The sequence below is a fragment of the Janthinobacterium sp. GL_088 genome (assembly GCF_057837845.1).
This window is the reverse complement of record NZ_CM174453.1, coordinates 5366700-5423664: the sequence shown is the minus strand read 5'-3', so window position 1 is coordinate 5423664 and position 56965 is coordinate 5366700. Positions and strand designations below refer to the sequence as shown.

Genomic DNA, 56965 nt, shown 5'->3' with positions numbered 1-56965 from the left:
TTGATGCCGGCGGCACCCGTCAGCATCGATACATCAGGCTGTACGGCGCCCAGGCTGTCGATGATGCTGCCGGCCGTGCCTGCCGTACGTTGGCTGCGCGCGTGGTCGAGGATGTTGTGCGCCATTTCGCGGGCGATCACGAAGGCGATGCCTTCGTCGTTTTGCGCCGCATTCACCATGCCGCGCGTGAGCATGATGCGCGCGCCGTCCGAGTAGGCGTTGATATTGTCCGCATTGCCCAGGGCGACGCGGAAGGCGCAGGCGCGCGTGACGGGAATTTTCAGGTCCTGCTGCTGGCCGTCGCGGGCGATGGTCATGTTCAGGCTCGCGCTTTTCGAGGCCAGCGGGCCGACGATGGCGCCGAACGGGCCTTCCGCTTTCGGGCCGGCCGGCAGCGGCTTGCCTTCGGCGGCCAGCAAGCCGTCGCCCTTGCGCAAGCCGGCGCGCGCGGCGCCGCTGCCCGGCAAGACGCCGGAAACCTGCATCTGTTCGCCGTAGCCGAGGGCCGCCTGCGCCGCGTCGGCATAGATGCCAGGGTAGGAATACTTGTTCTGCGCCGTGAAGCCCAGCAGGTTGCGCGCATACGTCTTGCACAGGTCCGCATTGTTGATCAGCAGGGGCGCCGAGACTTTCGACAGGCGGTCCTGCAGCGCCACCATCTTCACCAGTTCGTCCTGCGCCGCCTTTTGCTGCGCCGTCGGGGCGGGCGCATCGGGCGCCGGCACCACGTTGAACGGGCCGCTGACATTCGTCGTTGGCGTGGTGCAGGCAGAGAGAAGGGCAACGCAAGCCACCAGCAGTGGCGAGGCCAGATGGCGCAGCGAAGTCGGGGCTGGGATCAGATGGCGGAAACCTGGCATAAGAAAATCCTTAATGTTTGCCGGTGCTGCCGAAACCGCCAACACCGCGTTCGCTGTCGCCGAATTCCTCGACGACGTTAAAGCCCACTTGCAGTACCGGCACGATAATCAGTTGCGCCAGGCGTTCCATGGGATTGAGCGTGAAAGCGCTCTGGCCCCGGTTCCAGGTCGATACCATCAGCTGGCCCTGGTAGTCGGAGTCGATCAAGCCTACCAGATTCCCCAATACGATGCCGTTTTTGTGGCCCATGCCGCTGCGCGGCAGGATCATGGCCGCATACGACGGGTCGCCGATGTGGATGGCCAGGCCGGTGGGAATGAGCACGGTCTGGCCGGCTTCGATGGTGATCGCTTCATCGATGCAGGCGCGCAGGTCCAGGCCGGCGCTGCCCGGTGTGGCGTAGGCTGGCAGCAGTTCTTTCATGCGGGCGTCGAGGATCTTGATGTCGATATTTTTCATTGAAGCTAAGTCGTCTAAAAATGGATTATTTGAGCAGTGAATTTTTTGCCAGCCGCTTCGAGATTTCCGAAATCAGCTGGCGCGCCAGGTTCAGTTTCGAGGCGCGCGGCAGCACGGTATGGCCTTCTTCGTCGAACAGGATGATGGTGTTGTCGTCCTGGCCAAAGGTGTTCTGGCCGATATTGCCGACCAGGAGGGGGATGCCCTTTTTCTCGCGCTTGGTCGAGCCGAATTCCACGAGGTTTTCCGATTCGGCGGCAAAGCCCACGCAGTATGGATAGCCGGCCAGGTTGGTGCGTGCCGCCACGGTGGCCAGGATGTCGGGGTTTTGCGCGAACTGCAGTTCTGGCACGGAGCCGTCGGCCTGCTTTTTCATCTTTTGTTCGCTGGCGTTGGCCACGCGCCAGTCGGCCACGGCGGCCACGGCGACGAAGACATGCTGGCCGTCGACGTGGGCCAGCACGGCATCGTGCATCTGCTGCGCGCTTTGCACGTCGATGCGGCGCACGCCGAAGGGCGCATCCAGGGCCGTGGGGCCGGAAATGAGCAGCACCTCGGCGCCCGCTTCGCGCGCCGCGCGCGCCACCGCATAGCCCATCTTGCCCGAGGACAGATTGGTGATGCCGCGCACGGGGTCAATGGCCTCGAAGGTGGGGCCGGCCGTGACCAGCACGCGCTTGCCCGCCAATACCTTCGGCTGGAAGGCGGCGATCAGCTCCGTCAGCAATTGCTCCGGTTCCAGCATACGGCCCAGGCCCGTTTCGCCGCACGCCTGTTCGCCGGCGGCCGGGCCAAACAGCTTGATGCCGTCGTCGCGCAGCTGCTGCACATTGCGCTGTGTGGCGGGGTTCTGCCACATTTCCACATTCATGGCCGGCGCCACCAGCAGGGGCAGGTGGGAGGGACGGGCAAGGCACAGGGTCGACAGCAGGTCGTCGCACACGCCATGCGCCAGCTTGCGCAGAAAATCGGCCGAACACGGCGCGATCAGAATGGCGTCCGCATGGCGCGTCAAATCGATATGCGCCATGTTGTTGGCTATGCGCGCATCCCACTGGCTCGTGTGCACGGGGTGGCCGGACAGGGCCTGCATCGTGACGGCCGTGATGAAGTGGCTGGCCGCATCCGTCATCACCACTTGCACCGAGGCGCCGGCCTTTGTCAGCGCGCGGCACAGTTCCGCCGCCTTGTAGCAGGCGACGCCGCCCGAAAGTCCCAGGACGATTTTTTTGCCGGACAATTCCATGCCGTTCTCCTGCGTGTTTATTTGTTTACCCGGCGCAGTTCATCGATGATGAACAGGGCCGCGCCGATGCAGATGGCGCTGTCGGCGATATTGAAAGCGGGGAAATGGCCCCAGCTTTTCCAGTGGAAGTCGAGGAAGTCGACCACGTGGCCGTACACCAGACGGTCGATGGCGTTGCCCAGCGCGCCACCCAGGATCAGCGCCAGAGCCCAGCAGAACATGCGCTGGCCGGCGTGCTTTTTCAGCAGGTAGATGATGTAGACGGCGGCCGCCAGGGCGATACCGGTGAAGAAATAGCGCTGCCAGCCGCCCTGGTCCGACAGGAAGCTGAACGCGGCGCCCTTGTTATACGCGAGCACCAGGTTGAAATACGAGGTGATGACCATCTCTTGCGCATAGCGGAAGGTCTTCAGGATCGTGATCTTGGTGATCTGGTCGAACAGGATGACGATGGCGGCAATGCCCAGCCAGGGCACGAGCGATGCCGAGGACGACGATTTCGATGAAAAACGGTTTTTAGTGGCCATATTTTTCCAGGGAAGATAATGCCGCCGCTGCCCTTGCGGGCAGCGGCGGTGGGAAGCGGCGCAGGAACATGTCCCGCGCCGTTTTATGCGAAGCGGCGTTTCTCGCCCGCGCCAAACAGATTGCTGACGCAGCGGCCGCACAGGGTAGCATGCGCGGCGTCTGTGCCCACGTCCGCACGGTAGTGCCAGCAGCGCTCGCACTTCGGCGCCGTCGACGCGGCCACGACCACTTCCTCGGCCGCTTCGTCGGCTACTTCAGCCACGGTTGCCTGCGAGGTGATGAAGACGAACTTCAAGTCGTCGCCCAGGGTCGTCAACAGCTTGTACTTCATCGGTGCGGCCTTGATCGTCAGTTCCGCCTGCAGCGACGAACCGATGGCGCCCGAGGTGCGCAAGTCTTCCAGCTGTTTTGTCACGTCCGTGCGCACGGCGCGCAGGGCTGTGTATTTCTCCAGCAGGTCGGCCGCATCCGAAACTTCCGGCAGTTGCCACCAGGTTTGCGTGAAGATGGTTTCATCGCTGGCGGCATAGGCATCCGCTCCGGCGAAGACGGCCCACGCTTCTTCGGCCGTGAACGACAGGGCCGGGGCCATCAGGCGCAGCAGGCTTTGCGTGATGTGCCACAGGGCCGTCTGCGCCGAACGGCGCGCGTGCGACGTCAGGCCGGAGGTGTACAAACGGTCCTTCAGGATGTCCAGATAGAAGCCGCCCAGGTCTTCCGAGCAGTACGTCTGCAGCTTCGAGACCACCGGGTGGAATTCGTAGCGCGCGTAGTTGTTCTCGATCTGCGTTTGCAGCGAGGCCATGTTGGCCAGCGCATAGCGGTCGATTTCGAACATTTCCGCGACCGGCACGGCGTCCGTGGCCGGATTGAAGTCCGACGTATTGGCCAGCAGGAAGCGCAGCGTGTTGCGGATGCGGCGATACGATTCCGTCACGCGTTTCAGGATTTCGTCGGAGATCGACAGCTCGCCCGTGTAGTCGGTCGAGGCGATCCACAGGCGCAGGATGTCCGCGCCCAGGGTGTCCGAGATCTTTTGCGGCGCCAGGGTATTACCCAGCGACTTCGACATCTTCTTGCCTTCGCCATCGACCGTGAAGCCGTGCGTCAGCAGGGCTTTATACGGCGGACGGCCATTCAGCATCGACGACACGAGCAGCGACGAGTGGAACCAGCCGCGATGCTGGTCCGAGCCTTCCAGGTACAGGTCGGCCGGGAATTGCAGCTGCGTCGAGTGTGAACCGTGCGCTTGCGGGCCGCCCAGCACCGTCTGGTGCGTGGCGCCGGAATCGAACCATACGTCCAGCGTGTCCTTGTTCTTCGCGTAGATGGTCGCTTCGTCGCCGATCAGGTCCTGCAAGTCCAGCGCCTGCCATGCCTCGATGCCGTCTTTTTCGATCAGCTTGGCCACTTGCTCCAGCAGTTCCGGCGTGCGCGGATGCAGGTCGCCCGTTTCCTTGTGCACGATGAAGGCCATCGGCACGCCCCACTGGCGCTGGCGCGACAGGGTCCAGTCGGGACGGTTGGCGATCATGCCGTGCAGGCGCGCCTGGCCCCAGTCCGGGAAGAACTCGGTATCGGCGATGCCTTTCAATGCCGTCTCGCGCAGGGTCGCGCCGCCGTCCTTTGGCGTCACGTCCATGCCGGCGAACCACTGCGAGGTGGCGCGGTAGATGATCGGGGTCTTATGGCGCCAGCAATGCATGTAGCTGTGGTCGAACATCTTGACTTCGAACAGGGCACCCGCTTCGCGCAGGGCGTTGCAGATCGGCTTAGAGGCTTCCCAGATGGTCATGCCGCCGAACAGGGGTAGGGTCGAGGCGAACTTGCCGTCGCCCATGACGGGCTTGATGATGTCGTCATCCTTCATGCCGTGCGCCTTGCACGAGATGAAGTCGTCCAGGCCGTAGGCTGGCGCCGAGTGCACCACGCCCGTGCCGCTTTCCGTGGTCACGTATTCGGCCAGGTACAAAGGCGACAGACGGTCGTAGAAAGGGTCGGCCGCATGCAGCGGGTGGCGGAAGCTGATGCCGGCCAGGGCCGCGCCGTCGCAGGTGGCGATGGTCGTGCCATCGAGCTTGAAGCGCGCCAGGCTGGACACGACCAGGTCTTGCGCCAGGATCAGCAGCAATGGCTGGCCATCGCGCTCGGTCTTCACCAGCGAATATTTCACTTCCGGGTGCACGTTCAGCGCCTGGTTCGACGGGATGGTCCACGGCGTGGTGGTCCAGATGACGATGAAACCGTTATCGGTCGGCAGCGATGGCAAGCCGAAGGCGGCCGCCAGTTTTTCCGGCTCGGCGAACTTGAACCCGACGTCGATGGCGGGATCGCGTTTTTCCGCGTATTCCACTTCCGCCTCGGCCAGCGCCGACTGGCAGTCGAAACACCAGTTGACGGGTTTCAGGCCGCGGTAGACATAGCCTTTTTCCAGCAGCTTGCCCAGCGCGCGCAATTCGTCCGCTTCATTGCCATGCGCCATGGTCAGGTATGGGTTGTCCCACTCGCCCAGCACGCCCAGGCGGATAAAGTCCTTTTGCTGGCGCTCGACCTGCACGTTGGCGTAGGCGCGCGCCTTTTCCAGCACTTCGGCCGTCGGCAGGTTCTTGCCGTGCAGTTTTTCGATCTGGATCTCGATCGGCATGCCGTGGCAATCCCAGCCCGGCACATACGGCGCGTCGAAGCCGGCCAGCGAGCGCGACTTGACGACCATGTCTTTCAGGATCTTGTTGACGGCGTGGCCCAGGTGGATATCGCCATTCGCGTACGGCGGGCCGTCATGCAGGATGAATTTTGGACGGCCGGCGGCAGCCTTGCGCACGCGCTCATAAATTTTCTTGTCTTGCCATTGCTGTACCCATTGCGGCTCGCGCTTGGCCATGTCGCCGCGCATCGGGAACGGGGTTTCCGTCATGTTGACCGGGTATTTGCTTTCAGGCTTCTTGTTCTGTTTGGGCGTGGCTGGCTTGTTTTGATCGGACATAATCTTCTTTAATGATATTGAATGGTTTGCGGCGGCGGGAGCCGCCAGGCGGCGGAGTTGGCCGGCGTCAAATTCGGTCGGTGGCGGTAATGGCGCCGCTGCGCTGCTCAAAATAGGCGCGCGCCTGGTTCGAGTCGCGCTCGATGGCGGCCGTCAGGGTGGGCAAATCGTCGTACTTTTCTTCGTCGCGCAGTTTTTCCAGGAATTCCACGCGCACCAGATTGCCGTAGCAGGATTGATTAAAATCAAACAGATGCACTTCCAGCAAGACGCGGCCGCTGTCGTCGACGGTAGGGCGCACGCCGAGGCTGGCCACGGCTGGCAGCGGTTGCGGTGCCAGGCCGTGCACTTGCACGATGAAGACGCCGGACAGGGCGGGGCGGTGCGCCACGCGCAGGTTCAGGGTGGGGAAGCCGAGCGTGCGGCCCAGTTTCTGGCCGTGGATCACGTGGCCGGAAATGGCGTACGGATGGCCGAGCAGCTGCGTGGCCAGCGGGAAATCGCCGGCAGCCAATGCCAGGCGCACGGCCGACGACGAGATACGCGTGCTGCCGTTCATCACGGTAGGCAATGTTTCTACGTGGAAACCATATTGGCGGCCCGCTTCCTGCAGCATGGCCACGTCGCCGGCGCGCCGGGCGCCATAGCAGAAGTCGTCGCCGACCATCAGCCATTTCACGTGCAAGCCGTCGACGAGGACTTTTTCCGTGAATTCCTGCGGCGTCAAGGCGGCGAACTGGGCGCTGAAGTGCTCGACGACGACACGGTCGATGCCGGCGTCGTCCAGCGACTGCAGCTTGTCGCGCAAGTTGGCGATGCGCTGCGGGGCTTTGGACAGGTCGCCCGCGCGCTGCGCGAAGAATTCGCGCGGGTGCGGTTCGAACGTCATCACGGCCGCTTCAATGCCGAGTTCGGTCGCGGCGCCGCGCACGCGCGCCAGCAAGGCCTGATGGCCGATGTGGACACCGTCAAAATTGCCGATGGTCAGAGCGCAAGGCGCTCGTGCCTGGGCATTGGGAAGTCCGCGGAATACCTTCATAGGAATCTGATGAAAAACTGTGCCAAAAGGGGGATTATACGGACTGTTTCAGGGATGCACACCCGGCAGGGCGGGCGCAGGGTGAATTTCACTGCTGAAATAACAAAAAGCGTTGCCGGCGGGTGTGCTGGCAACGCTTTTGGTGGCACTCGACTAGCTGCCTGCAACTCCCCGGGAGGCGTTGTCTTATTTATTCATTAAGGTCCAGTAACGGGCCAGGTCAGCCGCGCCATCCGTGCCCTTGACGGCTTTGAGTGCCGTCGTGGCGTTGGACTTCTTGCCGGCGTGGATGTAGGCGATGCCCAGGTGCAGCTTGGCTTCTTCCGCATACTTGGCGGTGCCCAATTTCACGGCGTCGTTCATCAAGCCCAGACCTTTCTCCGCCTGGCCGTCGTAGACGAGGGCGAAGCCCAGCTTGCTCAAGCTGTCGGCGTCCTTGTTCTTGGTGTATTCCGCTTCCGACTTGGCTGCGTTGGCCTTCAGGTCAGCCTGGGTTTTCAGGGCCAGGTCTTTCAGACGCTGGTGACGTGGTGCATCGGCGCCGGTACCCAGCACGCCTTTTTTGTAGCCTTGCTCGATGATGCTCAGCGCTTCGCCAGGATTGCCTGCTTGCAGGGCCAGCTGGCTGATTTCCATGTATTCGGAAGGCTTGCTGAACAGGCCGTTGGCCAGGCGCAGGCGCTGGACGTCCAGGCCCAGGCGTTGCGAGAAGCCAGGTTTGCCCGAAACGCGGTTCAGCAGGTCGGCCCAGTAGCTGGTTTTCGGATAGCTCGATGCCAGTTTTTCCAGGGTGGCGACATAGCCGCCCTTGTCGTTTTGCTTCATCTGGATGTTGGCCAGCATTTGCAGGCTTGCTTCCGAGTTGCCGCCGCGCGCTTGCAGCTCTTTTGCCGCTTCGGCGTAGTTGCCGCTGACGTAGTAGGTCTGGATCAGCAGTTCGCGCATCTGTGGATCTTCGCGGTCTTTCAGCGAGCGTTTGATCCAGGTGATGGTGTTTGGCCAATCCTTGGCGCGGTAGTACATGCCTGCCAGCGCTTGCGTGAATTTGGGGGCTTCGGCGGCGCTCAGGCGGCCGGAATTGATGACGGCTTCAAAAGCCTTGATGGCCGTGCCGTTGTCGCCAGCGGCGGCGGCGGCCGAAGCGCGTACGCGTTCGATCTGGTAGCTTTCAAAGGCGGTTTTGCCGCCGACGCTGTCTGCTTCACGCAGTTTGGCCAGCGCTTCCTTGTTTTTGCCGCTGCTAGCGAGTTTTTGTGCTTCTTGCAGTGGCTTGCCGACTTCGGCGCGCACGGTGTCCGCGGCATATGCCAGCGAGCCCAGGCCGATTACAGGAGTTGCTGCGGTAAAACCGATAGCGGCCATGACGAGGCCGAGATGAGCGAGACGAAACTTGGACATGAGAAAGTCTTTCAGTAAAAAGCGAATAGGCAGGAAGTCCTGCCTATTCGGATGTAAAGATAACCTGATTGCTACAGCTTACTGGAATTGCTCGTTGCCGACCAGACCGATTTTGGTCACGCCCAGACGCTGCGCCGACGCCATCACACCGGCGACGACTTTGTATTCCACCAGCTTGTTAGGACGCAGATGCACTTCTGGCTGATCTGCTTGCGCAGCAACGTTGCTCAGCTTGGCTTCCAGCGTATTACGATCAGGTACGACCTGATTGTCCCACAAGATAGTGCCATCAAAATCGACATCGATCGTGACGACCACTGGTTCGGTTGTCGGTGGCGGCGGGGTGCCGACCGGCATGTTCAGGTTCACCGAGTGGTTTTGCTTAGGAATCGTGATGATCAACATGATAATCAGCACCAGCATCACGTCGATGAGGGGCGTCATGTTCAGTTCCATCATTGGTTCCGGATCCGCGCCTGCTGCGCTTCCCGAACCGACATTCATACTCATAGTGTTTCCTTTAAGAAGTCCAACGAAGCACCGGGCGAAACTGCCGCCCGGCAAGCTTCCTTCAGTGGCGCCCCCGTGTTGCCGGGGCGCCGCTGTCAGTCGCTATCAGCTCTTGTCAGGTGGTTCGGTGATGAAGCCGACCTTCTGGATCCCGGCACGTTGGGTCGTGTAAATAACCCGGCCGATCGATTCGTAGCGTGTTTCTTGGTCGCCACGAACGTGTACTTCCGGCTGCGGTACTTTCACTGCTTCAACTTTAAGATAATCGAACAGCTCGTTCGTGTCTTTCAGTCTGGTCTGGCCCAGGTAAATCTCGCCATCCTTGTTAACAACGATGTTAACGTTTTGCGGCTTGGTTTGCAGGGCTTGGTTCGTCTCAATCGGCAGATCGATTTTCTGCAGCTTGAGGACAACCGGACTCGTAATCAAGAAAATGATCAGCAAAACCAACATGATGTCGACAAGCGGCGTCGTGTTGATTTCTGACATTACCTGATCTTGTTCTCCGCTGTCGGAGCCGACGGACATCGACATGACTTATCCGATCTTTTTAGCGCCGGCAGCACGGCCAGCTTCGCTGGTGGACATTACGCCGGAAACCAGAACCGAGTGAACGTCGGCGCTGAACGAGCGGATGTCTTCCATTGCGGTTTTGTTACGACGAACCAACCAGTTGTAACCCAGAACGGCAGGAACAGCGACCAGCAGACCGAAAGCGGTCATGATCAGTGCTTCACCAACTGGACCTGCAACTTTGTCGATCGATGCGTTACCGGTCATGCCGATAGCGGTCAGTGCGTTGTAGATACCCCAAACGGTACCGAACAGACCGATAAACGGTGCGGTCGAACCAACGGTTGCCAGGAACGACAGGCCATCTTGCAGACGCGATTGGACTTTGTCCGAAGCGCGCTGGATCGACATCGTCACCCAGGTCGACAGATCGATTTGTTCCAGCAGGGCGCCGTCATGGTGAGCCGTTGCCTTGGTGCCCGATTCAGCGATGAAGCGGAATGGCGAGCCTTCTTCCAGGGTTGCCGAACCAGCAGCGATCGAAGGAGCTTTCCAGAATTTGGCAGCGGCTTCTTTAGCTTGCTTGAAGATCTTCATTTGATCGATCAGCTTGGTGATGATGATGTACCAGGTACCGATCGACATGATGACCATGATGATCAGGGTGGCGCGTGGCACGAAGCCGCCGTCCCACACTGCTTGCAGGCCGAATGGGTTGTGCACTTCTTCGGTTTTGGCTGGAGCGGCTGCATCAGCGGCTGGAGCTGCTGCTGCGTCTGCTGCTGGAGCGGCGGCATCTGCAGCAACTGGTGCTGGTGCAGCGTCTGCCGCAGGAGCCGAAGCGGCAGCCGATGCTGGCGCGTCAGCGAATGCCGGAGCTGCTACCAGAGCGGTAGTAGCGGTAACGGACAACAGAACCGCGGCAAAAAATGCGGACAAACGGGTATTCTTAAACATGCTTCCTCCAAAATTAAAAATAACAGATCGCTGAACGTAATGACAACGAAATCATAGTGTGAGACAGGGGATAACTGTCTCGGGTTTTAATCCAGCGACCAAACGTATTGCATTTGCTGCCAGCCTTGTTCCGGCTTGCCGTCAACTGTTGCCGGCTTAAATGTACAGCGGCTGATACCTTGCACCGCGGCTTTGTCCAGGTCTCTGAAGCCGCTGGACTTCACGATCTTCGAATCAGCGACCTTGCCGTCTACACCGATCAGGAACGACAGTGTCACCACACCGGTTTCCTCGTTGCGCTGCGACGACTTTGGATAAGCCGGTTTTTCGCAGACACTGAAGTCAACCACGGCCGGTGTACGCACCGATTTGGCTGGTCCAGGAGTTGGCGCAGGCTGTGCAGGCGGCGATGGCGGTGCCAATACATTCGTGGCTGGCTTCACGGCAGTCGCATTTGCAATCACGTTCTGCTGTGGTGGCGGCTGCTGCACGTTCACCTCGACTGGCGGAATGAATGGCGGCGGTGGCGCCTTCATTTCTGGCGGCGGTGGTGGCGGTGGAAGATCCTTCGGTGGAGGCGGTTTGACTTCCTCGATAATCTTGGTTTCAACCGGTTCCATCATTTTGGTGACCAACCGCTTGCCCAAGCCCGTCACGATCCCGTAAGCCGCGAGAACGTGCAGCAGGACAACGATAGTGATGCCTGTGTAGTTCTTGGGACTTTTCTCGTTCGAAAAATTCATGCCTGCTTTCTCCAAATACCATCTCTTGTCTTGCAACTGAACCCCAAAATGACGACACAAAGCTCCAGCCGTATCCGGGACGTCGCCGAATTATACATACGAATTCTTTATTTTACACAGATTTTTAACGCCTAAAACCGGTTAAATTTTTGGCGCTTTTGCGCCCTGAAAACGTACTTGCTTATGTCATCTTTGCACGCTTTCGGACAGAAAAAAAGGCGGTCTTATCGGTTTTTTACAGCCGTTTTGGGCGACCGCTGCTAAGTTCTCCGATGTGCCTATATGGCGGAATTATATTTCGTGATATTCAATATGGAAACTGCTAAATTTGGAGAAAAATCTTTCTTTTTGGAAATGTTTTGACTCGGAACCAGACCACTTAGCCCGCCGCGCGCACCAAACGGGTGCGGAACGCACTTCACCCAGGTCAAAAAAGACGCTCCTGACAGCCGTTTCGACGCCGCCAGGCCATACGGAATTCCTATATAGGCATAGGAAGCGCTTATATTCTTGCTATTGATTATTATCAACAAATCATTTCATGGCCGGACAACCGGGTCATCGCGCCGGTTGCGCTTCTCGCGCCGGCAATTCAAGGTGCCCAGCACCACCCCCTGCGGATCGACCGTATCGAGGTGCACATCGAAGCCCCACAGCCGTGCCACATGCTTGAGCACCTCGACGGCCTGCTGGTTCAGCGGGCGGCGCTGGAACTGCGTGTGACGCAGGGTCAGGGCGCGGTCGTCGCGCGTATTCACGGACCAGACCTGGATGTTCGGCTCGCGGTTGCCCAGGTTGTACTGTTCCGCCAGTTGCTGGCGCACGTAGCGGTAGCCGGCATCGTCGTGGATGGCGGAAATGGCCAGCTTTTCATTCTTGTCGTCGTCGAGCACGGCAAAGAAGTGGAATTCGCGGATCAGCCGCGGCGACAAATACTGGGCGATGAAGCTTTCATCCTTGAAATTGCGCATGGCAAAGTCCAGGCTCTTGCGCCAGTCCGTGCCGGCCATGTCGGGGAACCAGGCGCGATCCTCGTCCGTCGGGTGCTCGCAGATGCGGCGGATGTCGCTCATCATGGCAAAACCCAGCGCATACGGGTTGATGCCGCTGTAATACGGGCTGTCGATGGGCGGCTGGTAGACGACGTTGGTATGGCTTTTCAGAAATTCCATCATGAAGCCGTCGCCCACCACGCCTTCGTCATACAGCTGATTCAATATCGTGTAATGCCAGAAGGTGGCCCAGCCCTCGTTCATGACCTGGGTTTGCCGCTGCGGGTAGAAGTACTGGGAAATCTTGCGCACGATGCGCACCATCTCGCGTTGCCAAGGTTCCAGCAGCGGTGCGTACTTTTCGATGAAGTACAGCAGGTTTTCCTCGGGTTCGGGCGGAAAGCGGGGAGCGGCCTTGCGCTGGTCGTCCTCTTCCTCGTCGTCTTCACGGCGGGGCAGGGTACGCCACAGCTGGTTGATCTGCGACTGCACATAGGCTTCGCGCTCTTTCTGGCGCGCATATTCCTTCGCCATCGACAGTTTCGCCGGGCGCTTGTAGCGGTCCACGCCATAGTTCTGGATGGCGTGGCACGAGTCGAGCAGCAATTCCACGGCATCGACGCCATGGCGCTGCTCGCATTCGGCGATGTAATTCTTGGCAAACACCATATAGTCGATGATGGCGTCCGCATCCGTCCAGGCGCGGAACAGGTAATTGCCCTTGAAGAAGGAATTGTGACCGTAGGCCGCATGCGCGATCACCAGCGATTGCATGGTCAGGCTGTTTTCCTCCATTAGATAGGCGATGCACGGGTTCGAGTTGATGACGATCTCGTAGGCCAGGCCCATCTGGCCCCGCTTGTAGCTTTTCTCGGTAGACAGAAAGTGCTTGCCGAACGACCAGTGGTTGTATGACACGGGCATGCCTACCGAGGTGTAGGCATCCATCATCTGCTCGGCCGTGATGATTTCCAGCTGGTTCGGATAGGTGTCGAGGCCAAACTGTTTCGCCACGCGGCGGATTTCCTCGTGGATTTGCTCGATCAGCTCGAACGTCCATTCCGACTGCTCGGGCAGGGCGTTCGGGTGGCGCAGGCGCACGAACGGTTCGCCCGGGGTGTTGCTGGCGCGGTCAAAGGCTGCACTCATCATTTCACCTGTTTCTTGAACAGTTCGCGGAAGACCGGGTAGATATCGGCCGGCGTGACGATCTTTTGCATGGCGAAATGGGCGTGATGGTCGAGCACGCCCGCATATTGCTCCCACAGGTTTTGCTGCGGGCCGTCGGTGATCTCGACATAGGTGTAGTACTGCACCTTGGGCATGATGGTGTTGATCAGCAATTGGCGGCACAGCATGGAATCGTTGTCCCAGTTGTCGCCGTCGGATGCCTGCGCCACATAGCTGTTCCATTGCCCGGCGCCATAGCGTTCGTCGATGATGGTGTTGAGCAAGTGCAGGGCCGAGGACACGACGGTGCCGCCCGACTCGCGCGAATTGAAGAATTCATGCTCGTCCACTTCGGCCGCCGCCGTATGGTGGCGGATGAAGACCACCTCGATCTTGTCGTAGGCGCGCTTGAGGAACAGATATAGCAGGATGAAGAAGCGCTTGGCCGTGTCCTTGCGCGATTCGTCCATGGAGCCGGAGACGTCCATGATGCAGAACATGACGGCCTGCGTCATCGGCTTGGGCACCTTGATGCGGTTGCTGTAGCGCAAGTCGAACGGGTCGATGAAGGGAATGGCCAGCAGGCGCGTGTGCAGGTGGTGGATCAGGCGGCGCAGCTCCGTGACGAGCGGGTCGCTGTCGGGCGCGCCTTCGTGCAATAGTGTCGCCAGGTCTTCCTCGGCCTGCGCCAGCTGCTTGCGGGCGCCGCCGCCGACGGCGATGCGCCGCCCCAGCGCGCCGCGCAGGGAGCGCAGCACATGGATGTTCGATGGCGTGCCCGACATATTGTAGCCGGCGCGCTGGTTCTTGAATTCCGTGGTGGCCGTCAGCTGGGTTTTCACCATGTGCGGCAATTCCAGGTCTTCGAAGAAATAATTCATGAATTCTTCGCGCGACAATTCAAAGATGAAATCGTCTTCCGTCGTCTCGTCGCTATTGCCCGCCTTGCCCCGCCCGGCGCCACCGCCGCCTTTCGGCCGGGCGATCTGGTCGCCTTTCAGGTATTCCTTGTTGCCGGGATTGACCACTTCCCACACGCCGCCATGCGCGTGGCCAAACGACGGTTCGCCCACGTCCTTGACGGGGATGCTGACCTTCTCGCCATTCTCGACGTCCGTGATCGAGCGCCCCTTGATGGCGCGCCCCACGGCATCCTTGATCTGGCCCTTGTAACGCCGCAAGAAACGCTCGCGGTTGACGGCGGATTTATTCTTGCTTTGCAAGCGCCTGTCGATGAGGTATGTCAAAGGGTGCCTCCTTGCCTCTCGTCTTGCGCGCTCCGCCAGTCACCGGGCGGGAGCGCGCCTCCGCTGTCCGCGCTATGACGACTTGCGCACGCGCAAGTACCATTCGCATAACAGGCGTACCTGCTTGGCCGTATAGCCTTTTTCCACCATGCGGGCCACGAAGTCGGCGTGCTTGTTGGCATCGTCGGCGCTGGCCTTGGCATTGAAGGATATCACCGGCAGCAATTCCTCCGTATTCGAAAACATTTTCTTTTCAATCACGGTACGGAACTTTTCATAACTGGTCCAGGCGGGATTCTTGCCGCCGTTCGAGGCCCGCGCGCGCAGCCCGAAGTTGACAATTTCGTTGCGGAAATCCTTCGGATTGGAAATGCCCGCCGGTTTCTCGATCTTTTCCAGTTCATTGTTCAGCGATTCGCGGTCAAAACTTTCGCCCGTGTCCGGATCGCGGTATTCCTGGTCCTGTATCCAGAAATCGGCAAACGTCACGTAGCGGTCGAAAATGTTCTGTCCGTATTCCGAATAGCTTTCCAGGTACGCCGTCTGGATCTCCTTGCCGATGAATTCCACGTAGCGCTGCGCCAGGTGCTCTTTAATATAGGAGAAGTAGCGCTGCTCGAGTTCCGGCGCGAACTGCTCGCGCTCGACCTGCTGTTCCAGTACATATAATAGATGCACGGGATTGGCAGCCACTTCGGAATTGTCAAAGTTGAACACTTTCGACAGGATTTTGAAGGCAAAGCGCGTCGACAGGCCGTTCATGCCTTCGTCCACGCCCGCGTAATCGACGTATTCGTGCATGGACTTGGCTTTCGGGTCCGTATCCTTGAGATTTTCGCCATCGTAGACGAGCATCTTCGAGAAGATGCTGGAATTTTCCGGGTCTTTCAGGCGCGACAGGATGGCGAACTGCGCCATCATGCGCAGGGTGCCGGGCGCGCACGGGGCCTTGACCAGCGAGGAATTGGCCACCAGCTTGTCGTAGATCTTGATTTCGTCGGACACGCGCAGGCAGTACGGCACCTTGACTATATAGATACGGTCTAGAAACGCCTCGTTGTTGCGGTTGTTCTTGAAGGTTTTCCATTCCGACTCGTTCGAGTGGGCCAGGATGATGCCGTCGAAAGGAATCGCGCCGAAACCTTCCGTGCCCTTGTAATTGCCTTCCTGCGTGGCCGTCAGCAGCGGATGCAAGACCTTGATGGGCGCCTTGAACATTTCCACGAATTCCATCAGGCCCTGGTTGGCCAGGCACAGGCCGCCCGAATAGCTGTAGGCGTCCGGGTCGTCCTGCGCATAATCTTCCAGCTTGCGGATGTCGACCTTGCCCACCAGCGAAGAAATATCCTGGTTGTTCTCGTCGCCCGGCTCCGTTTTCGAGATGGCGATCTGTTTCAGCACGGACGGGTAGCGCTTGACGACGCGGAACTGGTTGATATCGCCATTGTATTCATGCAGGCGTTTCACAGCCCACGGGCTGGGAATGTTGCGCAGGTAGCGGCGCGGGATGCCGTAATCCTCTTCCAGGATGGTGCCGTCCTCTTCCTCGTTGAACAGGCCCAGCGGCGATTCGTTGACGGGCGAGCCTTTCAGGCAATAGAAGGGTACGTGCTCCATCAGCGACTTGAGCTTTTCCGCAATCGACGACTTGCCGCCGCCGACAGGCCCCAGCAGATACAGGATCTGCTTGCGTTCTTCCAGGCCTTGCGCCGCGTGGCGGAAATACGAGACGACCTGCTCGATGACTTCCTCGGTGCCGTAGAACTCGCGGAAGGCGGGATAGATCTTGATGATCTTGTTGGCGAAGATGCGCGACAGGCGCGTGTCGTTGCGCGTGTCGACCAGCTGCGGCTCGCCGATGGCGGCCAGCATGCGTTCGGGCGCGCTGGCGTACGTCAGCTTGTCCTTCTTGCACAGGGCCAGGTACTCGGTGAGCGACATTTCCTCTTCGCGGGTGCGCTCGTAGCGTGCTGCATAGTTATCAAAAATGGTCATGTCAATGTCCTTTAATGTAAACCTGTACTGCCAGTCACCATGGCCGCCCGCCTGGCACTCGCCTGGGCTTGCCGCTTGAATTTTTCCTGTACCCCGTATCGATTTTTATTGTTGTTTCAAGCCCGGCTGTCTTTGCGAGTCCGGATTGCCCGGACCAAAAAACTGGCGCTTGATGCCGTGTGCTGACGTGGCCAGCCGGCTTTTTTTCACTGTTGATAGCGCTTGTTGCACCTACCATTACCCCATGAAATTTATTATTGCTCTAAAGGATCAGGAAGTCAAAAGATATGTCAGCATATCCTTAATACTTGTTTGTAAATTGTTGATTTAATTGGATAAATCATCAAATTTTTCATCGATTCCAATGAACTATTTTGTACCTTTTAAATCATCATACGACAATTCGCCAGCGCGTGCCGGAGCCGGCCGTGGCGCCGCCGCAGCGGGCGTCATGGCGGCCGGGCGCCGGTGAGCCTGGCCATCTTGCGCTAAGATGCCTGCATGTCTGATGGCCCCGCGCGCCGTGCGTGCGCGGGCCAGCATTGTTATCGTCACCCTATAAGGAACACCCATGATGAACTCCCAATTGCGCGCGATCGTCCGCGGCATGCCGAAGGCCGAACTGCATATCCATATCGAAGGCTCGCTGGAGCCAGAACTGATTTTCGCACTGGCAGAGCGCAATGGCGTGCCGCTGGGCTATGAATCGGTGGAACACTTGCGCAGCGCCTATGCTTTTACGGATTTACAGTCTTTTCTCGACATTTATTACGCTGGCGCAAGCGTGCTCTTGAAAGAGCAGGATTTCTATGACATGACGCAAGCCTACCTGCGCCGTGCCGAAGCGGACAACGTCTTGCACACGGAAATCTTCTTCGACCCGCAAACCCACACGGCGCGCGGCGTGGCCATCGCCGACGTGATCAGCGGCATTCACCGCGCCTGCCAGGACAGCCCCGTCAGCGCGGCCCTGATCCTGTGCTTCCTGCGCCACCTGAGCGAGAAAGAAGCGTTCGAGACCCTGGAAGACGCCTTGCCGCACCGCGACAAATTCATCGGCATCGGCCTCGACTCGTCGGAAGTGTGCAACCCGCCCGAGAAATTCTCGCGCGTGTTTGCCCGTTGCCGCGAACTGGGCCTGCATCTGGTGGCCCACGCGGGCGAGGAAGGCCCGCCAGCCTACATCCGCACGGCGCTCGACGACTTGCAAGTCGAGCGCATCGACCATGGCGTGCGCTGCCTGGAAGACGCGGACCTGACGGCCCGCCTGGCGCGCGAACAGATCGCGCTCACCGTCTGCCCGCTGTCGAACACCAAGCTGCGCGTGTTCGACCAGATGCACGACCATAACCTGGTGCAACTGCTCGACGCCGGCCTGCTGGTGACGGTGAACTCGGACGATCCCGCGTATTTCGGCGGCTACATGAACGACAACTTCGACGCCATCTTCGACGCGCTGCCGCTGGGCCTGTCCCACGCGCAACGCCTGGCGCGCAACGGTTTCATTGCCGCCTTCCTGCCGCAGGCGCAGAAAGACGCCTTCCTCGCCACCGTCGATGCGTATTTCGCGCAGCACGCCGCCGCCCACGGCGCAACGCAATAACTCTACCTGAAGACCCGCCGCCCATGTTCCGCCTCTCCCTGAAAATGACCGGCCGCGACTGGCGCGCCGGGCAACTGCGTTTCCTGCTCGTCGCGCTGATCGTCGCCGTGGCGGCCCTGTCGGCCGTCGGCTTCTTCGTCGACCGCCTGCGCGCGGGCCTGAACCGCGACGCGCACCAGCTGCTGGGGGCCGACCTGGTCATCAGCGCCGACCAGCCCGTCAATGCGGCCTGGCGCGCCGAAGCGCTCAAGCGCGGTTTTATCTTGGCCGACACGGTGACGTTTCCCAGCATGGCGCAGGCGGGCGAGGGCGAGCAATCGCTGTCGCAACTGGCGTCCATCAAGGCCGTCTCGCCCGGCTACCCGCAGCGGGGCAAGCTGAAAATCACGACCAGCACCAGCGAGGCGCAGGATGCCGTGGGACGGCCGACGGACCAGGTGCCGGCGCCCGGCACCCTGTGGGTCGATGCGGCCATCCTGTCCAGCCTGAACGCGAAACTGGGCGACACCCTGACCCTGGGCGACAAGGCATTTACGGTCACGCAACTGATCGCCAGTGAACCGGACCGCGGCGCTTCCTTTTTGAATTTCGCGCCGCGCGTGATGTTGCCCTTGGGCGACCTGGCCGCCACGACGCTGGTGCAGAACGGCTCGCGCGTGTCGTACCGCTTGCTGCTGTCGGCGCCGCCCGCCAAGGCGGCCGAGCTTGCGCAATATCAAGCCTGGCTGGAAAGCCAGATCAAGACGCAGGCCATCAAGGGCGTGCGCATCGAATCGCTGGAATCGGGCAGCCCGCAGATGCAATCGACGCTGGACCGTGCCGACCGTTTCCTGTCGCTCGTCGGCTTGCTGTCGGCCATGCTGGCGGCCGTCGCCGTGGCCATGGCGGCGCGCCGTTTCATGCTGCGCCACCTCGATGCGTGCGCCATGCTGCGCTGCCTGGGCTTGACGCAAAACCAGGTTACGGCCATGTACGTGATCGAATTTTTATTGGTCGGCCTGGCCGGCAGCGTGGTCGGCGTGATGGTGGGCTTCGGCGGCCACCTGGTGCTGCTGGAGCTGTTGGGGAAACTGGTGCAGAGCGACTTGCCGCCCGTCTCCATGCTGCCCGCGCTGCAAGGCGTGGCCACCGGCATGCTGCTCTTGCTGGGCTTTGCTCTGCCGCCGATTTTGCAGTTGCGCAATGTGCCGCACAACCGCGTGATCCGCCGCGAGCAGGAGCCGCCGCAGGCGCTGGCCCTGGCCACGTATGGCCTGGGCATTGCCGCCTTCGTCGTGCTGCTGTTGTGGCAGGCGGGGGACGTGAAACTGGCGCTGCTGACGGCGGCCGGGTTCCTCGGCGGCTTTGCCCTGTTCGGCCTGGCGGGCTGGCTGGGCATCAAATCGCTGAAAACCCTGCGCGGCGCTTTCAATCACCAAGGCTGGCGCTTTGCCGTCACGTCCTTGCAGCGCCGGCCGGGCGCCACCGTCATCCAGGTGGTGTCCCTGGCCCTGGGCCTGATGGCCTTGCTGCTGCTGACGGTGGTGCGCGGCGACTTGATGGTGGCCTGGCGCAACGCCACGCCGCCCGACGCGCCGAACCGCTTCATGATCAATATCCTGCCGGAACAGAAAGACCCGATCGCCGCGCGCCTGGCCCAGGCCGGCGTGGCCAACGCGCCCCTGTATCCGATGATACGCGGGCGCCTGGTGGCCGTGAATGGCAATGCCATCACGGAAACCACCTACGAGGATGACCGCGCCAAGGGCCTGGCCGACCGCGAATTCAACCTGTCGACGATGGCCACGATGCAGGAAGAAAACAAGCTGGTGGCCGGCAAGTGGTTCGGCAATGCGCCCGGTGCGCCAGCCGAGGCGTCGGTGGAGGAGGGCATCGCCAAGACCTTGAAATTGAAATTGGGCGACAAGCTGCGCTTCGACATCGCCGGCCAGCCCGTCGAAGCGGCGATCACGAGTTTGCGCAAGCTGGAATGGGGCTCGATGCGCGTCAATTTCTTCGTCATCATCAATCCGGCCGCCATGGCGGACACGCCGCAGACGTGGATCACGGCGTTTCACCTGCCGCCCGCGCAGGCGGACCTGGGCAATGCCTTGCTGCGCGACTATCCGAACCTGACGGTGGTCGACGTGGGCGGCGTGCTGAAACAGATACAGGGCGTGCTGGACCAGGTCGTGACGGCCGTCGAATTCCTCTTCGCCTTCACTTTGGCCTCGGGCTTGCTGGTGCTGTATGCGGCCCTGATGGGCTCGCAGGACGAGCGCACGCGCGAAGCGGGCCTGCTGCGCGCGCTGGGCGCCACGCGGCGCCAGCTGGCGCAGGCACAGCTGATCGAGTTTTCGCTCGTCGGCGCGCTGGCCGGCTTGCTGGCGGCAACGGGCGCGGCGGCCATGGGCTGGGCGCTGGCCACCTACCAGTTCAAGTTCGCCTGGAGCTTCGCGCCCGGCGTGTGGGCGTTCGGCCTGCTGGCCGGCGCCCTGTGCGCGATCGCCGGCGGCTGGCTGGGCTTGCGCAATGTCTTGAAGCATCCGCCGCTGCAAACGCTAAGGGAAGGCTAAGCGCCCACGCTGTCGTCCGCCTGCGCGCGTAAAAATTGCGCGTAGGACATGACCGGCTGCCCCAGCTTGTGCGGCGGCACGTCGAACAGGGCCCAGAAGTAGGTTTCGCGCCCCAGGCAGATGGTTGGCGCGGCGCAGTAGCGGAACCAGTTTTCGCCGATATGCGCCGCATACATGCCGTCGCTGTCGGCATCGGAAAAATACGGGATCACGCGCATTTCCAGCAGGGCCAGCAGCAGGGACTCGGGCGCGTCGCTGTCGCGTGCCATTTCATACTGCGTGTGCAGGCTGCGTTCCGTCTCGATGATCATCAGGCGGGCCTGGCCGTCGCGCGTGAAAAACAGGATGCCGCAGGGATTCGGAAAAATATAGAACTCGACAAAGCCATGGCGCCGGCACAGCTCGTGCACGACGTCGGCCATGGCTTCGTCTTGCAGGAAACTATAGTCGTGCAGCAATAGCAAGTCGCGCACCGTGTCCGACTGCTGCAGGAAGAATTCGCGCTGCAGGGCAACGATTTCCTGTTCCAGGATATCGAGCGCGTCGTCGTCGCTCTTCTTGATGTAACGGTCGATCAAGCCCCGGTTGAAGGCCGTCACGGCCACTTTTTCATCGGCCGCGCCCGTGAATAAAATCTTCTTGCACGGCAAGTCACGCACGGCCTGGCAGAATTCCAGGCCATTCATCTGCGGCATCGAATAATCGACCACCAGCACGGAGGGCACGGCAAAGCGCTGCGCCTGGCCGCTGATGCGCCAGATGCGTTCGAGGTCGAGCGCCACGTTGCGCTGGTCGGGCGGCAGGTTTTGCGTGTCGAAATTGACGTGCAGCGGCGTCTCGCCCAGCTGCGTGCTGTGGCGCAGCCAGTGCAGCGCGCTGCTGGTGTCGTGGAAGGTCTGGTGCGCCAGTGCGGGATCGAGCTGGAAGGCCAGGCTTTTCAGGAAGGAATCGCTGTCATCGATCAAGACGGTCAGGGTCGGATGGGAATAGACGGGCAGTTGCATGCATCACCTTGCGGGGGAAGAGGGTTGGAAGCGGGCCGGCACGGGCTGGGGAAATTCCAGGATGAAAATCGCATACGCATGCTCGCGCGACACGCAGCGGATGCGCGCCTGCCAGGCCGTGACGATCTGCCGGCACAGGGCCAGGCCGATGCCGCTGCCGTTGTGCACGGGATACGAATAAAAACGCTCGAAGATCAGCGGCAGGCGGTTCTTCGCGATGCCGCAGCCCGTGTCGATGAACAGCAGCCTGGGCACGGGGCGGGCGCCGTCGATGATGATGCGCACGCGGCCCTTGCCGGCCCGCTGGATGGCTTTCAGCGCGTTTCTCAGCAGGTTCAGCAGGATCACCACGCACAGCTCGTCCTGGCCCGCGAACTGGAAGTCGGCGCGCACGTCCACCTTGACGCAGCCGCGCTGGCTGTTGCCGGTAAACGGGTAGCGCTTGAGCACGGAATTCACCATCGCCAGCATCGATAGCGCCTGGCTGGGCTGGAGGTTGCGGTTGACGGCACTGGCGCTCATCAGGAACAAATCGATCATGTGCTGCATGTGGCGCACTTCGAACTGGATGCGCGACAGGGCTTCCTGCAACGGGGGCAAGTCGTCCGCCTGGCTCGCCAGCTGCGGCAGCAGCCGGCGCATGCCCCGCACATTCGCTTCCACGCTGGTCAGCGGCGTGCGCAGCTCGTGCGCCACGGAACCGAGCCCGGCCGCCAGGCCAGCCAGCCGTTCCAGCTCCAGCACCTTGCTGCCCACTTTCACCACGGACAGCGAGGCAATGGTGAACCAGTGCACGGGCAGTTGCTGCAGCACTTCACGCTGCAGCAGGAAGCTGCCCTCTCCCTGCAGGATGACGGCCAGGCAGGCGCTGCTGGTGCCGATCAGGTAGGCGCGGCAAGCCAGTTTCGTTTCGAAATGAAACAGTATGACCAGGCCGATCAGCAGCGATTCGCTCCAGATGGACGACGCGTGGTTCATCAAAAACATGAAGGTAAAGAAGAAGGGCAGGATGTAGCTGAGCGCGAACAGCAGGTAGCGCGACAGCCAGCGGGCCGAGAAGTGGCGCGCAAACAGGCCGGCCGCGCAGATGCCCACGCCCGTCAGGCGCAAGGTCAGGTTTTCATAGGCTTGCGGAAAAAAGTAATGCCACAGCAGGTAGTACAGCGGCATCGCCACCGTGCCCACGGCGGCCAGCATGGCAACCCTGCCGGCCAGGTTTTCATGGGGCATGCGCTCATGCAGCAGCGAATGGAGCAGGCGCCTGCGCCAGTGTGTCCATCGTCCTTGCAATTGCTGCGTCATGACTCTGCCTTGATTCTCTTCAGAACATTATCATCGCGTAAATTTTCCTGGTTGAACGGTTATCTGATTGGACATTGATATACGTCAATGGATGAGTTGGCGAGACGGTCAAGGCTTTAATCCGCAGCAAACCTTTCCCCAGGAGAAAACTCATGACCATCGCTACCAGCTTGCCCATTCCATCGTTCGCCCGTGCCGAACACTGCCTGCCAGACTACATCGTGCGGCGCATGGATGCGCATCACATCACGCGCATCGAAAAATTGCTGGGCGGCCAGCATCCCCATGCCTGGCAACCGATACCGGCCCATGCCATTTTCCTGGCCGGTAATGACTATCTGTCCATCGCCGCCGAGCCGGCGCTGGTGGCAGCCCAGGTGGCGTCGCTGCAGGCAAATGCGGGCGGCATGCTGATGTCGGCCGTGTACTTGCAGGAAGGCAGCGAACAGCACCGGCTGGAAAGCCGGCTGGCCCGGTACATGGGCTGCGAGGACGGCATCCTGGCGCAGTCCGGCATGGCGGCCAACGTGGGGTTGATCCAGTGTATCGCCAGCCCCGGCATTCCTGTTTACCTCGACATGCAGGCCCACGCCTCGCTGTGGGAAGGCGTGCTGTCGGCGCAGGCCCAGGCCGTGCCCTTCCTGCACAACGACATGACGCACTTGCGGCGGCAAGTGGAAAAACATGGCCGCGGCGTGATCGTCGTCGACGCCCTGTACAGCACCAACGGCAGCCTGGCGCCGCTGCTGGAACTGCTCGAAATCGCCGAGCGCAGCGACTGCGTGGTGGTGGTCGACGAGTCGCACTCGCTGGGCACGCATGGCCCGCAGGGCGCGGGCCTGGTGGAAGCGTGGGGCCTGGGTCATCGCGTGCATTTCCGCACGGCGTCGCTGGCCAAGGCCTTCGCGGGGCGGGCCGGTTTCATCAGCTGTTCCAGCCGCTTCAAGGGCTATTTTTTGTCCGAATCGCGGCCCGCCATCTTCAGCTCCTGCCTGTTGGCGCATGAGCTGGCGTGGCTGGGCGCGGCGCTCGATTTCATCATGGCCGCCGATGGGCGGCGCGCCACCTTGCGGCGCCATACGCTGCAGGTGCGCGAAGGCTTGCGCGAACTGGGCTACAACGTCAGCGATGGCACGGAGCAGATCGTGGCGCTGGAGGCGGGCGGCGAACCGGCCACCCTGGCACTGCGCCAGGCGCTGGAACGGCAAGGTATTTTCGGCGCCATGTTTTGCGCCCCGGCAACGGCGAAGAACCGCGCCCTCGTGCGCCTGACCCTGAATGCGGGACTCGACGAGGCGGCCATCGACCGGGTGCTGGCGGGCTGCGCCGCCATCCGCGCCGAAGCGGGCGTGGAACACTGGCAGTCGACGCGGCGACTGCGCAAGCTGGCGCTCGTGTAAGCGGCTGGCTGGCAGCGTCAGCCGGCCAGCTTGCCCAGGATGGCCGACAGCGCTCCCAGCTGTTCTGGCGGCGCGTCCTGCAGCAATTCGCGTCCCACCGCCTGCGCCGTGGCGCTGGCATGTCCCAGCAATTCCTGGCCGGCGGCGGTCAGCACGGCATAGCCGACGCGTGCGTCGCGCACATCGGCCTGGCGCGTCACCAGGCCGATCTTTTCCAGCGGCATCAGGGAGCGCGTGATGCCAGAGGCCGTCAACGCCAGGCGCTCGGCCAGGTCGATGCGGCGCAGGCGCGCACCGGGGGCGCGTTGCAACTGGTACAGCAATTGATAGTCGCTGAAGCTCAGGCCATGCAAATTGCCCAGGGTGCTGTCGAAGCGGCGCACGATGAGCGCCTGGGCGCGCGCCAGGCGCAGGCAAAAGTCCAGCGCGCCATCGCCGTCCTGCGAGAGGGGAGTGTGATCGTTCATGCCATCCTTTATATTTACTGCGAAGTGCTTGAGTACGCAAGTGTAATGCACCGCAGCTCAATACAGTGGCTGACCCTGTTCCAGCCAGTGCGCGCGGTGCAGGGCCAGCAGGGCGCCCAGTTCGGCGTCCGCATCGAAGGCGGGATCGTCGGGGAGCTTGAGCGTATCGATGACCGCGCAGGAAAAGGCCGCCGCGCCGTCGCGCCGCCAGTCCGCCTGCAGCGCCGCATTGCGGTGCTTGCCCAGGTTCAGTTCGAAGCGGTGCCGGTTCAGCATGCCGGGTGCGTTGCGGCTGCTTTCAAGCAAGGCGCGCCCGCTGGGCAAGTGCCGCAGGGCGATGATGCCCAGCGGCGGCGGCTGTTGCCTGTAAGCAGCTTTCAGGGCCGCTTGCTGTATTTTATCCATGGTGAAACTTTCTCAAGGTTGAATGACGCAATCGGCTTCCCCGATGCGGGGAATGCCGGTCAGCAGGGCGGCGGCCACGGCGGCCGCCAGCAGCAGGGCGCCGCCGCCGCAGAACAGCTCGCCCACGGTGACGTGGCGCAGCAGCGCGCCCGTGGCGGCCGCCGACAGCGGCGCCAGGCCCAGGAAGATGCCCATGAACAGCGCCATCGCCCGGCCCAGCATGGCGGGCGCCACGCGCCGCTGTATCCACGTAAAGATGGCCACATGCAAGTAGCCGCCCAGCAGCCCCGTCACGGCCAGCAGGGCCGCGCCTTGCCAGGCCGTGCTGATTTGTCCCAGCCCCATCAGCAGCAGGCCGACGACTGCATCGACCAGCAGCAGGGTGGCGCCGAAGCGGCGCCGCAGCCAGGCGCCGCCCAGGCTGGATGCCAGCATGCCGGCCAGGGTGCCGGCGCCATGCGCGCCCATCAGCAAACCCAGCGCTGCGGCGCCGTGCAGGCGCTCGCTGGCCAGCACGGGCAAGGCCACTTGCAGCGGTCCCATGACGAAGAACGCCACCACGGCCCAGTAGGCATAGCAGCTGCGCAAGGCAATGTCGCGCCACACCATGGACAGGCCCGCCGCCATGTCGCGCCACATGCCCTGCGCCGCCGCAGCAGCCAGTGGCCGCAGGCTGACTTGCCGCAAGGTCCAGGCGGAAAACAGGAATGTCAGCGCATCGATGGCAAAGGCGGCGGCCAGCGCCGCCATGCCGGTTTGCTGCCCGCTCTCGTGGGCGCCGAGCACGAGCGCCGCCAGCAGGGGGCCGGCCAGCAAGGACAGCTGGCGCGCGCCCATTTGCAAGCCATTGGCGCTCTGCAACGATTGCGGCGGCACGGCTTGCGGCAGGATGGCCGTGCCGGCGGGAATGCCGAAGGCGGACGCGATGCCGAGCGCCAGCGCGGCCGCATAGGCGAGCGCCAGGCTGGCCTGGTCCAGCATCAGCAACCCGGCCAGCGCCAGCAGGATGGCGGCATTCGCATATTTGCTGATCAGCATGACGCGCCGGGGCGAGTAGCGGTCGGCGACCATGCCGCCCAGCAAAATCAGCACGGCGCGCGGCGCGCCCATCAGGGCCACGGCGATGCCCAGGCTGAGGCTATCGCCCGTCAGGCTCAGCACCAGCCAGGGAAGGGCCAGCATGCTGAACTGGTCGCCCAGCATGGACACGAGGCCGCCGCCCAGCAGCCAGCGGAAATTGGTATGGCGTAGCAAATGCGGTTCTGCGGTGGTCGGCATGGTGGTTTTGTTCGTGTTTAAAGATTGCATAGTAGTTGATATAAGCTTGAGTGATCAAGTATATTGCTTTTTATTGTGGCAGAGGCGCCGGCGCCGCATGGGCCGCCGGCGCTTGCGCTATCATGGCGGCCATGACTGATACCACTGCCCCCACCCTCTACGAGACCATCGGCGGCGCCCCCGTGCTGCGCGAAATGGTCGACCGTTTTTATGACTTGATGGAACTCGAAGCCGAGTTCGCCGGCATCCGCGTCATGCATCCGCCCTCGACGGACGGCTCGCGCGACAAGCTGTATTTCTTCCTGACGGGCTGGATGGGCGGACCGGACTTGTATATCGAGAAATTCGGCCACCCGCGCCTGCGCGCGCGTCACTTGCCCTACGCCATCGGCACCAGCGAGCGCGACCAGTGGCTGCGCGCCATGGCCTGGGCCATGGAAGACACGGGCATCGAAGAATCCTTGCGCGTGCGCCTGATGGAATCGTTCTATCAGACGGCCGACTGGATGCGCAACAAACCTGACTGACACCCATGAGCCCTATCGAGTTTTACAGCCTGCTGGGCGCCGCCATCGTCGCCATCGTTTTATTGCTATTGATCTTGCTGCGCCCGCGTGGTGCCGCCGGCGATGGCGCCACCACCCTGGCCCTGGTGCAGCAGCACCAGCAGCAAAGCCTGGAACGCATCGACCGGGTCGAGCGCGAAGTGCGGCTGCAACTGCAGGCGTCGGCGCAAGCGGCGCGGCAAGACCTCGCCACCAGCCTGGCGCAATTCCAGGCGGCAACCCTGCAGCAGCTCGACAGCCTGCGCACGCAGATGCAGGCGCAGGGGAAAGTCGGGCGCGAAGAACAGGCGCAAAGCCTGGCGCGCTTTGCCGACAGCACCAACCAGACGCTGGCGCAACTGACGGAATCGAATGCGCAGCGCATGCTGGAAGTGCGCGCCACCCTGGAAAACAAGATCCGCGATTTGCAGGCCGACAATGGCGCGCGCCTGGAAGAGATGCGCAAGACGGTTGACGAGAAACTGCATGCCACCCTGGAAACGCGTTTGAGTGCGTCGTTCCAGCAAGTGTCGGAGCGGCTGGAAAAAGTCCACCAGGGCCTCGGTGAAATGCAGCAGCTGGCGCTGGGCGTGGGCGATTTGAAGCGGGTGCTCACCAACGTCAAGACGCGCGGCACCTGGGGTGAGGTGCAGCTGGAAATGTTGCTGGAGCAGGTACTCACTGTCGACCAGTACGCGAAGAATGTGGAAACCTTGCCGGGCAGCGGCGCGCGCGTGGAATTCGCCCTGAAACTGCCGGGCCTTGCCGATGGCGGGCCGCCCGTGTGGATGCCGATCGACGCGAAGTTCCCCAAGGAACAGTACGAGCGCCTGGTCGATGCGGCCGAGCGGGCCGATGCCGACGGCGTGGCCCTGGCCGGCCGCGAGCTGGAACGGGCCGTGCGCGGCGAAGCGAAAACCATCGCCGAGAAATACCTGGCGCCGCCGTTGACCACCGACTTTGCCATCCTGTTCTTGCCTACGGAAGGGCTGTATGCGGAAGTGTTGCGCCGTCCTGGACTGGCCGACGAATTGCAGCGCGTGCACCGGGTCAGCATCGCGGGACCGTCCACGTTGACGGCCTTGCTCAATAGTTTGCAGATGGGTTTCCGCACCCTGGCGCTGGAAAAGCGTTCGTCGGAAGTGTGGCAAGTGCTGGGCGCCGTGAAGACGGAATTCGGCAAGTTTGGCGACGTGCTGTCGCAAACCCGGCTGACCCTGGAAAAGGCGGCGAAGAATATCGAAAGCGCGGAAGTGCGCAGCCGGCAGATGGCGCGCAAATTGAAATCCGTGGAAGCCTTGCCGGGCGAGGCGGCTGCCTTGCTGCTGGGGAAGGCGGACGCGGGCCTGTCGGCCGAGGCGGACGGCGAATAGCGCCGTCCGCGTTCAGGCTGCTGCCGCCGGCCGGCGGCGCAGCCTGGCGCCGACCAGCAGCGCGAGTCCCGCCAGCAGCATGGCCCAGGTGTGCGGTTCCGGCACGGCCGGTAAGACGGACAGGTCGGTGGGCGGCAGCGAGGGCAGGATGACGGTGGGGATAAACGGCTCGACGATGATGCTGCTGCCGCGCGGTGGCTGGCCACCGCCTATGCTCGACGGCAGCAGCGTGGCGCTGCCGGTGTGCACGACATCGAAGACCAGCAGGGGCAGGCTGGCCACCACGGCCGGCGGCACGCCCGTGAGCGAACCGCCATGCGCGCCGACGGGATGCTCGATGACGGGCACGCCCGCCGCTGCGGGCGGCGCGGCCGCAGCGGCGGGGGCCACCGGCGTCGCGCCACCTGGCGCAGCACCGGCGCCGCGCGGCCCGGCCGCCGCCTGCGTGATGCGGCTGACATTGCGGCACACGGTGGGCACGAGAATGCAGGCGCCCTGCACGCAATACACGAGTCCCCGTTCCTGCATCTGCTCGCTCCAGCCTGCACGCGTGACATTGCGGCAGACGCGGCCCGGCCCGAAATGCATGTCGCTGATGCGCGCATCGTAATTGCCCTTGCCGCGGATAGCGTCGCGGCTGATCACGACGATTTCATCATACTGGCGCGCGCGCATGCGCGCCTTCAATTGCTCGCGCACCTGCGGCGCGATGTCCGGGTACCTGTCCACGGCGGCCACGACATCGCCCATGAACGGGTCGGCGCCGGGGCGGTTCCAGCTGCAGTTGTCCAGTACGTCGGCCCGAGGGGCCCCTTTGGCATAGGCGGGCAGCGGTGCGAGGGTCGATATGCCTAGCAGGCAAGCCGCTCCCAGCATGCTGGCGCCCGCGATCCAAGAGCGGTGTCTCATTATTAGTTTCCTCGTGAAAACAATATCAAAATTGAACTTTTCGTATTAGTCCAAATGTTATCACCGAAGAAACTTCAATATCAACAAATAAATAAAATAATTACAATTAGTGTTGTGTTTATTTATATGTTATTTAGAGAAATAATTAATATTTTTATCTCAATAGGCGAGCAGTTTCCGGGAGGGAAATTGATTGCGACGGGGTAATGCGAACGGCCCGCGCAGGGCGGGCCGTTCGTGAGAGCAGGGGGGGCGAATGCACCGCCAGCAGGCGGCGCGGTAAGGGATGCGCCTAGATGCGGCCCGGGCAGGCTTGCGTATCGAAGGCGGGATAGCCGATGGCGGGCAGCTTGTGCAGCCACGTGTGTATCAAGGTGCGCGCGCCTTGCGCATCGTGCTGTCGCCCCTGCTGCAAGTCCGCGGCGAGCGTGTCCAGCTCCGCGCAGATGGATTGCTTGCCGGCCTGCGCCGCCAGCAGGGAGGCCAGCAATTCCGGCAGCACGTCCGCAGCCGGCGCCACCTGGCGCGTGGCGCGGTAGTGCTGCCAGTAGCGCTCGGCGGCATCGGCATCAAAGCTGGGGACGAAACCGAACGTGGCGTCATCGTGGTGCAAGCGGTACACGGTGGGATAGTAATGCGGGCCCGTCAGTTCGCCAGGGAAGCGGTCGCGGCGCAGCACGTCGATGGCCAGCGATCCGTTGCGCTCCACGCGCACGGGACTGGGCGAGTCGTACTGGTCCACGCTCGCCATGGGGAGTGCGTTGCCTTGCATAAAGATAATCTTTTGCGTGTAATGGTGCCCGCCCAGGTGGCCACACAGGGCCACGAAGCGGTCGTTGATGGCGGTGACGGCCGCAACGACGCCGCAATCGGGCCGCAAGGGCGTGTTTTCCTGCCACACGAGCGCCTGGTCGCTGGTGCGCACGATGCTGACGCGGCCCACGGTTTCGCCGTGCAAGTCACCGCTTGCTTCCTCGATGCGCTCGTCGAAGCGCACTGTGTAGCCATTGCTGTGGACTTCGCCGGCGTACGCCGTCATGCCCTGCAGCAGGACCAGTGCCAGTATCAGTTTCATATCAGTCCATGGAATAGTACGATATCGACCAGGTCGCCGGCGGCCACATGGCCTTGCGCTTCGTGCAGCACGATCATGCAATTGGCTTGCGTCATCGAGCGCAGGATGCCCGAGCCTTGCGCGCCCGTCACGCGCACGTGCTGGTGTCCGTCCGCGCCCCGTTCGACGATGCCGCGCTGATATTCCGTGCGGCCCCGCTTCTTGCGGATCGGTGCCTGGGCCGCCACTTGCAGCAGCGGCAGGGCGGCCGTGTCCGCATCGGCGCCCATCAGGCGCAGCAGGGTGGGGCGGGCGAGGAAATAAAACGCCGCCATCACGGCCACTGGGTTGCCGGGCAGGCCCAGCAGCAAAGCCGTGTCGCCCTCGCTGGCAATCCGGCCAAAGGCCATGGGGCGGCCCGGACGCATGTTGATTTGCCAGAAGGCCACTTCACCGAGGCGCGCCAGGATGTCGCGCGTAAAATCGGCCGCGCCGCTGGACACGCCGCCCGAGGTGATGATGACGTCAGCCTTGGCGCAGGCGGCGCGCAGGGCCGCTTCCAGCGCTTGCGGATTGTCCTTGACGATGCCCATGTCGAGCACGTCGCAGCCGAGGCGGCTCAGCATGCCCAGCAGGGTGTAGCGGTTGCTGTCGTAGATGCAGCCCGGCTCTAGCGGCTCGCCGATCGAGCGCAATTCGTCGCCGGTGGAAAAGAAGGCCACGCGCAGGCGGCGGCGCACGGGCACCATGGCGATACCTAGCGAAGCCAGCAAGCCCAGTTCGGCCGGCCCGAGTAGTTTGCCTTGCAGTAGGGCTGGTTGGCCTTGCATCAAGTCTTCGCCCTTGAAGCGGCGGTTGTCGCCGGGGCGGATGCAGTCGGGCGCCACGGTAATGCTGGCGTCGCTGGCTTGCTGTAGCAGTTCCTGCGGCACCACGCTGTCGCAGCCGTCCGGCATGACGGCGCCCGTCATGATGCGCGCGCATTGCCCGCGTTGCACGGTGACGCTGCCGGGACGTCCCGCCAGGATGGTGTCGACCACGGCCAGGGTGACGGGAGTGTCGCCGCCGAGATCCGCGCCAAGGTCAGCCCCGTGAAGCGCATAGCCATCCATGGCGGAATTGTCGTGCGCGGGCACGCTGATGGGCGAGACGATGTCGGCCGCCAGGATGCGCTCGAACGCTTGCGGCAACGGCAGTTCTTCGATCTCGGCGACGGGCGCGACGGTGTCGGCCAGGATGGCTTGCGTCATCGGCACGCTCAATCCCTGCGCCTGCAGGGCGGCCAGCTCGTCCGGGGTATTGATGTTGCCGAACGCACTATTGTTCTCGAAGAGCACTTCGGCCAGCTTCAGGGGGCCGTGCCAGGTGCGCATGCGGCGTTCTCCGCCGCGCAGATACGAGTCTAACTGGGGCAGGGCCGAGGTTTTCACCAGGCAAAAGACGGGGTGCGGGCGGCGCACCGTCTGACCCGTCGCCGCATCGATTTCCTCGGTGACGGCGATGGCCAGGTCGGCATTGTTTTGCATCAAGCCGGCGGCCAGGCGCGCCGCCAGGTCGGGCGGCAGCAATGGCGAATCGCACGGCACCGTCAGCAGGTAGGGTGTGGTGGCATGTTGCATGCCGCTGTGCAAACCCGCCAGCGGCCCCAACTGGCCTGGCAGCACATCCGGCCACACGGGCAGGCCGAAGTTTGCGTAATCGCCGGCATCCGCGTGGACGCTGATGGCCAGCTGGCCCACTTGCGGCGCCAGGCGCTGCAGCACGTGACGCGCCAGGGGCTGGCCATGCAGGGGCAGCATGCCCTTGTCGCGCTGGCCCATGCGCGTGCCGAGGCCGCCGGCCAGGACCAGGCCGGTAATGTCGTGTTTGTTGATCATGTCAGGTAGGAAAATTGGTGCATGCGCCATGGTAGCAGCGGCGGGCCTGCGCCGCGCCCGATTCAGCCGCCGATATACGACATTTCCACTTTCTTTTTACCGTGCTCAAGCGCGCCGCCCGTTAAATCCGTCTGGCTGGTGCGCAATTGCGAATAGCGGTCGCCGCGGCCGCGCCACAGTTGCGCCACGGCCGAGGAGATTTCAGCATCGCTGTGGCCGCCGCGCAGCAGGCTGCGCAGGTCGTGGCCGCTGCTGGCGAACAAACACGTGTACAGCTTGCCCTCGGTCGAGAGGCGGGCGCGGCTGCAGTCGGCGCAGAACGCTTGCGTGACGCTGGAAATGAGGCCGATCTCGCCGCCGCCATCCGCGTAGCGCCAGCGCGCCGCCGTCTCGCCCGTGTAGTTCGGGTTGATGGGCAGCAAGGGCATGTGCGCGGCGATACGCCGCACGACTTCGGCGGACGGGATGACTTCCTGCAAGTTCCAGCCGTTCGAGGCGCCCACGTCCATGTATTCGATGAAGCGCAGGATGTAGGGCGTGTCCTTGAAGTGGCGCGCCATGGGCACGATTTCCTGTTCGTTCATGCCGGCCTTGACGACCATGTTGATCTTGATCGGTCCCAGTCCTGCGGCATGCGCCGCATCGATGCCGTGCAGCACGTCGGCCACGGCGAAATCGACATCGTTCATGCGCTTGAAGGTGGCGTCGTCGAGCGAATCGAGCGACACGGTGACCCGGTTCAGGCCCGCGTCCTTGAGCGCTTGCGCTTTTCTGGCCAGCAAGGAACCGTTGGTCGTCAGGGTCAGGTCCAGTGGCTGGCCCGACGGCGTGCGCAGGGCGGCCAGCATGGCGATGAGCTTTTCGATATTCTTGCGCAGCAGCGGTTCGCCGCCCGTCAGGCGGATCTTTTCTACGCCGTGCTCAACGAACAGGCGCGCGACGCGCGTGATTTCCTCGAACGACAGCAAATCCGTGTGCGGCAGGTACACGTGGTTCTTGTCGAACACGTCCTTCGGCATGCAATACACGCAACGGAAATTGCAGCGGTCGGTAATCGAGATGCGCAAGTCGTGCAGGGGCCGGCCCAGGCTGTCGGCCACGTTGCCGCTCGGGCTTTCCAGCTGCGCGGGGATCGCCGGTGCCCCATTGCGGGCTTCGGCGAGGTAGATAATCTTGTCAGCCATGAAAGGTGATACCACTTACGTTAAATCGGTCAAGGCAGATACGATAGCACGAGGCCGAAGATGGCACAGGCGAGCAGCAATTTGATGGTGCCCACTTGAAACCGGATCAGCGCCACGCCGGCCGCCAGCGCGATGGCGATCGCCAGCCAGTCCCAGTGCGGCAGCGGATTTTCCTGCCAGAAGACGTGGCGGCCAAAGAACAGGGCCAGGCTGGCGATGACGCCCACCACGGCCGCCGAAATGGCCGTCAGGGGCGCGCTCAGGCGCAAATTGCCGCGCGATGCTTCCACCAGCGGCGCGCCGGCCAGGATGAAGATGAACGAGGGCAGGAACGTAAACCAGCTGGCGACGAGCGCACCGCACACGCCCGCCAGCCATAGGTGCTCGCCTGTCACGGCATGGCTCCAGCCGCCGACAAAACCGATGAAGGCGACGATCATGATCAGGGGGCCGGGCGTCGTTTCGCCCAGCGCCAGGCCATCCATCATTTGCGCGCTGCTGATCCAGTGGTAGTGGTCGGCGGCGCCCTGCACCAGGTAGGGCAGCACGGCATACGCGCCGCCGAACGTCAGCAGGGCGGCCTTGCTGAAAAACACGCCCATCTGCGCCAGCGGCTGCTCCGCGCCGCCCGCCAGCGCCAGGCCCAGCCAGGCGACGAAGGCCAGCGCCAGGCCCACGGCGGCCGTGCCAAGCAGGCGCGGCCAACTGAAACGCGCGTGCTCCGGCGTGGGCGTGTCGTCATCGATCAGGGCGGCGCCGTAGCGGGCCGCGCCGCCATGTTGCGTGGCGCCAATATGAAAGTGGCCCGGCAGCCAGCGCCCGCCCGCCATGCCCAGCAGGGCTGCGGCGAGCACGATCAGCGGAAATGGCAGATGTAGCGCGGCGATGGCTATAAATGCGGCCGTCGCGATGGCGATCAGGCCGGGGCTGCGCAAGGTGCGCCGGCCCAGGCGCCAGGCGGCCGCCAGCACGATGGCGACGACAGCCGGCTTGATGCCGTACAGGACGCCGGCGATGGCGCCCACGTGGCCATATGCCATGTACAGCCAGGACAGGGCGATCAGCAGCAGCAGCGAAGGCAGCAAAAACAGCAGGCCCGCCACCAGGGCGCCGCGCGTGCGGTGCATCAGCCAGCCGATGTAGATGGCCAGCTGGGTCGCTTCCGGCCCCGGCAGCAGCATGCAGTAATTCAAGGCGTGCAGGAAACGCTGCTCGGAAATCCAGCGCCGCTTTTCCACCAGTTCCGCATGCATCATGGCGATTTGCCCGGCCGGGCCGCCAAAGCTGACGCAGCCCAGCTTGAGCCAGTACCAGAAGGCGCTGCGCAGGCTGACGGGGGAAGGTGGGGCGTGCTCGTGCATGGCGGATGGCTGGCAAAGGTGTGGACGTAAAAAAGGGGAAGCCTGAGCTCCCCCTTTCATCATTGGCGGCTGGGCGAACCCGGCCCGCTTATGGACGTTGCGTGTTGACCTGGATCAACGGCTCATCCGATTGCGGCGGCAATGGCTTGCGTTCGCGCGGCTTGCGTACGGGAGCAACTGCCTTGGCAGCCGCTTCCTGCGCCAGGCGCAGTTTTTCCGGATCGGTGGCAGCCAGGGTCAGGCCGGCCGAACCGAGCACTGCGCTCAAGTCCAGCGGCGCGGCCACTGGTGCTGCCGGAGCAGGAGCAACGACAGGTGCCGGCGCTGGTGCAGGGGCGGGAGCCGCTTCGGCAACCACCGGGGCGGCTTCCACCACGGCCGGTGCCGCTTCGGCGACTGGCGCTTCTTCCGCCACGACAGCAACCGTTTCCACGACTGGCGCCGCTTCGACGATGACTTCCGCTGGAGCAGGTGCTGGCGCTGGTGCGGCTTCCGCTTTCTCGGCAAAGCTGTACTCGGCAGCTGGTGCTGGTTCAGCTTGCACTGCAGCAACGACGGCTTCGACAGGAGCTGGCGGCACGATCACTTCAGCAACTTCAGCAACTGGTGCAGCTTCAGCAGCAGGAGCGGCTTCTTCAACCTTGGCGACTTCGACCACTTCCACTGCTTCGACTACGTCAGCCACGACGGCAGGAGCGGCATCAAATGCCGCTTCCACTGGCGCAGCGACGGCGACGACAGCGTCGGCAGCCACGACGGCTACTGGAGCCGCATCAGCGGCAGCTTCCGGCGCCGGAGCAACCGTAAAGCTGATCACTGGCGCGTCCTGGCCTTCGTTTTCACCGTTTGCCGATTCGATCAGCTCGCCCGTTTCGCGGTCGCGGCGGTTGCGGTTGCGGCCACCACGACGACGGCGGCGGCGCGGTTCTTCGCCTTCCACGTCGTTTTCCGTCTCTTCGCCTTCAGGACCGGCATTTGCCGGTGCTTTCAGCAAGTTCGCCGGTGCGGCGTCGGATTCAGGACCGTTTGACGGCACGACGACATTCACCGCGCTGGCGGTGGCGCCAACCAGGGCCAGCTCATCAGCTTTCACTTCAGCAACAACAGCCTTGTCGGCGCGTGGTTCGCGGCCTTCGCGTGGCTGGCGTGGCGGACGCTCGGCGCGTTCCGGGCGCTCTGCGCGCTCAGGACGTTCCGCGCGTTCCGGACGCTCACCGCGTTCGCGTGGCGCCGTCGTTGCATCGCCACCTTCGCGGGCTTCACGCGGTTCGCGTGGCGGACGCGGTGGGCGTGGCGGACGGGCCGCCTTTTCCAGTGCTTCCGCTGCTGCATCGTCCTGGGCTGGACGGCCCTGGCCCGGTTCGCGCTCTTCGCGGCCTGGCTTGCCGTTGCGGCCACGGCCACGCGGGCCACGGCTGTTGCGGTCGCCACGGTCGGCGCCAGCCGGTTTGGCTGGGGCGACTGGGGCAGGTGCCGGTGCCACCGGTGCCGGGGCGCCGGTGAAGAAGCTGATGATCTTGGCGATCAGGCCTTGCGGCGCGGCAGGCGCGGCCACCGGAGCCGGTTTCGCTTCGATGGGCTTGCGCTCGACCAGCGGTGCCGGCTGGTCAGGGGTGATCGTCTTGACGACGGCTTCCTGGCGCGGCTTGGCTTCTTCCTTCTGGCGCTTGCTGTAAGCCATGTCGGTTTCAGCGCTTTCAGCCAGGTTGTAGCTGGCCTGGCTGTCTTCCAGACGCGGATCGTCGTGCTTGATGCGTTCCAGCTTGTAGTGCGGCGTTTCCAGATGCTTGTTCGGGATCAGGATCACGGCGATGCGGTGGCGGTTTTCGATTTTGAGTACTTCGCCGCGCTTTTCGTTCAGCAGGAAGGCGCCCACGTCCACGGGCACTTGCACGTGGATGGTGGCCGAGTTTTCCTTCATCGCCTCTTCCTGGATGATGCGCAGCACCTGCAGGGCGGACGATTCCGTGTCACGGATGTGGCCGGTGCCGGAGCAGCGCGGGCACGTCACGTGCGAGCCTTCGGACAGCGAAGGACGCAGGCGCTGGCGCGACAGTTCCATCAGGCCGAAGCGGGAAATCTTGCCCATTTGTACACGGGCACGGTCATGGTGCAGCGCATCTTTCAGGCGCTGTTCCACTTCGCGCTGGTTCTTCGCCACTTCCATGTCGATGAAGTCGATGACGATCAAGCCGCCCAGATCGCGCAAGCGCAGCTGGCGGGCCACTTCTTCGGCCGCTTCGCAGTTGGTATTGAAGGCGGTTGTCTCGATGTCCGAGCCGCGCGTGGCGCGGGCCGAGTTGACGTCGACGGAGACCAGCGCTTCGGTGTGGTCGATCACGATGGCGCCGCCCGATGGCAACGGCACGGTGCGGCTGTACGCCGTTTCGATTTGATGTTCGATCTGGAAGCGCGAGAACAGCGGCACGTCGTCGCTGTAGCGTTTTACGCGGTGCACCATGTCGGGCATCACGTGGCTCATGAACTGGTGCGCCTGGTCGTAGATCTCGTCGGTGTCGATCAGGATCTCGCCGATGTCGGGCTGGAAGTAGTCGCGGATGGCGCGGATGACGAGCGAGGATTCCTGGTAGATCAGGAAAGCGCCGTTGGCCGACTTGCCGGCGCCTTCGATGGCGCGCCACAGTTGCATCAGGTAATTCAAGTCCCATTGCAGTTCATCGACGTTGCGGCCGATGCCTGCCGTGCGGGCAATCACGGACATGCCAGCTGGCAAGTCCAGTTTATCCATGGTTTCGCGCAATTCCTGGCGCTCTTCACCTTCCACGCGGCGCGATACGCCACCGCCACGCGGGTTGTTCGGCATCAATACCAGGTAACGGCCGGCCAGCGAAACGAAGGAAGTCAGGGCAGCGCCCTTGTTGCCGCGCTCTTCCTTTTCAACCTGGACCATGATTTCCTGGCCTTCGCGCAGCGCTTCCTTGACGGAAGCGTTACGCACATCAACGCCTTCGCGGAAATACGTGCGGGCAACTTCCTTGAAAGGCAGGAAGCCGTGGCGGTCTTCGCCATAGCTGACGAAGCACGCTTCGAGCGATGGCTCGATGCGCGTGATCACGCCCTTGTAGATGTTGGATTTGCGCTGTTCGCGCCCGGCTGTCTCGATATCGATGTCGATCAGTTTTTGTCCGTCGACAATCGCTACGCGCAGTTCTTCTTGCTGCGTGGCATTAAACAACATGCGTTTCATTTTTATAACTCCGCGACCCGTAGGCCATCTCAAAGCCGCTTCCGGGGAAGCGGCGAAGTACAGGGATATATGCGAGAACGGGAGTGCTGGCGGGGGAAATGCCCAGGCGTGCGGAGCAACAACGCGTACGAGGTATACGTTACGGCCGCAACAGGCGCGGTGAGGTCGATCGTCATGCCGAGTGCACAGGACACTTGCAACTCATCTGAAACAACCCGGATGAGAATGAACTGCATCGGGGACAGAGAATGCAAGTGGTCAGCAAATTCAGAGCCAAAATCGTTAGCCGGCTCATTACAGGGATCGCGATGGCGAGGCTTGGCCTCAGCCTATCATCGACAACCCTCAGTATTTGGCCACATACGGGGTTTGGCGAAAACGGCAAGCGTTATCAACTTCATCAACCCGCGAGCCCGACTCGATAAGTCGCGCTAACGGGTACTTATCCTTATAATCCCACACTCACTTCAGCATCTCCACGCGTTATCCGATTACAACTACGGTGCAACCTTGATTCGCGCAGGGATGGTGCATATACATTTTTTTCCACCGAATTTGCAATTTGGCGAGGCCGGTGGAGACGCCCCTGTGTAAAATGTGCTTTTATTCTTACACTCGCAGCAGCCAGGGCCGCAGCAAAAACAATTATATATTCAAAATGAAGGACTTAGAGAGATTTCTGGGAAGACATAGTAAATGAAGAGTCAAAATGATGTTGTTCCCCCTTCAACACCCCCGGTTCAGCCGCAAGCCCAATTCGTAACGATCGCCGAGGAAGAAGCAGGCCAGCGCATCGACAACTACTTATTAAGAGTGTGCAAGGGAGTGCCTAAAAGCCACATCTACCGGATCTTGCGATCGGGAGAAGTGCGGGTTAATAAAGGCCGTATCGATCAGCTGTACCGTCTCGCCGCCGGCGACGTGGTGCGCATTCCACCCGTGCGCGTGGCCGAAAAGGCGCCCACGGGCGCGCCGGCCGCCGAATTCAAGATCATCTTCGAAGATGCGCAGCTGCTCGTCATCGACAAGCCGGCCGGCGTGGCCGTGCATGGCGGCTCGGGCGTGTCCTTCGGCGTGATCGAGCAATTGCGCGCTTCGCGCCCCGACGCCAAGTTCCTGGAACTGGTGCACCGCCTGGACCGCGACACGTCCGGCTTGCTGTTGCTGGCAAAGAAACGCACGGCGTTGACGAACTTGCATGAACAGATGCGCGACGGCGTCACGGACAAGCGCTACCTGGTGCTGGTGGCCGGCGACTGGAAGAATGCGCGCCAGCATATTAAGTTGCCATTGCATAAATATACGACGGCGGAAGGCGAGCGCCGGGTGGCCGTGCAAGCCGATGGACTGGCGTCGCACACGGTGTTTTCACTGTTGCATAAATATCACAACTTCGCCTTGCTGGAAGCGGAATTGAAGACGGGACGCACGCACCAGATCCGCGTGCACCTGTCTTCGTCCGGGTTCCCCATCGTCGGCGACGATAAATATGGCGACTTTGCCCTCAACCGTGCCCTGTTGAAAGCCGACAGCACGCGCGGCGCCCTGAAGCGCATGTTCCTGCACGCGCACCAGATCACGTTTACGCATCCGGAGACGGGCAAGACGATGACCCTGAACGCGCCGCTGGCTGCCGAATGCGAGCGTTTCTTGGTAAGCTTGGGCAAACCATTGGCCGTTGCCGCACGATAAAATTCGACGCGTGCGCGTGACACTACCCACAAGGTAGTCAGTCGCCATCATTCATTCTCAAGGAGCCGACGGCTATGCCGTCGGGAAACATGGCAAGAAAGCAATTTGATCTGATCGTCTTCGATTGGGACGGTACCCTGATAGACAGTACCTCGACCATCGTCAAGTGCATCCAGGCGTCGGCCAAAGACCTGGGCTTGCCAATTCCCACCGAGTTGCTCGCTTCGCACGTGATCGGCCTGGGCTTGCAGGAAGCCATGCAGCTGGTGATGCCCGACGTGGAGCCGAAATACCATGCGCGCATGGCGGAACGCTACCGCTATCACTACCTGTCGCGCGACCATGAGCTGGCCTTGTTTCCCGGCGTCTACGAAATGCTGCAGGATCTGTCGCAGCAGGCGTACTTTCTAGCCGTCGCCACGGGCAAGAGCCGCGTTGGCTTGAACCGCTCCTTGAATGCCGTCAAGTTGCTGTCGCTGTTCGATGCGACGCGCTGTGCTGACGAAACCTTTTCCAAGCCCCATCCGGCCATGCTGCAGGAACTGACGCGTGAACTGGGCCAGGATATGCGCCGCACCGTGATGATTGGCGACACCAGTCATGATTTATTGATGGCAAGCAATGCAGGTGCGGCCAGTATTGCCGTAGAGTATGGGGCGCATCCCGTGGAGCAGTTGCAAGCCTGCAATCCCCTGTATTCGGCCGCCACGGTGGCCGAGCTGCATCAATGGCTGAGCGAGCACGCATGATGAACGATGTTGTCGATGTATTCATTTGCGCCGCCGACGCCGTGGCCGATGGCGGCAAGGGCGTGCGCTTTCCCGTCTCGGCCGGTGGCGAAGCGACCACGGGCTTTGTCGTGCGCCATGGCGGCAAGGCGTATGGCTACCTGAACCGCTGCGCCCACGTGCCGATCGAGCTGGACTGGGCGGAAGGCGAGTTTTTCGAATCCAGCGGCTTGTACCTGATGTGTTCGACGCATGGCGCCATCTATGTGCCGGAAAGCGGTCTGTGCGCGGGCGGCCCCTGCAAGGGCGGGCGCTTGCGTCCGATCGCCGTGGCCGAGCGCGATGGCCAGCTGTACTGGCAACCCGACGAGTATGTCCAGCCACTGCCGGCGTGAGGCCGGGGCAGGCTTTCTGTAATTTAAGCAAAGTGAACCATGAGCGATAACACGAATGACAAGCTGGACAGCAGCGCGCCAGCCGCCGGCCACGGCGCCCCTGCGGGACACTGGGAGCGCGACGTGCTGGAAAAGCTGGTATTTGCCACTTTGCAAGAGCAACGTGCGCACCGCCGCTGGAGCATCTTTTTCAAGGTCTTCAGCCTGCTGATCGTGCTGTTCGCCCTGTGGGTGTTTTATGACTACAACACGGCCGACGACAGCGAAACCCTGGGTCGCCACACGGCCCTGATTGACATCAGCGGCGCCATCGAGTCCGAAGGCAGCGGCTCGGCCGCCGTCGTCATCCCCGCGCTGGACAAGGCGTTTTCCGATGCCGGCTCCGTGGCCGTGGTGCTGCATATTAATAGTCCGGGCGGCAGTCCCGTGCAGGCCGGCATGATCGTCGACGAGATGCAGCGCCTGCGCAAGGGCTATCCGGACAAGCCTTTGTATGTGGTGGTCGATGAAATGTGCGCCTCGGGCGGCTATTACATCGCGGCCGCCGCCGACCGCATCTACGTCAACAAGGCCAGCGTGGTCGGTTCCATCGGCGTGCTGATGGATGGCTTCGGCTTTACGGGCGTGATGGAAAAGGTCGGCGTCGAGCGCCGTTTGCTGACGGCAGGCGAGAACAAGGGCTTCATGGACCCGTTCAGCCCCCTGACGGAAAAACACAAGGCGTATGCGCAAGGCATGCTCAATGAAATCCACCAGCAATTCATCGACGTCGTGCGCGCGGGACGGGGCAAGCGCCTGAAGGAAACGGCCGATACCTTCTCGGGCCTGTACTGGACGGGCGCGAAAGCCGTGGAAATGGGTCTGGCCGACGATTTCGGCACGGTCGACAGCGTGGCGCGCGACGTCGTCAAGGCGGAAGACATCGTCGACTACACGCAGCATGAAGGCTTGCCGGAACGGGTGCTGAAGAAGTTTGGCGCCGCCATGGGCGCGGGCGCCATGAAGGCAGCCGTGCAGCAGTCACAACCGGCGTTGCGCTGAGAACATCACTCTTGGCTGGCAGACAAGCCAGTCGAGAATGATTTTCAATAAGGTGGTAAATTGACTTGAAAATGGGGCTGCTTGGGCTATAGTGAAAGCGTAGTTCTTTTCAAGGAGGGGCGATATATCAACTATGTTGTCAGTACTAACTTGATTGGCAAGTCTTGGAACTACTCGCCGCATCGCAGATGTGGTTTTGAGTGAATTTACATTCCTCACTAAAGTCCCGATGGGGCTTGGAAACGGCGGCGCAATGCCGCCGTTTCCTTTTGTGTGTGCCGGATGGGCCGGGGTCGCCGGCTGTTGTGTCGGGGCGTGCTGGCAAGGCAGGCATGCGAGGGCGGGGCATGGCTGGTCGGATGGGGCGCGCTCAGACGGCGCAGCCGTTGCAGTGCGAGGACTGCCTGGCCGCCGCCGCATTGATGCTCATGCTGGCGCCGTCGCTGGCAATGGCGCTGGTGTCGGGCGGAGGCGCGCTCGTGGTGTCGGTTTCCGCATCGGCGTGCGCAAAACCGCCCAGTTCCAGCCAGCACATGAATTGACATTGCGCCTCGGCATGCCAGTGCGTCTGACTGGCTGGCGATGGCGGCGCGTCCGCATCCTGCGGCGCAGGAGCGTTGCTCCAGCGCGCCACGCCGAGTCTGACTTTGTGCATGGCCGCCTGTTCCGCAGCGATGCGCTGGCGCATGTCGGCGATGCTGCCTTGTAAGGCGATGGTATCGGTATGCTTCATACAATGTCCTTGTGGGTCGTTGCCTGGTTATTATTCCTAAAGCTCGTTAGGCGGATTCCTAACGAAGTTTCAGTCTATCAACGCGATATTCCGAGCGCTTGATATTTCTCAAAAGAATCAACCATTTCTCGCCAATTCTCACCTTGTACTTTTTGGTATTTCTGCGTGCAGCATGGTTTCGCGCTGCCTGGACCGCCGCGCGGACGCCAGCTGCCGCCGCTTCACGCTGCCAGCCGCTTCTGGTAAAGTCACGCCCATGAGTAAATTATCCCTAGACCGCATCCTGCAATCGCAGGGTTTTGGCACCCGTAAATATTGTCGTTCCCTCATCGAGGATGGCGATGTCGTCATCGATGGCGTCACCCAGACCAATTACCGCACCACCGTCGAGATCGAAGGCCTGGTGCTGCACGTGTTCGAAGAAGAGTGGGTGGTCCGCACGCACCTGTACCTGGCGCTGAACAAGCCCGCCAACTTCGAATGCTCGCGCAAGCCCAGCCATCATCCTGGCGTATTGACCTTGCTGCCGGAACAATTCACCTGGCGCGAAGTCCAGCCCGTCGGCCGGCTTGACCACGATACGACCGGCATGCTGCTGATGTCTGACGATGGCCCGTTTATCCATGCACAATCGTCGCCGAAGCGCCACGTTCCCAAGATTTACCAGGCCACCACGCAAGAGCCTGTGACGGATGAACTGGTGGCCCTGTTGCTGGCTGGTGTGCAATTGCACGACGAACCGGCCCCGCTGGCGGCCCTCGTCTGCGTCAAGCGCGGCGAGCACCAGCTGGAAATTGTGCTCGAGCAAGGCAAATACCACCAGGTCAAGCGCATGCTGGCCGCCGCCGGCAACCATTGCAGCGCGCTGCACCGTTCCGCCATCGGCAGCCTGACCCTGGAATCGCTGGGCCTCGCCGAAGGCGAGTGGTGCTATCTGACACCCGAGCAGATCGCGCTGCTGGCGTAATAACACCAGGCCAAACCTACTGCGCGTCGTGCTTTGCAGCCTGCGATGCTCACCGTGCTTTAGCACGGCTGCGCTTCTCGGCCACAAATCACTGCCGCTCACTACGGTTTTGTCTGGTGTTGCACCTCTCTTCTTGACCGCTAAATGTCGGTATTTGCCGGCTTTTTTGCGTCTTTAGTTTCCACTGCCTGCATTTGACGAAGTTTCCCGCACATGAAATTAGCAACCCTGAAGGATGGCACGCGCGACGGCCAGCTGGCTGTCGTCTCGCGCGACCTGAAAACGGCCCACCTGGCCGATGGCATCGCCCCGACCCTGCAAAAGGCGCTCGATGACTGGAGTTTCATCGCGCCCCAGCTCGATTTGCTGTACCAGACCATCAATAGCGGCCGCGGCCATCGCGCCTTCGAGTTCGACCCGGCCAACTGCATGGCGCCCTTGCCGCGCAGCAGCTTGCGCGTGGCCGGCGCGTCCTATCTGCAGCAGATCGAGCGCGCCTGCAAGGCTGCTGGCGTTGATGTGCCCGCCAACTTGCGCGAGGCGCCACGGCTGTATCAGGGCGCCAGCGACGATTTCCTCGGCGCCCATGACGACATCACCCTGGCGCACGAGCAGTGGGGCATCGATTACGAGGCAGGCATCGCCGCCATCACGGACGACGTGGCCATGGGTTCCACGCCCGACCAGGCGCACCTGAATATCAAGCTGTTGATGCTGGTCAACGACATCACCTTGCGCAACCTGGCGCCCGACGAGCAAGCCAGTGGCTACGGCTTCCTGCAGGCGAAACCGGCCATGGCCTGCTCGCCTGTGGCCATCACGCCGGACGAGCTGGGCGACGCCTGGCGCGGCGGCAAGGTGCATTACGCCCTGCGCTGCAGCCTGAACGGCAAGTTGACGGGCCAGCCCCACGCGGGCGCCGACATGGCCTTCAATTATCCGCAATTGCTCGCCCATCTGTGCCAGACGCGCAACGCGCGCGCCGGCAGCGTGGTCAGCGCGGGCGGGGTCGCCAACAAGGAAGTCAAGAAGGGATTTTCAAGCATCGTTGAGCGACGTAACCAGGAGATGATCGCCGATGGCATCGCCAGCACGCCATTCCTGTTGTTTGGTGATGTGGTCCGGCTGGAAATGCTCGGTGATGACGGTAAATCCTTGTTTGGCGCCATCGAGCAGACCGTGAAGCAGGCGGAAGCGAGGAAGTCCCGCTAAGGTTACTTGAGAGTAAAGGAAATGCAGGGGATTTGCCCCCCTGTTCCGCCGATGGCAAGCAGGCACTTGACTCGATAATGCTCCATGCCCAGTCCGTATTGCGCCTAGCCAGGCTGCAGGACTTCACCGGAGTTGATTGATGTCGGAAGACAGCGACGCAGAAAAGACCGAAGCCGCGTCACCGAAGCGCCTCGAGCAGGCGCGTGAGGAAGGCGACGTTCCGCGATCGCGTGAAGTGGCAACGTTCACTGTGTTGATGGCGTCCGGCTGCTGCCTGTGGTTTGCCGGCGACGCCATCGTGCGGCGGCTGACGGCTGTCATGGTTTCCGGCCTGACCCTGGATCGCGAGCAGATCCTCAATCCCGACGCGATGATGTTGCGCATCGGCTACGACGTGGGCTCCGTCTTGCTGACTTGCCTGCCGTACGCGCTGGCCATCATGCTCGTGGCCCTGGCCTCGCCCGTGCTGGTGGGCGGCTGGCTGTTTAGTTCCAAGGCGTTCACCCCCAATTTTGGCAAGCTCAACCCGATTCGTGGCCTGGGCAATATGTTTTCGAAGAATGCGCTGGTGGAATTGCTCAAGGCCATCGCCAAGACCCTCGTCGTCGGCGTCGTCGCCTGGATGGTGATGCAGCATCAAAAGGATGCCGTGCTGGGCTTGTCGGTGGAATCCCTGCGCGCCGGCTCGGCTCATCTGATCAGCCTGCTGATCACGGCCTTTTTGCTGATCGTCGGCGCGCTGGGCCTGATCGCCGCCATTGACGGTCCATACCAGATGTGGCATTACGCCAACAAGATGAAAATGTCCTTGCAGGAAGTCAAGCAAGAGTCGAAAGAATCGGACGGCAATCCGCAGATCAAGGCGAAGATACGCCAGATGCAGCATGAAATGTCGCGCCGCCGCATGATGGCCGACGTGCCGACGGCCGACGTGGTGGTGACCAATCCTACCCACTACGCGGTGGCCTTGAAATATGGCGAGAATTCGCGTGGCGCGCCGCAGGTGGTGGCCAAGGGCATCGACGAGGTGGCGGCGAAGATCCGCGAACTGGCCGGCGAGCACAAGGTCGCCATCCTGGAAGCGCCGGCCCTGGCGCGCGCGCTGTACAAGCATACGGACATCGGCGACGAGATTCCCGAAGCGCTGTATGGCGCCGTGGCCGAAGTGCTGGCCTATGTGTTCCAGCTGCGCAGCTATGGCAAGGGCCAGGGCGAGCGTCCCGACAAGCCGAAGAAACTCGACGTGCCGCCCGAGCTCGACCCGCAGAATCCCGCATCACAGACACCGCCCGCAACTGGCGCAGCAGACAAGAATAAAGGAAGTACACCATGAACGGCCTGAGAATGCCAGCCTGGCTCAGTGGAATGGGTGGCAACGCCAGCAAGGGCATCGCCGCGCCTATCATCATCATCATGCTGCTGGCGATGATGGTGCTGCCGCTGCCGGCCTTCATCCTCGACATCTTCTTCAGTTTTAATATCGCGCTGTCCATCATCGTGCTGCTGACGGCGCTGTACACGGTCAAGCCGCTCGACTTCATGGCCTTCCCGACCATTTTGCTCGTGTCGACCATGCTGCGCCTGTCGCTGAACGTGGCGTCCACGCGCGTGGTGCTGACGGAAGGCCATACGGGCGCCGACGCGGCCGGTAAAGTGATTGAAGCGTTCGGTCACTTCTTGATCGGCGGCAACTACACGGTCGGTATCGTGGTTTTCATTATTTTGACGATCATCAACTTTACCGTCGTGACCAAGGGCGCGGGCCGTATCGCCGAGGTGGGCGCCCGCTTCGCGCTGGACGCGATGCCCGGTAAACAGATGGCCATCGATGCCGACCTGAACGCCGGCCTGATCGGCGAAGACGAAGCGCGCCGCCGCCGCACGGAAGTGGCGCAGGAAGCGGAATTCTATGGCGCCATGGACGGTGCCAGCAAATACGTGCGCGGCGACGCCATCGCCGGCATCATGGTCACCGTCATCAATATCGTCGGCGGCTTGCTGGTGGGCTTGCTGCAGCACGACATGGGCTTTGCCGATGCGCTCAAGAACTACACCCTGCTGGCCATCGGTGACGGCCTGGTGGCGCAGATTCCTTCGCTGATCATTTCCACGGCGGCCGGTATCGTCGTCTCGCGCGTGGCCAGCGAACAGGACATCGGCACCCAGCTGGTAGGGCAATTGTTTGCGAAACCGCAAGTGCTATATATTACCGCCGGCATCATCGGCGGCATGGGCTTGATTCCCGGCATGCCGAACATGGTCTTCATCCTGCTGGCGTCGCTGCTGGCCGGTTCCGCCTATCTGATCAGCAAAAAACGCACGCAGGAAAAAGAGGCGGCCGAAAAGCCGGCCGAAGTGCCGCAGGCAACCGTGGCGCCCGAGCAGGAAGAAGCCAGCTGGCAAGACATCATGCCCGTCGATACCCTGGGCCTGGAAGTGGGCTACCGTTTGATTCCCCTGGTCGACAAGACGCAGGGCGGCGAATTGCTCAAACGCATCAAGGGCATCCGCAAGAAATTTGCCCAGGAAGTGGGCTTCCTGGCGCCGCCCGTGCATATCCGCGACAACCTGGAATTGAAACCGTCCGCCTACCGCATCACCCTCAAGGGCGTGGAAGTGGGCGTGGGCGAAGCGTTCAACGGCCAGTTCCTGGCGATCAACCCCGGCATGGCCAGCGGCACCTTGCCGGGCGTGGCCACCAACGACCCCGCCTTCGGCTTGCCCGCCACCTGGATCGACGCCAGCTTGCGCGACCAGGCCCAATCGATGGGCTACACGGTGGTCGATGCGGGCACCGTGGTGGCCACGCACCTGAATCACCTGATCACCTCGCACGCTTCCGAGCTGCTGGGCCGCGCGGAAGTGCAGTCGCTGCTCGACCACCTGGGCAAGGATGCCCCGCGCCTGGTGGAAGATCTGGTGCCGAAGATGCTGTCGCTGTCGACCTTGCAAAAGGTGCTGCAGAACCTGCTGGCCGAGGGCGTGCACATCCGCGACATGCGCAGCATCATCGAAACCCTGGCCGAGCATACGGTCAGCACGCAAGACCCGAATGAACTGACGGCGCTGGTGCGCGTGGCCCTGGGCCGCGCCATCGTGCAGCAATTGTTCCCCGGCTCGGCCGAACTGTCCGTGATGACCCTGGACAGCCGCCTGGAGCGGCTGCTGATGCAAGCGATGGGCAATGGCGGCGATGGCGCCGGCATCGAGCCGGGCCTGGCCGACACCATCGCGCACCAGGCGGGCCTGGCTGCCCAGCAACAGGAAGCGCTGGGCCTGACGCCGGTGCTGCTGGTGCCGGCGCCGCTGCGCGCCCTGCTGTCGCGCTTCCTGCGCCGCGCCTTGCCGCAGCTCAAAGTGCTGTCGCATGCGGAAGTGCCGGAAACCAAGACGATCCGCGTCACGGCCCTGGTGGGCGCGCAGTAGTTGCGTTAAGCGGCACGTAGGGGCGGTCCCGGCGGGATCGACCCTCGATCCTTGCTTTTGGTCAAATAAACATCAATTTCCTCCCGGCAAACTGAATAACGGGTACTTTCCCGTCCTGTTCCTTCGATCATTTCCTGTAAGCATCGCTAATAATGGAAACTGTCCGGGTGATCTGTGTCCATGTGGAAGACAGCACTCAAGCAACAGGAGTCGACGATGGTCACACAGTTCAGCCAATATTGCGCCACCCCCGCCTTGGGAGGCCGGTCATGAATGTGAAGAAATTTACGGGCGCCTCGTCGCGCGATGCGCTGCGCAAGGTGCGCGAAGCGCTGGGCCCCGACGCCGTGATCCTGTCGAACCGCCAGGCCGATGGCGTGGTGGAAATCCTCGCGCTGGCCAATGACGATGCCGCTTCGCTGGCGTCGCCGCCGGCCGCCTCCGAAATGGCCCAGCCCCGTCCCCAGTTGCAGACCCAGTTCGCCACGCCGCAGCGTCCTGCCGCCCCGGCCCAGCGCCCGGCCGCGCCACGTCCTGCCGCGCCGCGCCAGGCTGCCTCCGAGCCAGTGGACATGGCCCGCATGCAGCAGATGATGGCCAGCGCGCTGGCGCACGTCAAGGAAAACGCCGCCGCCGAAATGAGCGGCATGATGAATGAAATCCGCGCCATGCGCGGCATGATGGAAACCCAGCTGGCGGAAATCTCGTGGGGTTCGACGCAGCAGCGCGAGCCGCAAAAAGCCGTGGTGCTGCGCGAAATGCTGGCGGCCGGCTTCTCGGCCAGCCTGGCGCGCTATCTGATCGACAAGCTGCCGGCCGGCCTCGATGGCGCGCAAAGCATGCGCTGGATCAAGACGGTCCTGAGCCGCAACCTCAATACTGTGGCCAATGAAGACGCCATGCTGGAGCAGGGCGGCGTGTTTGCCCTGGTCGGCCCGACCGGCGTCGGCAAGACCACCAGCACGGCCAAGCTGGCGGCCCGCTGCGTGATGCGCCACGGCCCGGAAAAGCTGGCCCTGATCACCACGGATGCCTATCGTATCGGCGCGCACGAACAGCTGCGCATCTACGGCAAGATCCTCGGCGTGATGGTGCATTCGGTGAAGGACGAGGCGGACTTGCGCATCGCCCTGAAGGAATTGAAGAACAAGCACACGGTGCTGATCGACACGGTGGGCGTGAGCCAGCGCGACCAGATGGTGACGGAACAGGTGGCCATGCTGTCGGGCGCCGGCGCCGACGTGAAACGTTTGTTGTGCCTCAATTCCACGGCGACGCAGGAAACGTTGAACGAAGTGGTGCGCGCCTACCAGGGCAGCGGCCTGGCCGGCTGCATCATGACCAAGCTCGATGAAGCGGCCTCGATCGGCAACGTGCTCGACGTGGTGATCCGCCAGAAGCTGAACCTGTTTTATGTGTCGAACGGCCAGCGCGTGCCGGAAGACCTGTACCTGGCCGACCGCGGCTACCTGATCGACCGCGCCTTCAAGCTCAAGCGCGACTCGGCGGCGACGCAGTTTTCCGATGCCGAACTGCCGCTGCTGATGGCGCAGGCGGCCGCCCGCAACAATGAAGCGCGCGGGGTGCACCTTGGCTAATTTCGATTTCGACCAGGCCGAAGGCTTGCGCCGCATGCTGGCCGGCCCGCAGCCGCGCGTCATGACGTTCCTGTCGGCCACGCCGCAGGACGACAAGGGCGCCATGCTGGTCAACCTGGGCGCTTCGCTCGTCTACGGCGGCAATGACGTGCTGCTGCTCGACGCCAGCGGCGGCAGCGATGGCGTGGCTGCGCGCCTGGGCCTGGCGCACGGCGCCAGCCTGCGCGACGTGGCGCGCCAGCAGTGCGGCTTGAACCAGGTCATCCACCAGGTGCCGCAAGGCTTCGGCGTGGCCAGCCTGGGCGCGCGTAACCATTTGATGGACAGCATGGACTATGCGGGCGAGGACGAATTGCGCCGCCTGGGCAAGACTTTCGACGTGCTGGCGCGCCAGAGCGGCATCGTGCTGGTTGACGGCGTCGTGGCAGACGAGGGCGCCTGTTTCCCCGTGCCCTTGATGGCCTCGTCCGATATCGTCGTGCAAGTGTCGACCAGCGCCACCTCGATCAAGGCGGCGTACTGCCTGATCAAGCGCCTGAGCCAGGAACTGGGACGCCGTCCCTTCGGCATTCTCGTCACCGGCGCTTCCGAATCCGAGGCAAAAGTGGTATACGATAATATGGCGCAGGCGGCGAGCCGCTACCTGGCCGTGAAGCTGACCTCGATGGGTTCGGTGCCTGCCGATGAATATCTGCACCGCGCGGCGCGCCTGGGCCGCAGCGTGGTCGATGCGTTTCCGCTGGCGGGCGCGTCGGTGGCGTTTCGCGGACTGGCCGAGCGGCTGGCCCGTTCGGCGGCGCCGGTGCTGGGTGGCACCTTGTACCAGACGGGGAGCACGCACCAGTTCAGCGCCTGAATCGAACCGTAGCACCAGATAAGATGAGAAAACAATAAGCAGCCTATGTACACGGTCAAAGGGAAATCGAACAAGGACTATTTGCTGACGGAGCACATTCCGCTGGTGAAGCGTCTGGCGCACCATATGAAGGCGAAATTGCCGCCTTCGGTCGAGGTCGATGACCTGATCCAGGCCGGCATGATCGGTCTGCTCGATGCCATCAGCCGCTATGAAGAGACGCATGGCGCGCAGTTCGAGACGTATGCCGTGCTGCGCATCCGCGGCGCCATGCTCGACGAATTGCGCACCAGCGACTGGCTGCCGCGCAGCATGCGCCAGAACATGCGCAAGATCGAAGAGGCGATGAGCACCTTGCAGCAGCGCCTCGGCCACCCGCCGACGGAGTCGGAAGTGGCGAAACTGCTGAAAATGTCGCTGGCCGACTACCAGGAAATGCTGGGCGACGGCGGCGGCCACCAGCTTGTGTACTACGAAGACTTTCATGACCCGGACGGCAATGACAGCTTCCTCGACCGCCACTGCGTGGACGAGGACAGCGACCCCTTGCGTTCCCTGCTCGATACCGATTTCCGGCAATCCGTGATCGATGCCATCGACGCGCTGCCGCCACGCGAGAAAATACTCATGGGCCTGTACTACGAAGAAGAGCTGAACCTGAAGGAGATCGGCGCGGTGATGGGCGTGTCGGAATCGCGCGTCTCGCAGCTGCATACCCAGGCCGTCGCGCGCCTGCGCGCAACCTTGAGGGAGCTGGCGTGGACTGGTCCAGCGTAATCGGGCTGGCGCTGGCGCTGGCGGGCCTGTTGGTCGGCCAGGCACTGGAAGGCGGCAAGATGGCCTCCCTGCTGCAGCCGGCCGCCTTTGCCATCGTCATCGTCGGCACCTTCGGCGCCGTGCTGCTGCAAACGCGGCTGCGCACTTTTGTGCGTGGCCTGGAAATGTTGCGCTGGGTCTTCCTGCCGCCGTCCGACACGCGCGCCGCGCTGGCGCGCGACATCGGGCAATGGAGTCTGACGGCGCGCCGCGACGGCCCGCTGGCGCTGGAGCGCCTGATGGAAAACACGGCCGACCGCTTCAACGCCAAGGGTTTGCGCATGATCGTCGACGGCATCGCGCCCGACAAGCTGCGCCAGCTGCTCGACGTGGAAATTTCCGCCTACGAAATGGCCGAGCGCCAGGCCGTCAAGGTGTGGGAATCGGCGGCCGGCTATTCGCCCACCATCGGCATCCTGGGCGCCGTGCTGGGCTTGATCCACGTCATGGAAAACCTCACCGACCCGAGCAAGCTGGGCAGCGGCATCGCCGTGGCGTTTGTCTCGACGATTTATGGCGTGGGCCTGGCCAACCTGCTGTTCCTGCCGGTGGCGAATAAACTCAAGGCCATTGTTTCGCGCCGGGTGCTGCAATACGAAATCACGGCCGCCGTGCTGTACGACATCGCCACGGGCGACCATACGCGCATCATCGAAGAGCGCGTGTCCAGCCTCTTGCACGAGCATTGACCATGATGCGGCGCGCGCGCAGGAAGTATGACGAGGAACCGGACAACCAGGACCGCTGGCTGATCTCGTACGCCGACTTCATCACCCTGCTGTTCGCCTTTTTCGTCGTGATGTATGCGATTTCGCAAGTCAACGAAGGTAAATACCGCGTCTTCCAGAACGCCATCGGCCAGGCCTTCAGCCTGGAAAAGGGCGCGCCGCCCATCATCATGGAAGCGCCACAGGCCATCCCGCTGCCGAACCCCGCCCTGAAACGCCGCACGGAAGCCATCCGCCGCGAACGCGAACACATGACGCGCCTGGCGCAGGACCTGACGTCGACCCTGGCGCCGCTGGTGAAGGAGGGCAAGGTGCGCGTCACGCAGACGAGCCGCGGCGTGAGCGTGGAAATCAATGCCAGCGTGCTGTTCGACCCGGGCGCGGCGCGGCTGACGACGGAGTCGGACCAGGCCTTGCGCGCCGTGGCCGTGCTGCTCAAGGACGACACGCACGACGTGCAGGTGGAAGGGCATACGGACGTGCAGCCGATCAGCAATTCCAATTTTGCCTCGAACTGGGAATTGTCGGCCGCGCGCGCCAGCGCCGTGGTGCGCCTGTTCATCGCCAGCGGCGTCAAGGCTTCGCGCCTGACGGCCGTGGGCCACGCCGACAATATTCCCGTGGCGCCCAACGAAACGGCGGAAGGGCGCGCGCGTAACCGCCGGGTCGCCGTGACGATTTTGTCGGGCATCCCCGAAACGGTGACGGAAGTGCCGACGGCGCCGGTGGCACCAGCCAATTGAACGCCGCCGCTTGGTACAATCGCGGCCTTCTCTCTTTTATCTCTTCCTCATGAAAAGCAGCTCCCTGGGCGGTCTCGTCTATTCCACCGAAACGGGCCGTATGTGTCCCGCCTGCCGACAGCCGCTGGCGCAATGCGCGTGCAAGGCGCAAGCCAAGGCGGCGCCCTCCGGAGACGGCGTGGTGCGCGTGTCGCGCCAGACCAAGGGCCGCGGCGGCAAGAGCGTCACCGTGGTAAAAGGCTTGGCGCTGGACGCCATTGCGCTGGCCCTGCTGGGCAAGCAGTTGCGCACGCAGTGCGGTTCGGGCGGCACGGTCAAGGATGGCGTGATCGAAGTGCAGGGCGACCATGTGGACACCATCCTGGCCGCGCTGGCCAAACTGGGCCACCAGGCGAAAAAGGCCGGCGGCTGAGAGTGCACAGGCGTGCGGCCCGCTGCCGCGCGCCTGTGGTAACGTGCGCTTCCCATCCACGCGCATCCTCACCATGAACGTCAAATTCACCAGCATCGCCATCGCCGCCGCCATCGCGGCAGTGCTGGCGCTCGTGTACTGGCCAGCACCCGACGGCGGCGCGCCGGAATCTGTGGCCAGCGCTGCGCCGGGGCGCAGCCTGGAATCGTATTTGAGTATCGATGCTTCCGTCCCTGCGGCTGAAATGCCCGTTGTCGTTTCCCTGGCGCAACGGCTCGAACGCCTGGGCGCCAGCGGCAGGGCGGAAGACGCGTATGCGGCCTTCAACCTGATCGACGACTGCATCGTCTTCCAGCGCGAAAGCCGCTTGCCGGGGATGGAATTCGAGCTGGGGCGCGAGATGACGGCGGAAGAAAAAGCCGCCCAGCAGCAGCTGTGCGGGGGCCTGACGCAGCGCCAGCGCGAGGATCGCCTCGGCTACCTGGCCACCGCCGCGCAAGGCGGCGTGCCCGGTGCGGCCACCCTGTTCCTGTCGGAAGGGCCGTTCGGCGACCGCAGCGCGCTGCGCAACCGTCCCGACGATCCGCTGGTGCAGGCGTGGAAGCGGCAAGCCATCGCCCAGCTGACGGCGCAGGCGGACGAGGCGGAACTGAGCAGCGTGTCGACGCTGATGATGGCCTACCTGCGCGATGGCGAGGTGGTGCGGAAGGATGCGTCGCAGGCGTATGGCTACCTGCTGGCCCTGCGCCAGGTCTACGACGATATCCTGGCGCCCGGCGTCGCCAATCCGTATCAGGATGAGTACTGGCACTGGCTGCAGGCCGAACTGACGCCGGAGCAGCAAGCGGCCGCCAGCGCCAGGGCGCAAGCCATCGTGGCGAAATATCGCCAGCACGCGGGGCGTCCCGCGCACGGTTGAACTGGTCAATAAGGGAAACTAGCCGATGACGACGCGCCGGCTGGCCGTGTTGGTCGTTGGCTGGCCACTGGGGCCGTAGAAATTGCCGCTTTGGGCCGGGGGGCGCATGGCGTTCAGGGCACCTTGCGTATGTACCATGTGCTTGTTGACGAGCAGGCTGTTCAGGCGGTTCTGTTCCTTGGCTTCGCGCGTCGTCTCGAGCAGGGCTTTCCACAGGGGCGCCGCTTCGGCTTCATTGGCGCCGACCAGCCAGTCTTCCATGCCCGCTTCGGCGGCCATGAAGCCGGCTGCCGCCAGCGCCTGGTGGCGTTGCGCCGCCAGCTGGCTCAATTGTCCTACGAGTGCCGTCTTGCGTACGGTGAGCTCCGTGATTGCATCGATGTCAGCCGCAACCAGATGCCGCTGTTCTTCTTTCATCAATGCCAGCAATGTGGTCATGAGCTGTTGCTCGTCGCGCAGGCTGGAAAACGGAGTCACTGATTGCATGAGGGAACCTATCTATTTCGTGAGTGCAGCAAGTCCTTGACCGTGTCGAGGAGCCCGTCCGCCACTTTTTCTGAGTTGACCTGGAACTGGCCGTCGGCGATCGCCAGCTTGATGCGTTCGACTTTTTTCGTGTCGAACACGGCGCCGCTGCCGGCAGTTGCACTGGCCGCCAATGCCTGTCCTTGCGGCGACAGGCGTACATTGTCCGACGTTGTCGGTGTTGCCTGGGCTTTCTCGGCATTCCGGGCGCCGGAGGTACTCGCGGGCGCCACCGGCAGGCCGGGATTGCTTTTAATGGTGTTGTCGGTAATTTTCACAGCGTGATCCTCGTCTGGTCGAAGTCAAAAAACTCCGGGATATGTGTCATTATCGGCACCTTCTTCCGAAACTTTAGTGCGCCAGACCACAATATCGCTGTCCATCCGTGTTTAGAACGCCACCTCCACCATGCCGCCAGCCCGCGCCACGCCGCTGATCTGCTGGCCGCTCTGCGTGCGTACCTGCACCGTCTGGCCATCGCCGGCACTGCCGATGGCGCGTCCTTCTGATGCCACCTGGAAACCGTTGCCACTCGAAACGACGCGCACCAGCTGGCCCTGCATCACCACCGGCTTGCGGCGCAGGGTGTCGAGGCGCATCGGCGTGCCTGGCGGTAAGGAAATATTCGTGCTGGCGCCCACCACTTGCGCCATGTCGGTAGCGATGCCTGCCGGCAATGCGGCCAGGTCGCCCTGCATCGTCACCAGCTGGCTGGCGTCGATGGCTTGTCCCTGCGCCAGCGGCACGGCGCTGGCCACGTAGTCGCCCACGACAGCCACGTTCGCTTGCAAATAAATGGTCCAGCTGGAGGGCGCCGTGCAGCGTACGCCGACGGTGGTCTTGCCCCAGGCGCGCGCGCCCGGCGCCATGAATGCTTGCGGCGCGGGGCAGGCGGCCAGGTTCAGGCGCGGATCGACGGCGCCGACGGTGATGGTCACCTTGCCCGGCAAACCGTTGCTTTGCACCTGCAGGAACTGTTCCACGCTGTTGCGCAGCGCTTCCGGCGTTTGCCGGCCGGCGTTTTGCGCCTGGGCCAGCAGTGGCAGGGCGGCAAAAGCAAAGAAGAAAGCAAGCGGTGTTTTCATGGTGATAGGCCTCTGGAATACTGCCATGATAGTGCACGCCGCCCCGTTCGAAGCGCCGATTAAGGGGTAAAAGTATGGTCTGATCCGGCGATGGTCTTGCTGGTGGGCGCCGTACTATGTTTCCTGTCATCACTATACCGCCATCCTTCCGCCATCTCGGGCGCCAGTGGCAGATCTTTCCGGAGCCTGACATGATATGGAAACTCGACGATTACATGCGCTTCAACGAGACGGCGCTGAGCCTGCGCTCGACGCGCCAGGAATTGCTCGCCTCGAACATCGCCAATGCCGACACGCCCAACTACAAGGCGCGCGATGTCGATTTCGCCGCCGCGCTGAAGGGCGCGATGGCGCGCAAGGACGGCGTGCCGCCTGCGCTGAAGGGCACGGCGCCGCAGCATTTGCCGGGCAAGGGCGTGGCCGCATCTGCGGGCGCAGCCGGTGGCGGCAAGGTCGAGACCCTGGCCGACGGCACGCCGTTGCTGTACCGCGCGCCGGCCCAGGGCGCCGTCGATGGCAATACGGTCGACATGGATCTCGAGCGCAATGCGTTTGCCGATAACGCCATCCGCTACGAGGCGGCCGTGACGTTCCTCAACTCGCAGATCAAGGGCATGCTGACGGCCATCCAGGGAGGACAATAATCATGTCGCTATTTAATATCTTCAATGTTTCCGGTTCGGCCATGAGCGCCCAGGCGCAGCGCCTGAACACGGTGGCCAGCAATCTGGCCAATGCCGACAGCGCCACCAGCGCCACGGGCGAAGCCTACCGCGCCAAGCAGGTGGTGTTTGAAGCCGTGCCCATGGCCAATGGCGCCACGGCCGTCAAGGTGCAGAAGGTGATCGAAGATCCGTCGCCGATGAAGCTGGTCTACGACCCGAAGAATCCGCTGGCCGACGAGAAGGGCTACGTCACCATGC

Annotated in this window: 51 protein-coding genes (2 of these 51 only partly in view); 22 read left to right on the top strand and 29 right to left on the bottom strand. The window is 62.6% G+C overall.

The window, feature by feature from the left end; all coding sequences use genetic code 11:
* The 14 genes from AC3IQ7_RS24195 to AC3IQ7_RS24130 form a co-directional block, all read right to left on the bottom strand.
* Positions 1 to 860 carry the 5' portion of a M48 family metallopeptidase gene (locus AC3IQ7_RS24195; protein ID WP_099377986.1) on the bottom strand. The gene continues 244 nt to the left of window position 1, outside the view, so only the first 860 of its 1104 coding nucleotides appear in the window; it begins with the start codon at positions 858 to 860; its stop codon lies off the left edge, out of view.
* A gap of 10 nt (positions 861 to 870) precedes the next feature.
* Positions 871 to 1320 carry a dUTP diphosphatase gene (gene dut / locus AC3IQ7_RS24190; RefSeq protein ID WP_034785229.1) on the bottom strand — a complete coding sequence of 150 codons (450 nt, stop codon included), beginning with the start codon at positions 1318 to 1320 and terminating at the stop codon, positions 871 to 873.
* 25 nt (positions 1321 to 1345) lie between these two features.
* On the bottom strand, positions 1346 to 2566 hold the full coding sequence (gene coaBC / locus AC3IQ7_RS24185; RefSeq protein ID WP_489207509.1) for a bifunctional phosphopantothenoylcysteine decarboxylase/phosphopantothenate--cysteine ligase CoaBC: 1221 nt from the start codon (positions 2564 to 2566) through the stop codon (positions 1346 to 1348).
* Between the two features lie 17 nt (positions 2567 to 2583).
* Positions 2584 to 3093: a signal peptidase II gene (gene lspA, locus AC3IQ7_RS24180; RefSeq protein ID WP_035821479.1), complete on the bottom strand. Its 510-nt coding sequence runs from the start codon at positions 3091 to 3093 to the stop codon at positions 2584 to 2586.
* A gap of 83 nt (positions 3094 to 3176) precedes the next feature.
* Positions 3177 to 6077 (bottom strand): isoleucine--tRNA ligase, encoded by a 2901-nt coding sequence (gene ileS, locus AC3IQ7_RS24175; protein WP_489207508.1) that lies wholly within the window; start codon positions 6075 to 6077, stop codon positions 3177 to 3179.
* Between the two features lie 67 nt (positions 6078 to 6144).
* Positions 6145 to 7116: a bifunctional riboflavin kinase/FAD synthetase gene (locus AC3IQ7_RS24170; RefSeq protein WP_099377983.1), complete on the bottom strand. Its 972-nt coding sequence runs from the start codon at positions 7114 to 7116 to the stop codon at positions 6145 to 6147.
* Between the two features lie 186 nt (positions 7117 to 7302).
* Positions 7303 to 8514, bottom strand: coding sequence for a tetratricopeptide repeat protein (locus AC3IQ7_RS24165; protein ID WP_099377982.1), 1212 nt, complete (start codon positions 8512 to 8514; stop codon positions 7303 to 7305).
* Between the two features lie 78 nt (positions 8515 to 8592).
* The gene (locus AC3IQ7_RS24160) at positions 8593 to 9024 is read right to left on the bottom strand and encodes an ExbD/TolR family protein (protein ID WP_170840419.1); all 432 of its coding nucleotides are present in this window, start codon (positions 9022 to 9024) and stop codon (positions 8593 to 8595) included.
* 105 nt (positions 9025 to 9129) lie between these two features.
* Positions 9130 to 9558, bottom strand: coding sequence for an ExbD/TolR family protein (locus tag AC3IQ7_RS24155; protein WP_035821469.1), 429 nt, complete (start codon positions 9556 to 9558; stop codon positions 9130 to 9132).
* A 3-nt stretch (positions 9559 to 9561) separates the two neighbouring features.
* Entirely contained in the window at positions 9562 to 10494 is a 933-nt protein-coding gene (locus AC3IQ7_RS24150; protein ID WP_199534342.1) for a MotA/TolQ/ExbB proton channel family protein, read from the bottom strand.
* Between the two features lie 86 nt (positions 10495 to 10580).
* On the bottom strand, positions 10581 to 11237 hold the full coding sequence (locus AC3IQ7_RS24145; protein WP_099377981.1) for an energy transducer TonB: 657 nt from the start codon (positions 11235 to 11237) through the stop codon (positions 10581 to 10583).
* 539 nt (positions 11238 to 11776) lie between these two features.
* The gene (locus AC3IQ7_RS24140; protein WP_099378181.1) at positions 11777 to 13378 is read right to left on the bottom strand and encodes a SpoVR family protein; all 1602 of its coding nucleotides are present in this window, start codon (positions 13376 to 13378) and stop codon (positions 11777 to 11779) included.
* A complete protein-coding gene (locus AC3IQ7_RS24135; protein ID WP_489207507.1) occupies positions 13378 to 14646 on the bottom strand; it encodes a YeaH/YhbH family protein in 1269 nt (422 codons plus the stop codon). The genes AC3IQ7_RS24140 and AC3IQ7_RS24135 overlap by 1 nt, the downstream gene beginning before the upstream one ends.
* A gap of 72 nt (positions 14647 to 14718) precedes the next feature.
* Positions 14719 to 16641 (bottom strand): PrkA family serine protein kinase, encoded by a 1923-nt coding sequence (locus AC3IQ7_RS24130; RefSeq protein ID WP_034785249.1) that lies wholly within the window; start codon positions 16639 to 16641, stop codon positions 14719 to 14721.
* A gap of 571 nt (positions 16642 to 17212) precedes the next feature.
* On the opposite strand from AC3IQ7_RS24130, the gene AC3IQ7_RS24125 reads away from it, so the two are divergent.
* Together AC3IQ7_RS24125 and AC3IQ7_RS24120 are read left to right on the top strand one after the other, a co-directional pair.
* A complete protein-coding gene (locus tag AC3IQ7_RS24125; RefSeq protein ID WP_489207506.1) occupies positions 17213 to 18244 on the top strand; it encodes an adenosine deaminase in 1032 nt (343 codons plus the stop codon).
* A gap of 23 nt (positions 18245 to 18267) precedes the next feature.
* Positions 18268 to 20799 carry an ABC transporter permease gene (locus AC3IQ7_RS24120; RefSeq protein WP_489207505.1) on the top strand — a complete coding sequence of 844 codons (2532 nt, stop codon included), beginning with the start codon at positions 18268 to 18270 and terminating at the stop codon, positions 20797 to 20799.
* Here the strand turns inward: AC3IQ7_RS24120 and AC3IQ7_RS24115 are convergent.
* Positions 20796 to 21803 carry a response regulator gene (locus AC3IQ7_RS24115; RefSeq protein ID WP_489207504.1) on the bottom strand — a complete coding sequence of 336 codons (1008 nt, stop codon included), beginning with the start codon at positions 21801 to 21803 and terminating at the stop codon, positions 20796 to 20798. The genes AC3IQ7_RS24120 and AC3IQ7_RS24115 overlap by 4 nt on opposite strands.
* Positions 21804 to 21806: 3 nt before the next feature.
* Complete coding sequence (locus AC3IQ7_RS24110; RefSeq protein WP_489207503.1) at positions 21807 to 23105, bottom strand: sensor histidine kinase; 1299 nt, start codon at positions 23103 to 23105, stop codon at positions 21807 to 21809.
* 152 nt (positions 23106 to 23257) lie between these two features.
* On the opposite strand from AC3IQ7_RS24110, the gene cqsA reads away from it, so the two are divergent.
* On the top strand, positions 23258 to 24505 hold the full coding sequence (gene cqsA, locus AC3IQ7_RS24105) for an alpha-hydroxyketone-type quorum-sensing autoinducer synthase (protein ID WP_489207502.1): 1248 nt from the start codon (positions 23258 to 23260) through the stop codon (positions 24503 to 24505).
* A 17-nt stretch (positions 24506 to 24522) separates the two neighbouring features.
* Here cqsA and AC3IQ7_RS24100 read toward each other — a convergent pair whose 3' ends face one another.
* From AC3IQ7_RS24100 to AC3IQ7_RS24090, 3 genes are read right to left on the bottom strand one after another with little or no spacing between them, the layout of a single operon-like run.
* Positions 24523 to 24972 (bottom strand): MarR family winged helix-turn-helix transcriptional regulator, encoded by a 450-nt coding sequence (locus AC3IQ7_RS24100; protein WP_489207501.1) that lies wholly within the window; start codon positions 24970 to 24972, stop codon positions 24523 to 24525.
* Positions 24973 to 25029: 57 nt separating this feature from the next.
* On the bottom strand, positions 25030 to 25377 hold the full coding sequence (locus tag AC3IQ7_RS24095) for a GIY-YIG nuclease family protein (protein WP_322426374.1): 348 nt from the start codon (positions 25375 to 25377) through the stop codon (positions 25030 to 25032).
* Positions 25378 to 25389: 12 nt separating this feature from the next.
* A complete protein-coding gene (locus AC3IQ7_RS24090) occupies positions 25390 to 26655 on the bottom strand; it encodes an MFS transporter (protein ID WP_489207500.1) in 1266 nt (421 codons plus the stop codon).
* Positions 26656 to 26786: 131 nt separating this feature from the next.
* Here AC3IQ7_RS24090 and AC3IQ7_RS24085 point away from each other — a divergent pair, with 131 nt between their 5' ends.
* Both AC3IQ7_RS24085 and AC3IQ7_RS24080 read left to right on the top strand, forming a co-directional pair.
* On the top strand, positions 26787 to 27182 hold the full coding sequence (locus AC3IQ7_RS24085; RefSeq protein ID WP_034785429.1) for a group II truncated hemoglobin: 396 nt from the start codon (positions 26787 to 26789) through the stop codon (positions 27180 to 27182).
* Positions 27183 to 27187: 5 nt separating this feature from the next.
* On the top strand, positions 27188 to 28573 hold the full coding sequence (locus tag AC3IQ7_RS24080; RefSeq protein ID WP_322426376.1) for a DNA recombination protein RmuC: 1386 nt from the start codon (positions 27188 to 27190) through the stop codon (positions 28571 to 28573).
* Positions 28574 to 28585: 12 nt separating this feature from the next.
* Here AC3IQ7_RS24080 and AC3IQ7_RS24075 read toward each other — a convergent pair whose 3' ends face one another.
* From AC3IQ7_RS24075 to AC3IQ7_RS24050, 6 genes are all read right to left on the bottom strand, one after another.
* Complete coding sequence (locus AC3IQ7_RS24075) at positions 28586 to 29482, bottom strand: MHFG family PEP-CTERM protein (RefSeq protein ID WP_489207499.1); 897 nt, start codon at positions 29480 to 29482, stop codon at positions 28586 to 28588.
* Between the two features lie 292 nt (positions 29483 to 29774).
* Complete coding sequence (locus tag AC3IQ7_RS24070; protein ID WP_489207498.1) at positions 29775 to 30557, bottom strand: hypothetical protein; 783 nt, start codon at positions 30555 to 30557, stop codon at positions 29775 to 29777.
* Positions 30554 to 32413, bottom strand: a complete 1860-nt coding sequence (moeA, locus tag AC3IQ7_RS24065; protein WP_489207497.1) for a molybdopterin molybdotransferase MoeA — start codon at positions 32411 to 32413, stop codon at positions 30554 to 30556. The genes AC3IQ7_RS24070 and moeA overlap by 4 nt, the downstream gene beginning before the upstream one ends.
* 62 nt (positions 32414 to 32475) lie before the next feature.
* Complete coding sequence (moaA, locus tag AC3IQ7_RS24060) at positions 32476 to 33597, bottom strand: GTP 3',8-cyclase MoaA (protein ID WP_489207496.1); 1122 nt, start codon at positions 33595 to 33597, stop codon at positions 32476 to 32478.
* Positions 33598 to 33626: 29 nt separating this feature from the next.
* Positions 33627 to 34958 carry a chromate efflux transporter gene (gene chrA, locus AC3IQ7_RS24055; RefSeq protein WP_489207495.1) on the bottom strand — a complete coding sequence of 444 codons (1332 nt, stop codon included), beginning with the start codon at positions 34956 to 34958 and terminating at the stop codon, positions 33627 to 33629.
* An 88-nt stretch (positions 34959 to 35046) separates the two neighbouring features.
* Positions 35047 to 38166 (bottom strand): Rne/Rng family ribonuclease, encoded by a 3120-nt coding sequence (locus AC3IQ7_RS24050; protein WP_489207494.1) that lies wholly within the window; start codon positions 38164 to 38166, stop codon positions 35047 to 35049.
* A 696-nt stretch (positions 38167 to 38862) separates the two neighbouring features.
* On the opposite strand from AC3IQ7_RS24050, the gene AC3IQ7_RS24045 reads away from it, so the two are divergent.
* From AC3IQ7_RS24045 to AC3IQ7_RS24030, 4 genes are all read left to right on the top strand, one after another.
* A complete protein-coding gene (locus AC3IQ7_RS24045; protein ID WP_489207493.1) occupies positions 38863 to 39858 on the top strand; it encodes an RluA family pseudouridine synthase in 996 nt (331 codons plus the stop codon).
* A gap of 89 nt (positions 39859 to 39947) precedes the next feature.
* The gene (locus tag AC3IQ7_RS24040; protein ID WP_099377964.1) at positions 39948 to 40607 is read left to right on the top strand and encodes an HAD-IA family hydrolase; all 660 of its coding nucleotides are present in this window, start codon (positions 39948 to 39950) and stop codon (positions 40605 to 40607) included.
* Complete coding sequence (locus AC3IQ7_RS24035; protein WP_092608465.1) at positions 40604 to 40981, top strand: Rieske (2Fe-2S) protein; 378 nt, start codon at positions 40604 to 40606, stop codon at positions 40979 to 40981. Before AC3IQ7_RS24040 ends, AC3IQ7_RS24035 begins: the two co-directional genes overlap by 4 nt.
* Before the next feature lie 39 nt (positions 40982 to 41020).
* Entirely contained in the window at positions 41021 to 42022 is a 1002-nt protein-coding gene (locus AC3IQ7_RS24030) for a S49 family peptidase (protein ID WP_099377963.1), read from the top strand.
* Between the two features lie 370 nt (positions 42023 to 42392).
* On the opposite strand, the gene AC3IQ7_RS24025 is transcribed toward AC3IQ7_RS24030, so the two are convergent.
* Entirely contained in the window at positions 42393 to 42755 is a 363-nt protein-coding gene (locus tag AC3IQ7_RS24025; protein WP_099377962.1) for a hypothetical protein, read from the bottom strand.
* A gap of 256 nt (positions 42756 to 43011) precedes the next feature.
* Here AC3IQ7_RS24025 and AC3IQ7_RS24020 point away from each other — a divergent pair, with 256 nt between their 5' ends.
* From AC3IQ7_RS24020 to AC3IQ7_RS23970, 11 genes are all read left to right on the top strand, one after another.
* A complete protein-coding gene (locus tag AC3IQ7_RS24020; RefSeq protein ID WP_489207492.1) occupies positions 43012 to 43722 on the top strand; it encodes a pseudouridine synthase in 711 nt (236 codons plus the stop codon).
* A 213-nt stretch (positions 43723 to 43935) separates the two neighbouring features.
* The gene (locus tag AC3IQ7_RS24015; RefSeq protein WP_099377961.1) at positions 43936 to 44934 is read left to right on the top strand and encodes a fumarylacetoacetate hydrolase family protein; all 999 of its coding nucleotides are present in this window, start codon (positions 43936 to 43938) and stop codon (positions 44932 to 44934) included.
* Between the two features lie 139 nt (positions 44935 to 45073).
* On the top strand, positions 45074 to 46267 hold the full coding sequence (flhB, locus tag AC3IQ7_RS24010; RefSeq protein WP_099377960.1) for a flagellar biosynthesis protein FlhB: 1194 nt from the start codon (positions 45074 to 45076) through the stop codon (positions 46265 to 46267).
* On the top strand, positions 46264 to 48360 hold the full coding sequence (gene flhA / locus AC3IQ7_RS24005) for a flagellar biosynthesis protein FlhA (RefSeq protein ID WP_099377959.1): 2097 nt from the start codon (positions 46264 to 46266) through the stop codon (positions 48358 to 48360). The genes flhB and flhA overlap by 4 nt, the downstream gene beginning before the upstream one ends.
* 269 nt (positions 48361 to 48629) lie before the next feature.
* Positions 48630 to 49958, top strand: a complete 1329-nt coding sequence (gene flhF, locus AC3IQ7_RS24000; RefSeq protein ID WP_034754102.1) for a flagellar biosynthesis GTPase FlhF — start codon at positions 48630 to 48632, stop codon at positions 49956 to 49958.
* Positions 49951 to 50814 (top strand): MinD/ParA family ATP-binding protein, encoded by an 864-nt coding sequence (locus AC3IQ7_RS23995; protein ID WP_489207491.1) that lies wholly within the window; start codon positions 49951 to 49953, stop codon positions 50812 to 50814. The genes flhF and AC3IQ7_RS23995 overlap by 8 nt, the downstream gene beginning before the upstream one ends.
* A 45-nt stretch (positions 50815 to 50859) precedes the next feature.
* Positions 50860 to 51591 (top strand): RNA polymerase sigma factor FliA, encoded by a 732-nt coding sequence (locus tag AC3IQ7_RS23990; RefSeq protein WP_035821402.1) that lies wholly within the window; start codon positions 50860 to 50862, stop codon positions 51589 to 51591.
* A complete protein-coding gene (locus AC3IQ7_RS23985; protein ID WP_322426386.1) occupies positions 51573 to 52319 on the top strand; it encodes a flagellar motor protein in 747 nt (248 codons plus the stop codon). Before AC3IQ7_RS23990 ends, AC3IQ7_RS23985 begins: the two co-directional genes overlap by 19 nt.
* A gap of 5 nt (positions 52320 to 52324) precedes the next feature.
* On the top strand, positions 52325 to 53101 hold the full coding sequence (gene motD / locus AC3IQ7_RS23980; protein ID WP_099378177.1) for a flagellar motor protein MotD: 777 nt from the start codon (positions 52325 to 52327) through the stop codon (positions 53099 to 53101).
* A gap of 49 nt (positions 53102 to 53150) precedes the next feature.
* A complete protein-coding gene (locus tag AC3IQ7_RS23975) occupies positions 53151 to 53513 on the top strand; it encodes a translation initiation factor Sui1 (protein WP_322426387.1) in 363 nt (120 codons plus the stop codon).
* Positions 53514 to 53586: 73 nt separating this feature from the next.
* Positions 53587 to 54432, top strand: coding sequence for a hypothetical protein (locus AC3IQ7_RS23970; RefSeq protein WP_489207490.1), 846 nt, complete (start codon positions 53587 to 53589; stop codon positions 54430 to 54432).
* Positions 54433 to 54450: 18 nt separating this feature from the next.
* Here AC3IQ7_RS23970 and AC3IQ7_RS23965 read toward each other — a convergent pair whose 3' ends face one another.
* The 3 genes from AC3IQ7_RS23965 to flgA form a co-directional block, all read right to left on the bottom strand.
* Positions 54451 to 54918 (bottom strand): flagella synthesis protein FlgN, encoded by a 468-nt coding sequence (locus AC3IQ7_RS23965; protein WP_099377954.1) that lies wholly within the window; start codon positions 54916 to 54918, stop codon positions 54451 to 54453.
* 8 nt (positions 54919 to 54926) lie between these two features.
* A complete protein-coding gene (gene flgM, locus AC3IQ7_RS23960; RefSeq protein WP_034787161.1) occupies positions 54927 to 55235 on the bottom strand; it encodes a flagellar biosynthesis anti-sigma factor FlgM in 309 nt (102 codons plus the stop codon).
* Positions 55236 to 55346: 111 nt separating this feature from the next.
* A complete protein-coding gene (gene flgA, locus AC3IQ7_RS23955; protein ID WP_489207489.1) occupies positions 55347 to 56042 on the bottom strand; it encodes a flagellar basal body P-ring formation chaperone FlgA in 696 nt (231 codons plus the stop codon).
* 191 nt (positions 56043 to 56233) lie between these two features.
* Here flgA and flgB point away from each other — a divergent pair, with 191 nt between their 5' ends.
* Together flgB and flgC are read left to right on the top strand one after the other, a co-directional pair.
* The gene (gene flgB, locus AC3IQ7_RS23950; RefSeq protein WP_489207487.1) at positions 56234 to 56686 is read left to right on the top strand and encodes a flagellar basal body rod protein FlgB; all 453 of its coding nucleotides are present in this window, start codon (positions 56234 to 56236) and stop codon (positions 56684 to 56686) included.
* 2 nt (positions 56687 to 56688) lie between these two features.
* On the top strand, positions 56689 to 56965 hold the 5' portion of the coding sequence (gene flgC, locus AC3IQ7_RS23945) for a flagellar basal body rod protein FlgC (protein WP_071075845.1). The gene runs 125 nt beyond the window's last position; 277 of the gene's 402 nt are visible here — the first part of the coding sequence; it begins with the start codon at positions 56689 to 56691; the stop codon falls past the right edge of the window.

Bases quoted from the DNA above. Each gene is read 5' to 3' on its own strand.
- AC3IQ7_RS24145 (WP_099377981.1), bottom strand. From the start codon at position 11,237: ATGAATTTTTCGAACGAGAAAAGTCCCAAGAACTACACAGGCATCACT.
- AC3IQ7_RS24155 (WP_035821469.1), bottom strand. From the start codon at position 9,558: ATGTCGATGTCCGTCGGCTCCGACAGCGGAGAACAAGATCAGGTAATG.
- AC3IQ7_RS24040 (WP_099377964.1), top strand. From the start codon at position 39,948: ATGGCAAGAAAGCAATTTGATCTGATCGTCTTCGATTGGGACGGTACC.
- dut (WP_034785229.1), bottom strand. From the start codon at position 1,320: ATGAAAAATATCGACATCAAGATCCTCGACGCCCGCATGAAAGAACTG.
- AC3IQ7_RS24160 (WP_170840419.1), bottom strand. From the start codon at position 9,024: ATGAGTATGAATGTCGGTTCGGGAAGCGCAGCAGGCGCGGATCCGGAA.
- AC3IQ7_RS24070 (WP_489207498.1), bottom strand. From the start codon at position 30,557: ATGAAACTGATACTGGCACTGGTCCTGCTGCAGGGCATGACGGCGTAC.
- AC3IQ7_RS24025 (WP_099377962.1), bottom strand. From the start codon at position 42,755: ATGAAGCATACCGATACCATCGCCTTACAAGGCAGCATCGCCGACATG.
- AC3IQ7_RS24170 (WP_099377983.1), bottom strand. From the start codon at position 7,116: ATGAAGGTATTCCGCGGACTTCCCAATGCCCAGGCACGAGCGCCTTGC.
- AC3IQ7_RS23965 (WP_099377954.1), bottom strand. From the start codon at position 54,918: ATGCAATCAGTGACTCCGTTTTCCAGCCTGCGCGACGAGCAACAGCTC.
- AC3IQ7_RS24085 (WP_034785429.1), top strand. From the start codon at position 26,787: ATGACTGATACCACTGCCCCCACCCTCTACGAGACCATCGGCGGCGCC.
- coaBC (WP_489207509.1), bottom strand. From the start codon at position 2,566: ATGGAATTGTCCGGCAAAAAAATCGTCCTGGGACTTTCGGGCGGCGTC.
- AC3IQ7_RS23975 (WP_322426387.1), top strand. From the start codon at position 53,151: ATGAAAAGCAGCTCCCTGGGCGGTCTCGTCTATTCCACCGAAACGGGC.
- flgA (WP_489207489.1), bottom strand. From the start codon at position 56,042: ATGAAAACACCGCTTGCTTTCTTCTTTGCTTTTGCCGCCCTGCCACTG.
- AC3IQ7_RS23990 (WP_035821402.1), top strand. From the start codon at position 50,860: ATGTACACGGTCAAAGGGAAATCGAACAAGGACTATTTGCTGACGGAG.
- flhF (WP_034754102.1), top strand. From the start codon at position 48,630: ATGAATGTGAAGAAATTTACGGGCGCCTCGTCGCGCGATGCGCTGCGC.
- AC3IQ7_RS23970 (WP_489207490.1), top strand. From the start codon at position 53,587: ATGAACGTCAAATTCACCAGCATCGCCATCGCCGCCGCCATCGCGGCA.
- AC3IQ7_RS24140 (WP_099378181.1), bottom strand. From the start codon at position 13,378: ATGAGTGCAGCCTTTGACCGCGCCAGCAACACCCCGGGCGAACCGTTC.
- chrA (WP_489207495.1), bottom strand. From the start codon at position 34,958: ATGCACGAGCACGCCCCACCTTCCCCCGTCAGCCTGCGCAGCGCCTTC.
- AC3IQ7_RS24045 (WP_489207493.1), top strand. From the start codon at position 38,863: ATGAAGAGTCAAAATGATGTTGTTCCCCCTTCAACACCCCCGGTTCAG.
- flgB (WP_489207487.1), top strand. From the start codon at position 56,234: ATGATATGGAAACTCGACGATTACATGCGCTTCAACGAGACGGCGCTG.
- AC3IQ7_RS24050 (WP_489207494.1), bottom strand. From the start codon at position 38,166: ATGAAACGCATGTTGTTTAATGCCACGCAGCAAGAAGAACTGCGCGTA.
- AC3IQ7_RS24110 (WP_489207503.1), bottom strand. From the start codon at position 23,105: ATGACGCAGCAATTGCAAGGACGATGGACACACTGGCGCAGGCGCCTG.
- AC3IQ7_RS24095 (WP_322426374.1), bottom strand. From the start codon at position 25,377: ATGGATAAAATACAGCAAGCGGCCCTGAAAGCTGCTTACAGGCAACAG.
- AC3IQ7_RS24030 (WP_099377963.1), top strand. From the start codon at position 41,021: ATGAGCGATAACACGAATGACAAGCTGGACAGCAGCGCGCCAGCCGCC.
- ileS (WP_489207508.1), bottom strand. From the start codon at position 6,077: ATGTCCGATCAAAACAAGCCAGCCACGCCCAAACAGAACAAGAAGCCT.
- AC3IQ7_RS24100 (WP_489207501.1), bottom strand. From the start codon at position 24,972: ATGAACGATCACACTCCCCTCTCGCAGGACGGCGATGGCGCGCTGGAC.
- cqsA (WP_489207502.1), top strand. From the start codon at position 23,258: ATGACCATCGCTACCAGCTTGCCCATTCCATCGTTCGCCCGTGCCGAA.
- moaA (WP_489207496.1), bottom strand. From the start codon at position 33,597: ATGGCTGACAAGATTATCTACCTCGCCGAAGCCCGCAATGGGGCACCG.
- AC3IQ7_RS24035 (WP_092608465.1), top strand. From the start codon at position 40,604: ATGATGAACGATGTTGTCGATGTATTCATTTGCGCCGCCGACGCCGTG.
- motD (WP_099378177.1), top strand. From the start codon at position 52,325: ATGCGGCGCGCGCGCAGGAAGTATGACGAGGAACCGGACAACCAGGAC.
- AC3IQ7_RS24020 (WP_489207492.1), top strand. From the start codon at position 43,012: ATGAGTAAATTATCCCTAGACCGCATCCTGCAATCGCAGGGTTTTGGC.
- flhA (WP_099377959.1), top strand. From the start codon at position 46,264: ATGAACGGCCTGAGAATGCCAGCCTGGCTCAGTGGAATGGGTGGCAAC.
- AC3IQ7_RS24015 (WP_099377961.1), top strand. From the start codon at position 43,936: ATGAAATTAGCAACCCTGAAGGATGGCACGCGCGACGGCCAGCTGGCT.
- AC3IQ7_RS24120 (WP_489207505.1), top strand. From the start codon at position 18,268: ATGTTCCGCCTCTCCCTGAAAATGACCGGCCGCGACTGGCGCGCCGGG.
- lspA (WP_035821479.1), bottom strand. From the start codon at position 3,093: ATGGCCACTAAAAACCGTTTTTCATCGAAATCGTCGTCCTCGGCATCG.
- AC3IQ7_RS24115 (WP_489207504.1), bottom strand. From the start codon at position 21,803: ATGCAACTGCCCGTCTATTCCCATCCGACCCTGACCGTCTTGATCGAT.
- AC3IQ7_RS24165 (WP_099377982.1), bottom strand. From the start codon at position 8,514: ATGTCCAAGTTTCGTCTCGCTCATCTCGGCCTCGTCATGGCCGCTATC.
- flhB (WP_099377960.1), top strand. From the start codon at position 45,074: ATGTCGGAAGACAGCGACGCAGAAAAGACCGAAGCCGCGTCACCGAAG.
- AC3IQ7_RS24090 (WP_489207500.1), bottom strand. From the start codon at position 26,655: ATGCCGACCACCGCAGAACCGCATTTGCTACGCCATACCAATTTCCGC.
- moeA (WP_489207497.1), bottom strand. From the start codon at position 32,413: ATGATCAACAAACACGACATTACCGGCCTGGTCCTGGCCGGCGGCCTC.
- AC3IQ7_RS24075 (WP_489207499.1), bottom strand. From the start codon at position 29,482: ATGAGACACCGCTCTTGGATCGCGGGCGCCAGCATGCTGGGAGCGGCT.
- AC3IQ7_RS24130 (WP_034785249.1), bottom strand. From the start codon at position 16,641: ATGACCATTTTTGATAACTATGCAGCACGCTACGAGCGCACCCGCGAA.
- AC3IQ7_RS24125 (WP_489207506.1), top strand. From the start codon at position 17,213: ATGATGAACTCCCAATTGCGCGCGATCGTCCGCGGCATGCCGAAGGCC.
- AC3IQ7_RS24150 (WP_199534342.1), bottom strand. From the start codon at position 10,494: ATGTTTAAGAATACCCGTTTGTCCGCATTTTTTGCCGCGGTTCTGTTG.
- AC3IQ7_RS24080 (WP_322426376.1), top strand. From the start codon at position 27,188: ATGAGCCCTATCGAGTTTTACAGCCTGCTGGGCGCCGCCATCGTCGCC.